44 protein-coding genes (1 of these 44 running past the window's edge) are annotated in these 57,671 nt (G+C 34.8%); 31 read left to right on the plus strand and 13 right to left on the minus strand.

Annotated elements, in window-relative coordinates; genetic code table 11:
* Window positions 1–143: transposase (locus GVK91_RS27820; RefSeq protein WP_159732609.1), on the plus strand; the 143-nt coding region annotated here is incomplete at its 5' end.
* Window positions 144–266: 123 nt separating this feature from the next.
* On the opposite strand, the gene GVK91_RS25370 is transcribed toward GVK91_RS27820, so the two are convergent.
* The 6 genes from GVK91_RS25370 to GVK91_RS25395 are packed head-to-tail and all read right to left on the minus strand — an operon-like array spanning window position 267 to window position 11,156.
* Window positions 267–1,748, minus strand: a complete 1,482-nt coding sequence (locus tag GVK91_RS25370) for a TolC family protein (RefSeq protein ID WP_159731971.1) — start codon at window positions 1,746–1,748, stop codon at window positions 267–269.
* Window positions 1,705–4,743 carry an efflux RND transporter permease subunit gene (locus GVK91_RS25375; RefSeq protein ID WP_159731974.1) on the minus strand — a complete coding sequence of 1,013 codons (3,039 nt, stop codon included), beginning with the start codon at window positions 4,741–4,743 and terminating at the stop codon, window positions 1,705–1,707. Before GVK91_RS25375 ends, GVK91_RS25370 begins: the two co-directional genes overlap by 44 nt.
* On the minus strand, window positions 4,736–7,903 hold the full coding sequence (locus GVK91_RS25380; RefSeq protein WP_159731977.1) for an efflux RND transporter permease subunit: 3,168 nt from the start codon (window positions 7,901–7,903) through the stop codon (window positions 4,736–4,738). The genes GVK91_RS25375 and GVK91_RS25380 overlap by 8 nt, the downstream gene beginning before the upstream one ends.
* Window positions 7,904–7,906: 3 nt before the next feature.
* Entirely contained in the window at window positions 7,907–8,992 is a 1,086-nt protein-coding gene (locus GVK91_RS25385; RefSeq protein WP_159731979.1) for an efflux RND transporter periplasmic adaptor subunit, read from the minus strand.
* Window positions 8,989–10,809 carry an O-antigen ligase family protein gene (locus tag GVK91_RS25390; protein WP_159731981.1) on the minus strand — a complete coding sequence of 607 codons (1,821 nt, stop codon included), beginning with the start codon at window positions 10,807–10,809 and terminating at the stop codon, window positions 8,989–8,991. The genes GVK91_RS25385 and GVK91_RS25390 overlap by 4 nt, the downstream gene beginning before the upstream one ends.
* Before the next feature lie 14 nt (window positions 10,810–10,823).
* Window positions 10,824–11,156, minus strand: a complete 333-nt coding sequence (locus GVK91_RS25395; RefSeq protein ID WP_159731983.1) for a LytTR family DNA-binding domain-containing protein — start codon at window positions 11,154–11,156, stop codon at window positions 10,824–10,826.
* Between the two features lie 553 nt (window positions 11,157–11,709).
* Between GVK91_RS25395 and GVK91_RS25400 the strand changes: the two genes are divergently transcribed.
* The 11 genes from GVK91_RS25400 (at window position 11,710) to GVK91_RS25450 (ending at window position 23,330) form a co-directional block, all read left to right on the plus strand.
* Window positions 11,710–11,994 carry a hypothetical protein gene (locus GVK91_RS25400; RefSeq protein WP_159731985.1) on the plus strand — a complete coding sequence of 95 codons (285 nt, stop codon included), beginning with the start codon at window positions 11,710–11,712 and terminating at the stop codon, window positions 11,992–11,994.
* A 290-nt stretch (window positions 11,995–12,284) separates the two neighbouring features.
* Window positions 12,285–13,391 carry a 6-bladed beta-propeller gene (locus GVK91_RS25405; RefSeq protein WP_159731987.1) on the plus strand — a complete coding sequence of 369 codons (1,107 nt, stop codon included), beginning with the start codon at window positions 12,285–12,287 and terminating at the stop codon, window positions 13,389–13,391.
* 67 nt (window positions 13,392–13,458) lie between these two features.
* A complete protein-coding gene (locus GVK91_RS25410) occupies window positions 13,459–14,718 on the plus strand; it encodes a TlpA disulfide reductase family protein (RefSeq protein WP_159731989.1) in 1,260 nt (419 codons plus the stop codon).
* A 20-nt stretch (window positions 14,719–14,738) separates the two neighbouring features.
* A complete protein-coding gene (locus GVK91_RS27825; protein WP_159731991.1) occupies window positions 14,739–15,110 on the plus strand; it encodes a DUF1573 domain-containing protein in 372 nt (123 codons plus the stop codon).
* A 345-nt stretch (window positions 15,111–15,455) separates the two neighbouring features.
* Entirely contained in the window at window positions 15,456–17,351 is a 1,896-nt protein-coding gene (locus GVK91_RS25420; protein ID WP_235032995.1) for a sugar-binding protein, read from the plus strand.
* Window positions 17,320–19,383, plus strand: a complete 2,064-nt coding sequence (locus tag GVK91_RS25425; RefSeq protein ID WP_159731996.1) for a discoidin domain-containing protein — start codon at window positions 17,320–17,322, stop codon at window positions 19,381–19,383. Before GVK91_RS25420 ends, GVK91_RS25425 begins: the two co-directional genes overlap by 32 nt.
* On the plus strand, window positions 19,355–20,593 hold the full coding sequence (locus tag GVK91_RS25430) for a DUF5000 domain-containing lipoprotein (RefSeq protein ID WP_159732000.1): 1,239 nt from the start codon (window positions 19,355–19,357) through the stop codon (window positions 20,591–20,593). Before GVK91_RS25425 ends, GVK91_RS25430 begins: the two co-directional genes overlap by 29 nt.
* A gap of 481 nt (window positions 20,594–21,074) precedes the next feature.
* The gene (locus GVK91_RS25435; protein WP_159732003.1) at window positions 21,075–21,326 is read left to right on the plus strand and encodes a hypothetical protein; all 252 of its coding nucleotides are present in this window, start codon (window positions 21,075–21,077) and stop codon (window positions 21,324–21,326) included.
* Window positions 21,327–21,444: 118 nt separating this feature from the next.
* Window positions 21,445–21,696 carry a hypothetical protein gene (locus GVK91_RS25440; protein WP_159732006.1) on the plus strand — a complete coding sequence of 84 codons (252 nt, stop codon included), beginning with the start codon at window positions 21,445–21,447 and terminating at the stop codon, window positions 21,694–21,696.
* Between the two features lie 85 nt (window positions 21,697–21,781).
* The gene (locus tag GVK91_RS25445; protein WP_159732009.1) at window positions 21,782–22,954 is read left to right on the plus strand and encodes a 6-bladed beta-propeller; all 1,173 of its coding nucleotides are present in this window, start codon (window positions 21,782–21,784) and stop codon (window positions 22,952–22,954) included.
* Window positions 22,947–23,330 (plus strand): DUF1573 domain-containing protein, encoded by a 384-nt coding sequence (locus GVK91_RS25450; RefSeq protein ID WP_159732012.1) that lies wholly within the window; start codon window positions 22,947–22,949, stop codon window positions 23,328–23,330. Before GVK91_RS25445 ends, GVK91_RS25450 begins: the two co-directional genes overlap by 8 nt.
* Window positions 23,331–23,734: 404 nt before the next feature.
* On the opposite strand, the gene GVK91_RS25455 is transcribed toward GVK91_RS25450, so the two are convergent.
* Window positions 23,735–24,628 (minus strand): carbohydrate-binding domain-containing protein, encoded by an 894-nt coding sequence (locus GVK91_RS25455; protein ID WP_159732015.1) that lies wholly within the window; start codon window positions 24,626–24,628, stop codon window positions 23,735–23,737.
* A gap of 909 nt (window positions 24,629–25,537) precedes the next feature.
* Between GVK91_RS25455 and GVK91_RS25460 the strand changes: the two genes are divergently transcribed.
* The 9 genes from GVK91_RS25460 (at window position 25,538) to GVK91_RS25500 (ending at window position 36,319) form a co-directional block, all read left to right on the plus strand.
* Window positions 25,538–27,190: a vitamin K epoxide reductase family protein gene (locus tag GVK91_RS25460; protein ID WP_159732018.1), complete on the plus strand. Its 1,653-nt coding sequence runs from the start codon at window positions 25,538–25,540 to the stop codon at window positions 27,188–27,190.
* 128 nt (window positions 27,191–27,318) lie between these two features.
* Window positions 27,319–27,669, plus strand: coding sequence for a hypothetical protein (locus tag GVK91_RS25465; protein WP_153848761.1), 351 nt, complete (start codon window positions 27,319–27,321; stop codon window positions 27,667–27,669).
* A 123-nt stretch (window positions 27,670–27,792) separates the two neighbouring features.
* Entirely contained in the window at window positions 27,793–29,262 is a 1,470-nt protein-coding gene (locus GVK91_RS25470; RefSeq protein ID WP_159732021.1) for a TlpA disulfide reductase family protein, read from the plus strand.
* 74 nt (window positions 29,263–29,336) lie between these two features.
* Entirely contained in the window at window positions 29,337–29,978 is a 642-nt protein-coding gene (locus tag GVK91_RS25475; protein WP_153848763.1) for a glycosyltransferase family 25 protein, read from the plus strand.
* An 8-nt stretch (window positions 29,979–29,986) separates the two neighbouring features.
* Window positions 29,987–30,544 (plus strand): hypothetical protein, encoded by a 558-nt coding sequence (locus GVK91_RS25480; protein ID WP_159732024.1) that lies wholly within the window; start codon window positions 29,987–29,989, stop codon window positions 30,542–30,544.
* 39 nt (window positions 30,545–30,583) lie between these two features.
* Window positions 30,584–31,297, plus strand: coding sequence for a glycosyltransferase (locus tag GVK91_RS25485; RefSeq protein WP_159732027.1), 714 nt, complete (start codon window positions 30,584–30,586; stop codon window positions 31,295–31,297).
* 193 nt (window positions 31,298–31,490) lie between these two features.
* Window positions 31,491–33,677 (plus strand): peptidase domain-containing ABC transporter, encoded by a 2,187-nt coding sequence (locus GVK91_RS25490; protein WP_159732030.1) that lies wholly within the window; start codon window positions 31,491–31,493, stop codon window positions 33,675–33,677.
* A 57-nt stretch (window positions 33,678–33,734) separates the two neighbouring features.
* Entirely contained in the window at window positions 33,735–35,012 is a 1,278-nt protein-coding gene (locus tag GVK91_RS25495; protein WP_153848768.1) for an HlyD family efflux transporter periplasmic adaptor subunit, read from the plus strand.
* Between the two features lie 77 nt (window positions 35,013–35,089).
* A complete protein-coding gene (locus GVK91_RS25500) occupies window positions 35,090–36,319 on the plus strand; it encodes a glycosyltransferase family A protein (RefSeq protein WP_159732033.1) in 1,230 nt (409 codons plus the stop codon).
* Between the two features lie 114 nt (window positions 36,320–36,433).
* Here the strand turns inward: GVK91_RS25500 and GVK91_RS27830 are convergent, their stop codons facing one another.
* Window positions 36,434–36,583, minus strand: coding sequence for an integrase core domain-containing protein (locus GVK91_RS27830; RefSeq protein ID WP_369073912.1), 150 nt, complete (start codon window positions 36,581–36,583; stop codon window positions 36,434–36,436).
* 268 nt (window positions 36,584–36,851) lie between these two features.
* Between GVK91_RS27830 and GVK91_RS25510 the strand changes: the two genes are divergently transcribed.
* The 10 genes from GVK91_RS25510 (at window position 36,852) to GVK91_RS25555 (ending at window position 49,681) form a co-directional block, all read left to right on the plus strand.
* Complete coding sequence (locus GVK91_RS25510; protein ID WP_159732039.1) at window positions 36,852–38,669, plus strand: DNA translocase FtsK; 1,818 nt, start codon at window positions 36,852–36,854, stop codon at window positions 38,667–38,669.
* Window positions 38,670–38,883: 214 nt separating this feature from the next.
* Window positions 38,884–41,166: a tellurite resistance TerB C-terminal domain-containing protein gene (locus GVK91_RS25515; RefSeq protein WP_159732042.1), complete on the plus strand. Its 2,283-nt coding sequence runs from the start codon at window positions 38,884–38,886 to the stop codon at window positions 41,164–41,166.
* Complete coding sequence (locus GVK91_RS25520; RefSeq protein WP_159732045.1) at window positions 41,163–42,473, plus strand: ATP-binding protein; 1,311 nt, start codon at window positions 41,163–41,165, stop codon at window positions 42,471–42,473. Before GVK91_RS25515 ends, GVK91_RS25520 begins: the two co-directional genes overlap by 4 nt.
* Before the next feature lies 1 nt (window position 42,474).
* Window positions 42,475–44,637, plus strand: coding sequence for a DEAD/DEAH box helicase (locus GVK91_RS25525; protein ID WP_159732048.1), 2,163 nt, complete (start codon window positions 42,475–42,477; stop codon window positions 44,635–44,637).
* A 17-nt stretch (window positions 44,638–44,654) separates the two neighbouring features.
* The gene (locus tag GVK91_RS25530) at window positions 44,655–45,284 is read left to right on the plus strand and encodes a hypothetical protein (protein ID WP_159732051.1); all 630 of its coding nucleotides are present in this window, start codon (window positions 44,655–44,657) and stop codon (window positions 45,282–45,284) included.
* A gap of 95 nt (window positions 45,285–45,379) precedes the next feature.
* Window positions 45,380–46,093, plus strand: a complete 714-nt coding sequence (locus tag GVK91_RS25535) for an ADP-ribosyltransferase (protein WP_159732054.1) — start codon at window positions 45,380–45,382, stop codon at window positions 46,091–46,093.
* Between the two features lie 399 nt (window positions 46,094–46,492).
* Entirely contained in the window at window positions 46,493–46,984 is a 492-nt protein-coding gene (locus GVK91_RS25540; protein ID WP_159732057.1) for a hypothetical protein, read from the plus strand.
* Window positions 46,985–47,119: 135 nt separating this feature from the next.
* The gene (locus tag GVK91_RS25545; RefSeq protein WP_159732060.1) at window positions 47,120–47,512 is read left to right on the plus strand and encodes a hypothetical protein; all 393 of its coding nucleotides are present in this window, start codon (window positions 47,120–47,122) and stop codon (window positions 47,510–47,512) included.
* A gap of 635 nt (window positions 47,513–48,147) precedes the next feature.
* Complete coding sequence (locus tag GVK91_RS25550; RefSeq protein ID WP_159732063.1) at window positions 48,148–48,867, plus strand: hypothetical protein; 720 nt, start codon at window positions 48,148–48,150, stop codon at window positions 48,865–48,867.
* Window positions 48,868–48,898: 31 nt separating this feature from the next.
* A complete protein-coding gene (locus GVK91_RS25555; RefSeq protein ID WP_153848774.1) occupies window positions 48,899–49,681 on the plus strand; it encodes a hypothetical protein in 783 nt (260 codons plus the stop codon).
* 678 nt (window positions 49,682–50,359) lie between these two features.
* Here GVK91_RS25555 and GVK91_RS25560 read toward each other — a convergent pair.
* The 5 genes in view from GVK91_RS25560 to GVK91_RS25580 are tightly spaced (at most 50 nt apart) and all read right to left on the minus strand, a layout consistent with a single transcriptional unit that may run on beyond the window.
* Window positions 50,360–52,372 (minus strand): hypothetical protein, encoded by a 2,013-nt coding sequence (locus GVK91_RS25560; protein WP_153848782.1) that lies wholly within the window; start codon window positions 52,370–52,372, stop codon window positions 50,360–50,362.
* A complete protein-coding gene (locus GVK91_RS25565) occupies window positions 52,362–53,939 on the minus strand; it encodes an NAD(P)/FAD-dependent oxidoreductase (RefSeq protein WP_153848781.1) in 1,578 nt (525 codons plus the stop codon). The genes GVK91_RS25560 and GVK91_RS25565 overlap by 11 nt, the downstream gene beginning before the upstream one ends.
* Before the next feature lie 50 nt (window positions 53,940–53,989).
* Window positions 53,990–55,291 carry a hypothetical protein gene (locus tag GVK91_RS25570; RefSeq protein ID WP_153848780.1) on the minus strand — a complete coding sequence of 434 codons (1,302 nt, stop codon included), beginning with the start codon at window positions 55,289–55,291 and terminating at the stop codon, window positions 53,990–53,992.
* Window position 55,292: 1 nt separating this feature from the next.
* Window positions 55,293–56,435, minus strand: coding sequence for a glycosyltransferase family 2 protein (locus GVK91_RS25575; protein WP_153848779.1), 1,143 nt, complete (start codon window positions 56,433–56,435; stop codon window positions 55,293–55,295).
* On the minus strand, window positions 56,383–57,671 hold the 3' portion of the coding sequence (locus GVK91_RS25580; RefSeq protein WP_153848778.1) for a hypothetical protein. Its footprint extends 106 nt past the window's final position; 1,289 of the gene's 1,395 nt are visible here — the last part of the coding sequence; its start codon lies beyond the right edge, outside the window — the gene reads right to left on this strand; the stop codon is at window positions 56,383–56,385. The genes GVK91_RS25575 and GVK91_RS25580 overlap by 53 nt, the downstream gene beginning before the upstream one ends.

Consider the following 57,671-nt stretch of genomic DNA (forward strand, 5'->3'; position numbering starts at 1 on the left):
CAGTTAATAATGCTGTCATAACATCCATAAGCAATGGTCAAGTTGAAGGCCAGGTAAACCGAATAAAAAACATCAAAAGGAAAATGTATGGGAAGGCAGGCTTTGAGTTATTAAGAAAAATGGTTCTTGCTAAATCAGCCTAATTCACCAAAATTGATGAAGAACCACTTTATTCCGAAATCAGGTGGTCAATATAAGCGAAACCTCCATCAATCAAAATTATATATAACCGTCAAAAAATCCAAAACCTTAATACATTTTGCCTTTTAGAGCTTTCTACCTTTTTCAAAATCATAGAATGTCAGCCTCCGCAAAGTGTAATAAAGATTCCAGTATTGACCAATTGCATCGATATAGGCGCTTGAAGCATAGTCTTTTTGCTGTTGCGAAACATTGAGATCATTTATAGTTATCGTTCCCCTTAAAAATCGATTCTTTTCCAACTCGTAATTTTTGATTGCGATGTCTTGAGATTCACGAACAACAAGCATCTTTTTTTTCTGTAACTGCCATTGTGCCACATATAAACTTATCTCCTGCTCTACCATCAGTTCTTTTTGCTCAATTTCACTTTTTACCATTTCAAGGTTTGCTTCTGCTCGTTTTTTTTGTGTCTTTGCATAGCCCCAGTCCAATATTGGAAGAGAAAAACCTATAGAAATCTGTTGCTGGTTTTCCACGCCACTTAATATATCTCTTAATGATGTTGCTGTATTTGTAATTCCAAAATTAGCATTGATATTAAATTTCAAACCATTCTGAGCTTTAGATTCTGCGACCTGTTGTTCTGCTTGTAAACGTTGCAACCTAAAGTCGATAACATTCTGACTATTTGATCTTGCAAGATCCATAGCTTCCTTGAATGGTATTTCAAAAAATGAAATATCTTCATGCATCAATACCTCACGATCATCATCATCCGTCAATCTAAGATATCTATTAAACTGCTTCTTGGATAATAGATAATCAATGCTATCTTGATCTAATTGTTTTTGAGCGTTTAGACTATTTAATTTCAATTGTAAAAGATCACTCTGATCTATGTTTCCCAAACGAAATCGTTCTTTAGTAATACGATATAGGGTATCTACATTAGCAAGATTCTGCTTGGACCTTTCATATTTTGATTTTGCTGATAGTACGCCAAAAAAATACAAAACTGTTTGACTTGCTATCCGCTCCATATCTGAAACAAATTGACGATTGGCACTTTCATATTGCAAAGGTTCTATTTGCTTCTGCCATTTGAAACTGTTGTAACCTAGAATGTCCTGATTATACGAAATAGAAAATGGTGTAGAAGAATATCTAGTCTGTTTCTGCGTTCCAAACACATCGATCCTATTTAAAAATGAACTCATAGAAAAAGTTCCTCCTGTAAAAGCTACCTGTTGTCTTACCCCAAGATTAACTGAGCTATATGCCTGATTTTGACTCACAAATGTATCTTCTCCATTAGGCAAGGTAATTTTGTTTATTGCCCTAGTATAATTCGGAATATTTCCATTTATATATATGCTAGGTAAAAAAGAAGCTTTAAAGTTCTCAAACCGCCACACACTTCCCTGAAGCCTATTTTTTGCAATCTTATATTCAAACGAATTTTCCTTAGCCATTTGGATTGCTTCTTGGAGTGTAATAGTTGTTGTCTGTGCTCCCCCTTTACCAAAAAGGAAAGCGTAGATAAAGAGCAATAAAATTACCTTACGCATTATTTTTTGACGTTTTATAAATAAACCAGTAGACAATAGGCACTAAGAATAAGCTAACAAATAGACCGACAACCATTCCACCTATAAGTGCTAATGCCAGTGGTTTCTGCAATTCAGAACCTAAATCATACATGAATAATGTTGGTGCTAATGCCCCGATACTTGTTAAAGAGATCATTATTATCGAGCGTATTCTACGGTGGCCCCCTTCAAAAATTGCTTCTAATAAGGGGACTCCCTTATTTCTCAATTGGTTAATTGCATCTACTTTCAGTATCGAATCATTAATGATCAACCCACTCATAACCACAATACCAATCATGGACATTAGATTTATACTACTTCCACCTACATATAGAAATATAAATGAACCAAATATGGCAATCGGAAGCTCTAATAAGATAAATAGTGGCTGTAATAACGATTCAAATTGCGCCGCCAAAATAAAATACAAAAGCAGGATTGAAACCAGTAAAACCATTGACATTTCTTTAATAAGAATCCTGTTTTCAAAAAAACTTCCTGAAAGGCCTAATTCAATTCCCATTTTTTTCCCCTGAGCAATAGTTTCTTCAAGTTTATCAAGATCCTTCTCTGCATTATCCGTAGTGATATCTATAGGATAATATTCACCTGTATTACGTGCAGTTATATATTTATAGGACGTCTCATAATTATAGGATACCAATGTAGAAAATGGGATTCTTTCCTTAGATGAATTGATGATAAATCGCTCGTTAAGCAAATTAAATAACGAATGAGGTTGCTGTTCCCGTAAAACTAATGGAATTACAGAATTAGCCCCCTGATAATCGGATATTTTCTTATTTTTTAAAATCCGTTCCAGGGCTTCTGAAATTTGCCTGTTACTTAAACCATATCGAATAGCCATATTCTGATTGATCCTCAAATTTATCTTATTGAAAAGTGGTATTTCACTGATATTGACCTCAGGCAAAGTGTCTCTTATTTTTCGAATAACTGCATTTACATCTTTGATTTCCGGCATTTTACGATTTAAACTATTACTCACCATTATAGTAAATGGCGCTTTATCTTCGGAAAAAACCTCATCAAACGCGTTTTTTGCAGGCTGGAAACGTGTCGAAGCTGAAGGATAGGTGGTTTTCATAAAAGACAGTATTTTTTTTTGAACCTCATCTACACTATATCCCTTATTTATCCTGCAGTAAATTAGGTTTTGTGTATAACTCAGATTATTTATAATTGGTAGCACATACTGCTGAGGCCCGGACCAAGAGTTAAAAGAGTAAGCTTCTTTACTTATAAATTTACTCATAACAATTATACGGTCCCGAATTTCCTCCATCTCCAGATATTCATTCCAGTCGATGGAAATCTCAAAATCATTGCGGGTAAGATTTGGCAAACGTCTCTTCTCTAACGATTTAAAGGCAAATAAACCTGCCAAAACTAGGGAAAACATAAAAAAGAGCAGTAGCATAGGCCATTTAAAGCACCATTTCAAAATCCGATCATAGAGTAATGTCACGTTTACGAATGATTTAATCTCAAAACTTCTTTTTTGAATTTTGTCGGAATGCACGAGGGCATACAACGAGGGCAGTAGAAAAATAGAAACTGCCAACGAAGAAAGCACGCCTATTACAATTGAAATAGCTTGATCAAAGAAAATAGAACCTGCCAAACCACTCATAAAAATTAACGGGACAAATACTGCACAGTTTGTAAGTACCGATGTTAAAAGGGGCCTGACAATTTCCTTTGTCCCTAGTACTGCCGATTCTCCTACTGTACATCCTTTCTTTTTGTAATCTGATATAGTATCTATAACAACTATCGAATTGTCAATTATCATACTCAATCCTAAAATCAATCCCCCCAAAGAGATAATGTTAAGCGAAATACCAAACATATAAAAACCAAGTTGACTAATAATAAGAGAAAGGGGAATCGTAAACCCAATGAGCATAGCTGTTCGCAGCTTACGGATAAATATTAACATTAAAGAGAAGGCCAGAACACCTCCCAAAATAAGATCCTGCTGAAGATTGCTCACTGCAAATTTTAATAATTCAGTTTGATCTTGAGTCAATTCAAATACGATATCAGGATAGTCCTTGCGCATGAGCTCTAACAATTCCTCAAAACGATATTGTAAATCATCCATTTTCGCCGAAGACTGTTTAATAATAGCAAAATTTACTGCCTGCTGCCCCCTACTTTGATAAAAACCATCACTATTTACCGACATCAGATTAATATCAGCGATCTCACCCAAAGTCAATAGCCTTCCATTAATATTAAAAGGAATTTTGCCCAGAGCTTCCAAAGTCAGAAGTTGTCCCGAAAAACGTAAATAATAACGATAATGACCGTCTTTAACAAGAATGCTTCCTAAACTTAGCGTATTATCCCTAAAAGCTGTTAAAAGTGCTTCCTCATTAATATCCATCGTCTCCAAATAACCTTTCTTCGGAATCAACTCCACTTGAGACTGTATGTAACCTGTCATATCAACCATAGCTACTTCTGGAATCTGTTCTATTCTCCTGCGAATTATTTCTCTAGCAAAAGAACTTACATCTGCAATACTTGTACTCGTTGACATAGACGATCTAGGATAGACATTCAGTCGAAATACAGGAATATCTGAAATAGTAGATTTTATAACTTGAGGACGTCCTATTTCCTTTGGAAATTTGCTCATGACTAAATCTATCTTTTCATTTACCTCAATAAAAGCGAGACTGATATCGAGCCCATGTTCAAATTTTAGGCGAATTGTGCCTACTCCTTCAGACGAAATACTTTCAACATCCTTTAATCCCCTTAGTTGCAACAAATTATTCCGTATAGGCTGTGTGAGCTGATCTTCAACCTCTCTTGAAGAAAGATCTGGCCCATCTACTCTTATTACAATATTGGGAATATCAACATTTGGTAGTAGAGAAACAGGAAGCTTCAAGAATGCCGCACATCCCAGCATCAACATTGCAGTAAAACTCACCAATACAGCAATTGGCCTATCGATCAAAAATTTAATCATATTTATCAGATTTTCTTTTATTTGGAATCAAAAGGATAGGTAGTAAGACATATGCTCCAAGTATTGAAAACAACAAACCACCAATGGTTCCTGCTGATAGTGTAAACCAAAAACCTTTCTCTCCTCCAGATATCATGAAGGGTAATAAACTGAGGATAGCGGACGCAGTAGTTATCATGATAGGCATAGCTTTTAAGTTAAAAGCTCCAATAAAATGCTGTATATTGACGACGCGTTCCTCAGAAATAAAATTAAGATCATTCATAATATAGAGTGCAGAATTGGTGACAAGCCCACTTAACATCAATAAAGCCACATATCCTCCCTGATCAAATTGAAGTCCAAGTAGCTGATAGGTTAGAAAAACACCGATGTAAGAAAATGGGATCATAGCAATCACAGCTATTGGCTGTTTTAAGGATTCTAAAAGAACTGCGCAGATCATATAAATAATTAAAATTACCAAAGGGATAAACCATAGATAATTAAATGCAGATCCTTCTTTTCCAACTAATGCAGCATTCTCCATCTTATATCCATAAGGGAGCTGAGGTCTCATAGCACTAACTATCCTTTCACACATTCTATTATTCAACTCATATGTTCCGATAAATTGATAATTAACATACACTACGTATTCTTGATTCTCTCTAAATACTTTATTACCAATTCTTACTTTAGAGATATCAGATATTGTAGAGAATTTCACATAAGGTTTTTCAAAAAATTGAAATGGTCTATTTTTAACCGCCCAGATTTTAGGTACATCTCCTTCGTTCTGATGAACATCTACCTGTATCATTGATTTCCTATATTTGTCTTCATATGTCCCAACCTGTGTAGACCGTTCAGCAAGGTCGCTTAATGAATTCTCTAAATTCCATCTACCGATTCCATTTAAAGCCAGATATGTTGACTTGTTAAATCGTACAATATGTTCCATTGTAGTGTTCTGTCCCCATATCCGCTGTGAACTTATCATAACCTCCCGCACACGTTTATATTGATTCAGACTGTCCATTACCAACATGCCCAGATTCTGAAGCTGTTGGTAGTTATAGCCTCTTAAGGTAATTGCAGAATCAAACTGTTCTACATCCAATGCATTACTGAACCCCTTCCCCACTCCTGTTATTGAAAAATCTGCTGAACCAGACAACATGGCTTGTCGCTCAAGCATTTTTTTTAGCTGAATAGGTATATATATCTTAACTCCTTTTCTAAAAAGTATATTAATTGTAGCTGAAGTTGGATCAGAAATATCAACTGTAAAAACACTGAGATAAGTAGAATAGCGTTGAAGGAGATTTTCAAACTCTTTACATACCAAGTCCATCTGTTCCAGCTCAGCACCAAAGGGCATACTGGCCGTAACTATAAGCCTCGTCTGTTCATCCTGCCCCCTTTGACTTGCCTGTAATTGATGATGATCGCTTATATAAAAATATAATATTCCTCCAAAAGCCTTATTTATTGGTTCTTTCAAATTTTGGATATAAAAGTCGCTACCTATGCTTCCGTTATAAATTTTTTGCCAAAAATATTCCTCATTTTCAATTTTAGTAGGGAGAAGATAGATGGGAATTCCAAAACTCAGAATGAAGAGAATAATCAATACAATTTTATACCGGACAAAAAATGCAAGTTGTCTTGCATATAGGGAATTCAGCCTAACAAGTATACGTTTGCGCTTGTATAGATATTTTTTCTTTTTAATCTGAACAGGAAAAAGATCCAGCATAGCAGGAATAAAAAAATAAGCTATAGGTAATGATATAATTAGGTTAACAATAACTGCCAAAGCAAAATCTATTAATTGCATCTTCTGATTTTCCTCCAACAAAAATATAACCGACAATGCCCCTAAAGCCGTTAATGTAGAAGCCAATATTGCCGAGAATATTCGATTTTTCCCGGTATGCCTTATATCTTCAACTATGACAATTACATTATCTATCACTAAACCAAGCGATATAGTTATTCCTGCGAGGGAATAGAGATGAATATCTAGGCTAAATAGGTAATAAAAAATACTGGAAAGAAGAACGTTAGCGAGCAGGGAGATCAATATAATTACGACATAACGTGTCCTGCGGGTGATTACCATCACAAAAAGCAAAAGAATAAATACGGATAGGCCAGTCCTTGTGTAAATTTTATTGAGCTCATCTTTAATAAATTCAGTTTGATCAACCTGGAGTTTCAGTAAATAACCCTTCTTATTTAATTCCAACGTTTTAAGTTTTTGCTTAATATTTGCGGCAAGAAGTATGTTATTTGTATTTTCTTCAGGATAGAATAATAATGCAACTTGTTCATCGCCGTTTATTCGAAATTTGCTATTGGGTAACGTTTCGCTTCTCGAGACAGAAGCTAAATCGGCAACCTTTAGTATCCTTCCTTCCGTATTCTTTATCGGAAAGTTCAATAGCTCAGTATTACCTTTGATACTCCTATCTAAAAACACAACAAATTTGTGTCCATCACTTTTTAATTTTCCAAGCTCCCTAATAAGAAAGCCCTGCTGTAACTGATCCTGGAATTCAGCCAAACTAATACCAATAGAATGCATTTTTTCAAGGTCTGGAACAATTACTTCATGAATGGGTCTGTCACCCGTAACTTCCAACTTATGGATACCCTTTAACTCAGTAAATACGGGCCTTATTTCTTCGTCAACAAATCGTGCAATATCATTCACATCTTTTTTACCACTAAGTGTAAAATAAAGCATTGGCTGGTTTCGTTTATCTTCCTCAGGTTGATTAAGATATATTTGTGGATATGAAGTATTATCCGGTAATTTTGGATATAATTGTCTAATGAGTGCCGATACTTCAAACCTAAAGATATCGGGGTCAGTCCATTTATCAAGCTGTACTTTAATTTGGCATCGGCCGTTATCTGAAAATGAAGATATATTAGTTACACCTTTTAATCTAGATAATGCTGATTCTAGCGGGGTAGTAAGTTCTTGTTCAGTAATTTCCGTTGATGCTCCCCATAATGTAGTAGAAAGTGTCAATGACGCAAAGGTCTTACTAGGCAACAGTTTAACAGACAACTTTGGAATAAAAAGAGCTCCAATACAAAAAAATAGTACAAAAATGATGATTATACTGAAGGCGGAGAATTTAGCAGGATCTTTTTGAGTTACCATATTCTACTTGTCTGACCTTTTCACTTTTCTGTCGTGGGCTAAATTAAAATTCCCTTTAAAAATCACATCTGTACCTGGTAGCAAGCCCGATTTGATGACATAGTGGGTGCTATTCTCACCTCCAATCTCGACATAATTCCATTGTGCAATACTATCGTCTTTAAGCGTGAAAACAACTTTTCTATTTTGCCTATCAAGAACCGATTCCTTTGGAACTATAAGTTTCCTAGCATGCGGTCGCACTATTTTAACATTGACTCCCATTCCATCTAACAACAGGCCATCATTCGGAAGGACAGCTTTTACGGTTATCATTCCAGCGTTATCAACTAATGGATTGATACTTTTAATTTTCCCGAGGTACTTTTTTTCAGGTAAACTAAAAGGGGAAATATGTACGGTACTGCTATTTTCAACAAAATATAGTTCTTGTTCCAATACCTTAAATTCTACCGTCAACGCATTGTTGTCAATTACTGTACATACATAATCAAAAGCTCCAGAACTATTAAATGATTTTGCTTTCATATTTGCAACTTTTCCATTTATTGGAGAACGCAATTTCATATTTTCGAGCTGTTGCCTTATTTTGAAAAATGTAATTTCTGCCAAGGAAAGACCGCTCCTTAGCTTTGCAATACTTTTTACTTCTGCATCAATATTCGCGGTGTCTTTAAGTTTGTATCCTAATCTTAGTAGCTGATCCTCATAATCCAAAAGAGCTTTCTTAGCATCAAGTTCATTTTGTTTTAATAGATTGCGAACCTCCGAATCCTCTAGCTCGGCAATTATTTGACCTGCTTTTACAGTTTGCCCCTCAGAAACAAGAATTGATTTTATAATTCCCGGGGTAATAAACCGTAAATCAGCGTGGTTATTGGCAACAATCTTACCATTGGACAATAACTCTTCCTGAAAATCTTCATATTGAACTTTCATCGTTTCAACTTCCGGTGCTTGGCCATCTAATGAAATGGTTACTTTTTCCTCTTCCATTGATTTATCGTCCTGCGATGAGCACGAAAATAAGATATTGGCTGTCCAAACTAAGGTAAGTAACCCCATTTTGGAACTTGAATAAAATTTCATAAAATTGGATTTGTTAGGGTATTTGATTTTCTCAATAAAAACCTTATCTCTTTAATCATCAATTCCGTGCTAGTATTTGGTACTTTAGGAACCATTGAAACTATAGCCTTGGCTGTAGTTTCAAATTCAGAAAGCTTTCCTAGTTTATAAAACAGCTTAGCTTTTAAATATTTTGGTTTAACAAAACTTGGAAGGGCTTCCGCAATAAGTCCATAGGTAGCAAAAGCCTCTTTATAGCAATTTAACTTTTCATAGCTCAGACCAAGACTATAATAATAATCCCTATTGAACTGACAGACAGTAGCATGCTTAAAGTAATATATTGATTTAGAATATTCCTTTTTGTGATGAAAATACGTACCTATCTCGCTAAAAAGTTGTCCTTCACCATCCATGTAATACAAATAAGGTATTAATACAGTAATTTCCCCATTATCTTTTGTTACAACATTCCACAAGTAATAGCCCTTAACATTTTTAAAGGTGAAAAACAAAAGAGTACACAGGGCTAGTCCAGCTGAACTGACAAAAAGTATAGGTACCGATTTTCCTTGAATTTGTCTATAATTGTCGGGACAGATTAAATTAATTAGAGCAATGATAGTCCAAAACCAGAAAGCCACAGGAACCATTTGTAAAGGATAAGATGTCATTCCACTGGAAATAATAGCAAACAAAACACCTATCAGACTGCTTCCCAAAATAAAACGTTCATCAAGATATCCTTTATGTTTAATGAATTTTATAAGTCGGAATAATGAAAACGAGATAATAGAAATAAAAATCAAAATTCCGAAAATCCCGATCTCACTAAATAGTTGCATCAAATCATTAAATGCATATTCTGTCTGTCCGGCCAAAAGTCCATAATTGGACTTTACATCAGCAAGCTGTAGTTGTCCTCCTTGGTATGCTGGATAATATCTTGCAAAATTTCCTATCCCAATCCCAGACCATAGATTACTGCAGATCATCGCTGAGGTAGATTTCCAAATAAGAACACGACCTTTAGCAGATTCGGGGCGAACCTGATACAATCCGTAACCTCCAAAACAAAGAATTCCAATTATAATAGCAAGTGTTATAATCGCTCTTTTTCTTATATGTTCTAACCAATGTTTGCCATAATACCAAACGAAAAGAAACAGGATCGATATAATACCCACAAATAACCCTATCCATGCAGACCTAGACTTTAGTTCTATTAGTATTAAGCTACAGCCTAAAACTACGGTTAAAAGCAGAATTACACTTTTTAAGTGCCGTCTTTTTATTTTGACAAAAATAATTGGTATAACGAATAACAATAAAGTAGTAAAATAAATAGCAAACGGCCCTGGGTTGAAAAACATTCCAGATATCCTACTGAGGTGATGGTATGGGTATATAATACCTACGTATTGAAGTAAACCTATAATAATCTGCAACATCAGGACAATAAACACCAATGTATAAAACCTTCTCATCAGCAAAAGCCAATGTAAGCCCCTTCCGATATAATTAATTGAAAAGAAAATTATATAGCATAATAGGATAAAAATCAAGCTATTAAGTTTAACATCCATAAAAAAATACTGACAGCATGGTATGAAAACTAAAAGGCAAAATACCATAAAATTTAGCGGATTTATTTTAATTGAATGACATCGATAAAACATGGATAAAATCACAATTGCAGACAATGCCAAAACAGCTGCGAGGTAAGCTGCTAATAGTTTTAAGGAAAATAAACCATTAGGAAACTCCCGACTTGCAATAAAACCCAAAGCAAATACAGACAAGACGATCATGGATACGAAAAAAAGACGCATTTTCATTAACGGGTACGGCATTAATTTAAATCTATGCTAATAAAAATTTTCTCGATTTCCCGTACTGAAACGGTAAATGGAATTAAATTTGAATTTTCTAATTCTAACTCTTTTTTGCCATGATTTATTGATCTTACGGCCAATAAATTGACTAAGTAAGATTGACTTACACGAAAAATCGATGTCCAACACTGCATTCGCTCTTGCAGTTTGAGTAAATTGATACTAGTGACTATTTCTTTGTCCCCCACCAAATAAATAATTGAGTATGCCCCTGCCGCCTTGCAATAAAGTACATCTTCAAGGCCTACGAAAAAGGTCTTTTCTTTTGTTCGGATAAGTATTCTGCTCATAATTTTCATGCATTCCACCGAGGGAACTATAAAGTCCATGGTTATATTATTGGTTACTATTGGTTATTTGGTTCATATCAAGAATAACTAAAAACTGTTAATTACCCTTTTGTTGAATTACTGTTGGAAACAATATCAATTTTAGATATATCCAATCACTCAAATATAGTATAGAATAGTATAGATTCAAAATTAATTTTAAAAAAAACGAAAATTCAACAATAACTGTGTTAATATGAGAGCATTCAAAATAGATTCCTTCTTCAATAAAGTAAACATGAAAGACTAAAGCGAATTTGGATCTATTTCATTCACCTTCCATATTGAAAAATAATTCATCACATCGTCTTTCTTAATGCAAATTAGGATCTAAAAAAATGCTTCTTACATTGAATAGTACCACTGTTATAAAATTCTAACAGCTGATTATTAAAAATGAAGCCCATTTGGTTATCGCACCATTTGATTTCATGTTGATTAAAAGTAAATTTGATTTAAATATGTTTCCTTAAAACTTATTTTATAAATGCAACTTAATTTAAACCATTAAAAAATGAAAAAAATCATTCTATTACTCTTAGGTAGTTTTTATCTAGCATTTCCGTCAGGAAATCTTCAAGCCCAAGAAGATTCCTCTGGAATAAAAGTGAGTTACAAAAGTGTCCAGGATATTACTGCTTCAGAAGTAGTTCCTCTTTCCGACAGTGAAACCATTTGTGCCGTTCTAAAAATAACAGCAAAACAAACAACATGCTCTGGTAAAGGTTCGATAGATTGTTCACCTGGTGTTTCAATATTAAATACTGAACATATCGGCTACACCCTTTGTGCAAATTAAGTTTATGAAAAAAATAATTTATCTAATTTGTTGTGTTACGATAGTCGTATTACAACAACCAAAGGTGTTTGCAGACGAAGATACAAGCTGCCCCAAAGCATCAACAAAGGAGTCTTATGAGGACACAGTCGAAGAAAATGTCCAATTACAAAACGGTAGTTGTCTAAGAACAAAATACAAAGAAAAGGGAATTGCTTGTTACGGTAAAGGCTTTATTGAATGTTGTCCCGGAGTCACAGAATCTACGGTTTTGAGTAGCGAAGTAGTTAAATGCCCCTAATTAATTCTGAATGTTAAAAAAAGAAAAATTATCCTTGCTGCTAATATTATTTTTTTTTTCTTGTGTCAAACCGAAAAAAGACTATAAAGCATTATTTGATTTGACAAAAGCAGAAAAGATATCCTATACAGGGCTCGAAAATTATCTGGTTGATAGTAGTACATTTTATCAACCAGATATAATATACTTAGAGACAACAGAAAGTTCATTGATCAACTTAGTTGATAAGCTACAAGTCGATAGTAATGATCTGTATATATTAGATAAAAAAGCAGCTAAAATTCTTCATTTTGATATCAAAGGGAAGTATATCAATCAACTCCATTCAATTGGGAAAGGACCTACAGAATATGGAGGTATCGTTGATTTTCTCATCGATAAAGTGGAAAAGGAAATTTTCGTTCTTTGTGATATCCCCTATTCCATCTATGTATATGATTTTGATCTAAAGTTCAAAAGAGCTATCAAAACAGATGATCTCTATCTTGAAATGGTATTAGCAAACGACGAAATAATTTGTAGAAAAGCCCCTTTGCATAATAATGAATTGAAAGATTCGTTTGTTGATGTCCTTGACCGAAAAACAGGAAAGATTAAAGAAAGTTTGTTACCAATTGTATCTGATGGAGATATTGAATATAAAGATATCATTTATAATAAAGGAACGTTGCTGTATACAGACTACACTGGAAGGCCTTTGATTTCAATACCTGATAGAAATTTTGTTTATGGACTGAACGGCGACTATAAAGAAAAAGTAAAATATACTCTTAAAGAATTACAGAAGGAAAATAGAAAAGGAATTTATAATTTTAAAGAAACGAAGAACTACATATTCTTTCAAAATAATAATTTATTATCGGTAATTGATAAAAAAAAGAAAACACTTACAGGTTTTGAATATGGTATATTTAACGTTAAAACAACAAATGCAACAATAAATAGATTAGTTCCCTCAAATCTTCAAGAAGGAATTGTACAAGTTTCCTATCCTGAAAATATTAAAAAATTACAAGAATCAATTAAAGATCCTAAACAGAATAAAATGTTCATGAAGTTCGCTGAACATATTGATGTAGAACAAAATCCAATATTATTCCTATATGTCTCTAAATAAAATAGCCCCATATCTAGTTATCCTCATCTTTTCGATAACTCTTCAAAAGGTTGCCCAGTGTCAAACCTTGAAAAATAGCGAAATAGAACTTTCATTAGTGGAAGGTTTAGGACCAAGAGGAGTTACAAATATGGTAATATCGAGTGTGGACAAGGAGGATCAGACAACTCAAAAACTGTTGAAGAACTATAACACACAAAATATTCAGGGACTAGAAGACAAACAGGAATTTGCTTACATACTCAATAGATTTCAATTCTATTATCAAGCGTTTAAGAATGGTGATATCTCTAAAGAGGATTTTTATGATCAAGCTAATAAATATCAATGGAACCTGGAAGATTCAATCTATCTATCCAAAACTCCTCTCAAAAATGTCATTCGGATCCTAGTCGGAAAAAGACCGGAAGATAATGAAAATTATCTCTGTATAGTTGATGCTAATCAAAATGGCACTTATGAAGATGATGTAATTCGGTACATTCCAAAAATAAAATCTGTATTAGGGGAAAATATACAACCTATTGCTGTTGAAGTGGATTTTTACATAAATGGTTCTGCCCGTCGAAGCACAATAAAAACCATGCTGTCTTTTGGATATCAGGGCAATCTTGGTATTTCATTTTATTCTTTTTATCTAAGTAGAATAAGGTACAAAGGGCAACGGTTCATCATATGCTCCGATTTTTTAGATAGACAATCCGTCTATATTTTGCCAGACATGCCATATTTCACGCAGATTCCAAGATCTCGTCGCATTTTCGGCATAGGTAAAGTAGTCCTTTTACAGGATACACTAAATGTAGTATATAGTAAATATAAAAATACCATAAATTTAACTGATGTACATGGTGATCCTGTGAAAATAGAAATTGAAAACACCATATCTGCTAATGATCATAATATTGTTAACATTAATATTCCATATTTAGATATACAAGGCAAAAATTTTTTAAACGATGAAATCGTATCCCTAGATAAATACAAAAATAAATGGCGTCTACTATATTTTTGGAGCGACAATTGTGGTCCATGCATTCAAAGCCTCCCTACGCTAAATAAAATCAGAAAAAATTATTTAAAACAACTCGAAATCATTGGTATTGTAGATATCTTCTGGAAGAAAGAAAACTTCGTTAAAATACTAAAAGATAATAAGGTAACATGGCCTAATATTGAATCTCCAAAAGACAGCAAAATACGTGAATTCTATGCTGTACAGGCCTATCCAACAATCTACCTAATAAGTCCTGATGGAGAAATTGTAAAGAACTACCTGACTACTGGGGAATTAGAAGACGTATTAAAAAACTACCTAACGAATTAACTTACGTACTTTATTTCATAATGAAAATAAAATTCATTTTTATAATTTACTTTGTAAACCTTTTTTCAGGCTGTAGTAAACCCCAAGATATTCTTAAAAGTTCAATTCGACAGATTGATTTTGGTAATATAAAAAAAAGTGGTTCATATAAGGTTATCTTCTATTTAAAGAACAATGGTGTTAACCAAATTCAAATAAAGAGTATTAACTCTAGCTGTGGATGCGTAATAGCTATTCCTGAAGAAGATTTCATAAAACCTCATGATTCAATCAAGGTACATTTAGCGTACGAACCAAGAAAGTCAGGATTGGATAAACAAATATTGACGATCACAGATATTAAAGAAAAATACAAGATAAATATCCCTGTATCCGCTAATGTAATACCGTAATTTCTTCCGATTAATAAAATTAAGATGCGACAGACATATTTACTTACAGTCTTATTCTAATATTAAATCTTAACTGAGAGTCAAAACACCTAAACGTACTTTACTAATTATAGAATATTAATAATGATATTTAGCCTGGTTTATGGGATATTCCTTTAGTTAATCTTCACATAACCAAATTGTCAGAAAAATTTCAATTATTAGCTTCCTACACTTACTTCAATGAAATCCATAACAGTAAACATATTGCTTATACTAATTTTTTTATCAGGCGCAAATTTACAATCCTGTCGAACGGACCAACATAAAAAATTAGATGATTTAAAATTATCAATAAACAAAACCATGAAATTGTATGATATCAGTAAGTACAGTGTCATTATCAGATCAGACGACTATGAAGTAACAGAAAATATACAGGGAATGTCTTTGGATGCGGAACTATTCCAAAAGGTCAACGCTTGCTTAGGCAATCCAATTAAATTAGATTCTCTGCTTGAAAAACAAAAAACACACATTCAAAATATAGAAAACTTAAATTTTATTTTTAACAATCAAACCTTCCAGATTGACAATATAATCAGGATAAAAAATGATATTCCCAAATTGTCCAACCTTGATAATGAGACAAAGATCCAATTGACCAATTCATTGCTAAATGATCTTGATAACAACAAAAGTAAAACAACAATAACAACAACAAAAAGTGACTTAAAAAAAGAATATTCATCGTACGATCTATTTGCTCAGCTTAAGCAGCTCGACAAACGATTTCATTCTTTAAAACCGGAAATTCAAGTTAACAATAGAATCCCAAAACTGTTTCCAACTTGGTATGTTGAAAATACCGCCATGTTTTTTGGTTATGAGGTTCTTCAATTAGGCAATATTGCACTATTATGGAATACCTTTAAAGATCAATATACAGAAATACTTGTCATCAAAAACATTGAACATAATCTACAGATTTGCATTATGTATCCCAGAGGATCATTACCAGGGACAGATAGATTTAATCGTAAAGACTTATTACAGTGCCCTTTAGGGACTATTGTAAGCGAATATATCGTCAACAATTCCGATGAAGTCACCATGAGTGCCGCAAAACAATTACTTCAACATAAAAAAGATGCTGCGGAAATCGAACGATTAGAAAGCAAGGGAAATAATATTCATAGTCAAAATTTATCAAAAAGTCTCTCATCCACAACAAAAGGAACATTTTACTCAAAATATTACAGACAACCCTCTCTTGCTACGACAGGACTAATAAGTAACTATTCAAATGTTAAATCACCTTTTGAATTAAAGGACGATACTCATATAAAAATTTTCGCTGCAGGACAATCATCGGCAAAACGTGATTATCTGGAATATACTTATACATACGATAACATTCAGCTCTTTATAAATAAAGAAACATACCCTTCAAAAATTAAACCTGACGATACGAAGACTTTTCAATTTAATTTTGGACTGAATTACCCTGAAAATCAATTGCTCGATAATGCAAATCATAATAACAAGAATATTGAGCATGCCTTTAGAAAATATAGTGATCATGAATATCTTTTAGAAGTAAAAATACCCTGGTCAGAAATTGGTGTCCCAGTTCTGGAAACCAAAAGACCGTTTTCACTAAATATTCTTTCTGGGGACAGTGATCTTAAGGAAAATGAAAGAAATAGTATTCTTTCATTAGCTACGGACAACACATCTCACTGGCTCAACGTAAGTCAGTTTAAACAAATAAAACTCTTTGCTAACGATATGACTTTAAGCCGAAAAGGTATAGTGGCAAACAGCTTTTCAAATCGGCCAATTATAGATGGAATAAACGATCCTATGTGGAATGCGTGCACCAACAACCAGCTGGTAAAACTTTATCAAGGAAAGGCATCCCCAATTGATCATAAAGTAAATTTCAAGGTGGGCTGGGATAACAATAATATTTATTTTCTATTTACAATCATGGATAATGCAATTAATTACCTTGGGTATATCACTAAAGATAAATGTTGGATAATCGACGAAGATAGCGGTGAATTAATATGGAAATTACCAGCATTTCCAACATCCAAAAATTTTCCTACGGTACAAGTCGAACAGGATTTGGTTCTAAAAGCAGGCAAGTATTCATTGAATTATACAGCTGATCGTACCCATTCTTATAACGGCTGGTATTCCGCGCCTCCGACTAATGATATTTATGGAGCAATTCTTTTCAAATATTCTGATTAATACTATGAAATGTAGATTTTTTACCACCTGTTACTTTATAGTTTTTATATCTTTTTACTCTTGTACTAATGAAAACGTCGGCTTTTCCCATACAGACAATGCCCAGCTTGAAAAAGTTATCTCATACTATAAAAAATCAGGAGATAGCCTAAAATTAAAGGCTGCAGAATTTCTAATAAACAACATGGAAGGGCATTATTCGGAAACAGGAGATGATGTGGTACTGAGAACAAAAATCTTTAGCTGTATAGACTCCATTCAGCTATTTAAAGGGGAACTGTCCAATAAAGAAAAAATTAAAATTGCCGATTCTGTATTCTCAACATTAAAACTTCAGGGAAAGACCGTTTCAAATATTCCTGATGAAGAAATTATTACTTCAGAATTTTTAATATCAAATATTCAACTGGCCTTTAAAGCATGGCAAACTACCCCTTGGGGCGAAAAAATTGGTTTTAATGATTTTTGTGAATATATTCTTCCCTACAGAGTGCGAAATGAGAGGTTAGAAGACTTTCGGGGCAAATTTTTTAATGACTATACTTTTGAGGGAATGAGAGCTTATGACCCTGATTCATTAAATCTGGTTTTTGATAGATTGAACTCAAATCTTGAAATTCCAACAAATTTTGACACATCACTATATCCTTATTTTCCATATACACAAAGTTTGAAAGACATTATTCAAGGAGGAGTTGGAGGATGTGAGACACTTTCGCTACTTGGGGTATCAGCGTTGCGTTCAGCTGGCCTTCCTGTTGCTTTAGATTTTCTACCTCATTGGGGAAGCAGTGCTGGACAGCATTATCTTACTTACATTAAAAGGAATAAAAATAATATCAAACGTATTACTAATGCAAATGTTCCTGTAAATACCTGGAGTATTGTTGATTTCTCATCAGAATACAGAAGTAATAGACATACATTTCTTGAAAACGAAATGCCTAGAGGACAATATGTCCAGTATGTCAAAACAATACCAAAGATTTTCCGACTTACTTATTCAAGTAATAAACAATTAAGTGAAATCAACAAGAGCTTTGACAAAGATCATATAGACCCAATTTTCAGAACAACCAAAATCAGAGACGTTACTTCAGAATATATAGAAGGAATAGACATGCAGATACAGTTAGACAAAAAATTTGATAAACGGTTGATCCATCTATGTGTTTTCGACATTGACGGATGGCATGCTGTAGACTATGCGATCGCTTCTGGAAACCATGCAAACTTCAAGAATATTGGAAAAAATATTATTTATCTGCCCACTGTATTCGAAGACGGTATACACATCCCAATAGAATCACCATTTCTCCTAACCAATGAAGGACAGCAGCAAAAATTGAAGTTAAATGGGACCAAATGGCACGAATTAAAAATGGAACGAAAGACTGCGCTATTTTCCTATACTGCCTATCACACTGAAGGTATGTTAGGAGCACGAATTGAGGGCGCTAATAATCAAGACTTTTCCGATGCTGAGTTGTTATACACAATCGACTTCTATCCTTTTTATATGAATGAAAGAACGATTAATAATTCAAAGAAGTTTAGATATGTTAGATATGTCGCACCAGCAAACAACCCTCTAGATAATGACAATATTGCTGAGCTTTCTTTCTTTGGAGGAGGCGCGGAAAATAAACTTTCCGGACAGTTGATTGGCACGCCTGGGAAACAAGGAAATGATATTTCCAAGGCTTTTGATAATAATATATTGACTTATTATGAGCCAAAATCCGGAAAAAACAGCTGGATTGGACTCGATTTGGGAAGTGGCAAAGAGACTACGATATCTAAAGTCGCATTTTGCCCAAGGAATGATGCTAATTGCGTTCTTCCAGGTGAAAAATACGAATTGCTTTATTGGGACGGTAAGTGGATATCCTTAGGACAACGAAAAGCGCAAACTTATTCAATTACTTTTAAAGATGTACCAAAAGGCACTATCTATTGGCTAAGGTGCATTACTAGCGGAAAGGAAGAACGAATATTTTTAATTGAAAACAATATTCAAAAATGGTATTAATCTTTATAAAACAACATTTGCTAAAAAACTTCATATGGTTAAACTTTTTTATATTTTAATACTTTCATTTTTAGCTGGAACCCTATTCTATTTTTTTTCGAACAAACCCGAATCTCCTATCGCATCTGCGGCTAGCAATGCATGCAGGATTGAGAATATAATGGTTGAAAATGGCAATGGAAACGTTCGAATTAAATTTCAATTATCAGATAGTACATTAATAGATTATGTTAAAGCTGAATATATGGCTAGCTCTGGAATATCTAGCTCCGTCAGGGCTTCCAGCTACATGAACGAGCTCGTTATCGAAGGAATAGATAGTACCTGTAACAATATAAAACTATATTCAGTTGACAAAGCTGGTGGTATTTCCAAACCTTTTTTGGTAAAAGTAAATCCTAAACCCGCCAATTATAAATTAGTGTTTGACGGATTAAAAGTAACACCTGTCTTTGGTGGTTTTCAAGTTCGGTCAATTAATAAACATTATGGAAAAATAACGGTTATTTCATTAATTGATACTTTAGGAACAAGTCAATTTGTTAAAAGACATTCCTATCAGACAGAAGATTCTATAGTTGAATTTCAGGTAAGAAATCTAAAACATGAAAAGATAAAAGCAGCTTTCTTTGTGCAGGACCAATTTGACAATAAATCCGACACGCTAATTATGGATATTTTCCCACTCATAGAGGAACAAATAGATCGAAGTTTATTCTCTACGCTTAACTTTTTAGAAGATGCAAAATGTTTATATGATACAAATATATCGATGATTTGGGATGGAAATAAAAACCCATATAAATGGCCATCATTCTACACAATGGAGAATACCAATACGCAGCAATTTATCAGCTTTTCGATAGGAAAAGAATTTAAATTGAGTAGAATCGTTATCTATCCCCGTCGAGAAAATGGCTTTTATGACAAAGGAAATCTTAAAGATTTTGAAGTATGGGGAACAAATAAACCTATACAAGATAAGACATGGGATAATTGGGAAAAACTTGCTACATTCCATGTCATCAAACCATCTGGTCTCTTAAATGACCAATTTACAAAGCGTGACGATGAGGCCGGTGAAAAAGGATGGTCTTTTAATCTTCCCCCTAATGAGAGAAAATATAAATACCTGAGAATTAAAAATCTATCAAACTGGCGAGGAAGTTACTTTATGCAGCTCGCACAAGTCGAAGTATGGGGCATTTAAATAAAGTGATGGTCGTAAATTATTGATTTAATCCGAAAGCCATATTATAATCTTGAATTCTTTACAATATTAATTTCAATAAAGAATATATAAAAATCGAATTACCAAATACAAAAAACGGCGAAATAAGCAAATTAAAACTCACGGATTTTTACGATATTGTAGTATCAATAAAAGCTAATATTTTAACCAAACTAACGGGAAATATAAACAATTGAGATTGACCAATTATAAATTGACGATAGCTAAATTATATTTTCCAAAGAAACAAATCAACAATGAAGACTCTCATAGATCATAATTTGAAAATTATCCTTGGGCTCATACTTATAGCTCCAGGACTACTAACAATTGTAATATTCTTTCTTAGTATCATTATCCCTATCATAAATATATCCATTGATTTGCCAATAGCCACTCTTTTCGGATTAAGTTTAATTGCTGGGGCCATTATTTTAAATACTACATAAATCAAAAAATCATGAAAAAAATCTGTTTAACATTATTGCTTTTTGGCTTTATAGGTTCAATGGCAACAAGTAATGCCAGCGAGTCAGGCGATAACTGGACAAAAAATTACAAAATGGGATCCAAAAGAGTGGAAGATGGAACAGAGTTAGTAAATGCCGGTCCTCCAGTTGGGTATATTTGGGTTAAAAAGTATAAATACATACCGTGCTGTGTGCCAGCAACCGACTCAGATGCATGTAATACAAGTTCTCAAGGATGTTAGTTATAAATAATTTAATATGAAAAATAAAATCATTTTTTTATGCACGTTGATATTATCAACTACAAGTTTGGCCCTGCTTGCTACCGAGAATAGTGATGCTTTTCACTCAGGTTTTAGCATGGCGCAAGTTAAGGTATCGCAATCTTCCACTGGTGGTTGGTCCGTCTCGATAACAGGTACGACTACTTCTTCGGGAAGTAATACAGCCGGTTCTGGCATTACGTTATCTGGTAATCAAACCTATACCTACATAAGTTGCTGTGTAAACTCTAACAGTGGGTCGGCATGTAATTTCGGAAATGAAAATTCCCCTTGTAAAACAAATATCACAAGAGGTCCACACGATGCCAGTAACCAGGTGAATCCATAGGTCAAATTATCCTCTTTTTACTATTGGGTTTCGCGATTTATCGCATGCCCAATAGTTTCCCTAATTAATACTATTAAAATTTATAATGAAAATAATAAAGTTGCTCACCGTTATAGCATCAGCAATTTTGATGAATTCCTGTAACCAAAACAAATCTTCAAAATCGGACATCGCCCATCAACTCATAATCCCCGATTCCGCGACTTTTGGCACCTGGAACTTAAGCAACGAAAAGAACATTCTTAAATTTTCTGATTTATTTACAGACGATTTTAATGTAGTTAAACTCGAAACATCTATTGAGTGCCTTGTCAGCAATATTACTGATTTGATCCTGTTTAATAATCGTCTTTTAATTTTCGACGCAAAACAGGGTAGCATTTTAATATTTGATAAAGAAGGAAAGTATATCAATAAAATCTTTCCTAAAGGCAAAGGCCCGTTGGAAATAAACCAAATTACTGATTACGCGATTAATCACAAAAAACAAAGCATAGATATCTTTGATTTCACAAAACAAAAAATAATATCTTTCGACGTTGAAGGTAATCCACTCTCGGAAATAGAATTTCCATACTATGCCAGAGAAATTGCTATTGATGAATCAGGAAACTACGTTGTTTATAGTCCAGATATTATTAATAAATATAAAACAATTGAAATACCCTGTGGTCTATTTTTAGTAAATGAGAAAGCTGAATTTATAAGAAAATATTTAGCATTTCCTTTACCAAATGCCTATGTACAGCCAATTAAATGTCTTTCTGGATCTGGAAACGAAATAACACTTGTATCAAATTATTTGCCAGGGGTTTTCGAAATCAAAAACGGTAAAGTGAGCGAATTATATGAGATTCAATCTCCCACTGATTGGCTGAATAGTTACACACTCTCAAATAGCTTTGGGAAAAGACATCTATTTCTTTTCTCTAACAAAGATGGCAATACGGTAACAGCTTTTTATGATGCAAAAACTGGAAAAACAAAAACAGTTTTAGGTTTAAATAATGATTTATTTCTTGCACCTATTTTTATTCCCGATAAATACATAAGTGAACAACAAATGGTTTCTACTATGACTGCCCAGGACATCATTCAATCGTTTAATAGTATTAAAAACTCAAATCATTCTGACCTTGTAAAACATTTTGGTTCAAAAGCCCTCGATAAATATAAAGAGTTATCCAACAGTATTCTAAACAACTCAAATGAGGATGACAATCCGATTATTTTCACCTTTAACCTTAAAAATGAATAAATTACTATTTGCAACTATTTTATTGTTGTTTAGCTGTACTTCTAAACCTAATAAAAATACTGCTCCTCTTGATTTAAAAGGTGGAAAATTAACTGTCGATGAACGCCAGCAAAAAATACAACTACCCATTAAAACAGATGGGATTATATTTAAATTAAAAAACATTGATACACTACCTCTCAAGATATTCAAGGTTCAAACTTCCTGTGCATGCACAGTTACTAACAATATCGAGGGAAAAGTCATTAATGCTAATGATATATTGGATCTAAAAGTTATATATAATGGTTCAACAAATGGGCCCATAGGTCAAGAGATACTTATATACAATAGCGGTAAAGAGAACCCTTTTATTCTTTCAATAATTAAAGATTGAATTTACCTAAATGTGGTTTTATTAAAAAATTAAACGTATTATAATGCAGCTCTAAAACTAACGGTGAAAAATGGACAGAATGTACATTGGTATCTTTGGTTGCCATTATATCAAAAGTTGACGGCTATTCCTAATTTTCATTTCGGAACATCATTTGTGTCATTCGCTTCAAATAACATTAATGAAAAATTTGTGCGAAAAGTTCACAAACTATAGGTATAAATAAAAAGACCAAGAGTATGATTGACAGTGTTGCCGGAATGTCAGACGAGCTCAGAAGACCTATTATACTGATGGTACCGGCAGCAACATAGCGGAATCGCTATCTATTAAAAGTCTAAATTACAAGATCCCGTCAATTTCTTTGGACGGGACCTGGGACAGCCTTTTAACCATCAGTTTTTTTATCTACCGCCACCGCCACCTGGACCAATACTTCCGCCCAAAATACTGACCATGGCAGATAATGTAAACGATGAAGTAACTGTTGGATTGCTAAATTTTCCACCCAAGTATAGTCCGTTAAACGCATTGGCGTCAGCAACTGAAGATACACTTACGAGCTTGTAGGATGCTCCTACTGAAAAGCTTCCAATGGAGACCAGTAATGTTGAAAAAGAAACAGGCGATTTAAATGTTAATACCTCATTATTATCCTTGTCAAGAACACTATAGATCTGAATGGCGGTGCCGCCAGTCAAAATAACCGAAGGCTGTGTAGAAACACTTTCAGTTGGAGAACTTGTAGCTCCACCCACTCCGACCATAAGTCCGCCCGTAATCTTAAAGGTGTTGTTATCACAATCGAACCCTTCTTCTGGACTCTTTGCAACGATAGCAAAAATATGTCCTCCAGTAATAGTCATCGTTCCATTGGAATCTATGCCATCGTTTGTGGTACTATAGGCTAGGATTGTTCCGCCATTGATATAAATTGCTTTCCCGGCGTTGATAGCATCATCGATAGCTTTGATGTAAATTTCACCGTTATTGATGCTAAGTGTCGCCTTGCTTTCAATTCCCTCCCCTCCTGATCCAATGGTTTCGATATTTATTTTTCCGCCATTTATAATTACATCGGGTATTATAGTCTCGTCACCATCTTCGTAAGAAGCAACAATCCCATCGTCAGCAACTTTTAAGGTGATTTCTCCTCCATTGACAATAATCCGACCTTTTTCAGCTTCAATACCATCGGAACTTGCCACGATATTTAATTTCCCACCATCAATATAAATACCGTCGTTACTGTGTAAGCCGTCCGAAATAGCATCGGAAACTTGAATAGTACCGTCCACAATCCGTAAAAGTATAATGGTAGCAGTGGCAATCTGAGGAAAACTAGGTATATGTAAGCGGTATGAGTGAGATACCGAAAAGTCGAGATTTGAAATTCTTTGAAGGACTCGGAGCAAACTTTCATTAACCTAAGAAAGAGAAATAACTTGTCTTTACTAACAAGCAGATTAAGCAAAACCGTAATACCTTGTTAAAATCTTTTGGTTTTGAACAGATTAAATTCATTGGGTATTTCATTCGAAATAATTGAATATAAATCCGAAAACAGGGTTGAATATCTCTGAGTATCATAATAAAGTGAATCATTTAAATAAATTTTGGCCCTAGTGTAACTCTTTGCATGGTCAAATTGCTGTTCTTTAAGTTCACCCAGTTTTTTGAAAAAGCGTCTACTATTTTTAATAAAAAAATTCTAGGCTATCTGTTGTAGATTCTGCTACAAAATGATCTTCGTCAATGGAATTTCCTCTCCCTGCTCTAGCGTTAGCATGCACAGATTCGTCAATTTAAATAAATGTTAAAATACAATACAAATAACAAACAAAACTTTAAAGAAAGTAATTTCGTGTAACATCACATATTATCGAGCTACCCCTATAGCAATACTTCATCAACTTAAAATGTCCGAAAATGCATCGAATCTATCATAAAGTACAACATATAAATATAGTTATCAGGTATTTAAAAAATAATATTAAGGAAATGATGTTAAAGCATTATTTGTAATAAAAAGCACTACAACTCAATATTATGTCATAATTTTGTCATTAAAATATTTAATAAAATTATTACAATTCATTTTACTAATATTTCAATATCTTTATAATTAATACTACATTACAAATAACCAAATTATATTTAACCTTAAAATAACAACCATATTATTGAATTTATAATTATACGCGATCATGTCTAATTGGCGAAATAAATCACAAAGCAGGATTAATAATAACAATCTTAGATGGACTTGTCAGTCTTTACTTAATTACTTTGGAGTTAAAAACACTGCTCTTGCAGTAACTAAGCTTATTAATAACCACTTAGAATATCCGTCCTTGTTGGCAATAGTTGATTGCTTATCCAGATATGGGATTGAGAGTGCAGCTATTAGAAAAGGAAATTATGAATATTCTGATTTCGAAATCCCCTTTATATGTAGCATACAGCAACCAAATTGGTCTTCTGCAATTTTTACTATAGTAGCCGATGTTGATAAGAAAAATAGTATTATAAGTTACCTTAATCCTGTTACCAATACCATCATCTCATGTTCTTTGAGAGACTTCGAAAAGATAGACAAGGGGATTATTTTGCTCACGGATGCTTCAAATAAAAAAGACGAAGTAAACTATACTAAAAACAAGCAAAAACTGCGTAAACAAAATCTGCTGCAGTATATTCCGGTTTATCTAGCGATCTTCTGTACGCTGATTGCAACTATTGATATCCAGAAAAATTACCATGCAGACTACAGTTGGTTGAGCTTAAGTTTTTTACTAACCTCCTTTTTTGGTTTAGGAATTTCTGTTTTGCTTGCCTGGCATGAAGTAGATGCACACAATCCTTTTTTAAAAGAAGTATGTGGCGGCCAAGGTAAAAAGGTAAACTGCGATGCAGTATTGACCTCGACTCAGTCAAGCTTTTTAGGAATTAGCTGGTCATTGTGGGGTCTTTCCTATATGACGACATTATTTCTGACACAAATATTTTTCACCAATCAACCTTTATTTTTGTTAAGTAGCGCCCTATCATCATTGGTAGTATTTCCTTATATTTTTTTCTCGTTGTTTTACCAATGGCGGGTTATAAGACAATGGTGTCCTTTGTGTCTAGGCATTCAGGGTATACTTGTGTTAAACAGCTTACTTGCAGCAATATTTCTGTCATCACATACGGAAATGCTAAATACTATTACTGCTTATCCAGTTCTGGTAATGTTAACAATAGGCATTATTTCTCTTACATGTAGCTTTAACATTCTTCAATTATTGAAAAAAGCAAGAGATGGTAAGAATTACGAGGTAAGGTGGAAAAGACTGCATTACAACCCTGATATATTTAAGTATTTAGCAAGCAAATCTGAGAAAATTACTTTTCCTGTGGATAATCTCGGTATTGTGGTTGGAAATCCGAATGCGACAAACGAAATCGTAAAAGTATGTAACCCGTACTGTGGCCCTTGTTCTGAAGCACATCCTGTACTAGAGCAAATTGTAAAAGCAAATTTGGATGTTAAGGTTCGAATTATCTTCACAGCTACCGGAGAAGAAGATGATATTCGAACAGCACCGGTTTCGCATTTATTGGCCATACAGCAAAAATATGGAGACATCAAAGTCCATAAAGCATTGGATGAATGGTATCTTGCAGAGGATAAGCACTACGAAACATTTGCTGCCAAATATCCGATGAATGGGGAATTAAAGACACAAAAAAACAAAATAACCGCTATGCGGGATTGGTGTAATGCGATGAAGATACGGGCGACCCCAACAATCTTTATAAACGGAAATGAGCTCCCGGAAAGTTACCATATTGTAGATTTAGAAAATTTCTTCTAGAATTAAGAAATGTCTCCATGTCTGTTTGAAACGATCTTGGTAAACTAAACATAGGGATTCAAAGATTATTTCCTAAGCTATTCGGGGCAATGTGAATAGCAAATTTCATATTTTAATTATAAATAGTTATGAAAAAAATCAAGTTAAAGAGTATTGGAAAGGAGGAAATCCTGACGAGAGACGAACTAAAACAAATTTTGGGTGGTGTTGATGGAAGTGGAAATTGTCGAGAAAACGAAGTATATGATGTACTAACAGGATGTAAATGTAAACCTGGGTATTACTTTTCAGCCCCATATGGCAAATGTATGCAAGGAACAGGATCAGGTCCAGTTGACTCGAACCCAAAGATTTCGGCTTGTTTAGGCAAGCAAGAATTTGCATCGTGTTCGTGGACCTATCAAGGCATGTCTTACTCAGGAACTTGTCGGTATCGCATGGCTAGTGAGCTGTATTGTGCTGACACAATATATGTATAAACACTTTATCTCGGCAGGATTTTTTCAAATTTTGCCGAGATGTAATTTAAGATAAAAATGATTAAAAAAAATAAATTAAAATTTATCTTCGTATGCAGCCTTTGTTTTTTTTTGTCATGTAATATGGCTACAGAGAAAAATACAGAGTCAACAACGATAGTTGCTGGTGAATCCAAAATAATCGGAAGAATAATTGCTCCTGATAATCAAAATAAGGATAGCATCATGGTTACTATTACCATTCAACATCCTATTTCAGGAGAGAATATTAGACAAAAAATCCTCGCCGACAAATCGGGTAAATTTTCACTGGATCTCGACATGGAAACCGAAACCTCTTTATTCGGTTTTTACACAAGTATTAACCCCTCTAAATCTCTAATAATCAAATCAAAAAAAAACAGTCCTACTCATCTCGATATTACTTATGATTCAGCTGGAAACATCAGCAATGCAGTTATCACGCCTTCTATGAATCAATATGATATGGAGCAAAGCATGGTAGCTCTCAACAAAATGATTGATTATAGACCAGATACACCAGGCTGGGAATATCCCCGGTTATATAATAAAAGTACAGATGAGTTTTTAGCTCGCGTCAAAAAAACCGCATCTGAAAGATTGACAAAATTCGTCGATAAGGATAAATTATTATCCAAAGAGTTTAAGGGGATTATAGCAAAAGATTATCGCTTATTTTTATATACCGGCCAAGTTTTCGATTACGAAGCAGAGATGGAGCGTAACTACCGCAACACTACTCGTGATACTGTCAATTCGCCTAAAATTCAAAAAATTGATAGATCATATTTTCGTTTTTTGAAAGATTTCAATCTCAACGATCCGCAATACCTCCACACATTCACATTCGCTGAATTTCAAAATGAAATTCTACAAAATAAAGTTTTGGAAATTCCCGCAATCGAAGAAAATGACATCCCTACCTGGATATCAAGCGTAAAAGTTATCTTAGCTGATTTGGTCGGATTCGATGACGGACCTTATTATGATATTTTAGCTGCCAATGCATTTGGTCGACAGCTCACCGAGCAAATGAAACCACTAAGCGAAAAACAAAAAGAAAATATATCCAATTATTGGAAAAGTGGAGAAATCGAAAAAATATTATTTCGGAAAAACCAACAGATTGAAGAACTGGCCAAAGTAAAATCACCTGTTGTAGTAAATGATATCCAGTCTACTCCAGAAGACAAGGTAATGGAAACTATTCTTGCTAAATATAACGGCAAGGTTGTATTTATTGATCTTTGGGCAACATGGTGCGCTCCTTGCCTTGAGGCAATCAAGCAATTCAGAGGCACAAAGGGCGATTTTCGTGATAAAGATGTTGTTTTTGTGTATATCACAAATGGATCTTCACCAAAAAAATTGTGGAAAGAAAAAATAATTGGAATAGGTAACGAGCATTATTATTTAACAGATGCTCAATGGAACTACATGATGAAACAGTTTGATTTTAAGTATATTCCGTCCTATCTATTATATAATAAAAAAGGCATACTTATTAATAAGTTTTCGGCCTTCCCCGGAAACACCACAGTAAAAGAGATGATCGACGGGCTTTTAAAATGAGTAATCTATGGAGATTACTTAAACATATTTGAAATGAGCAAATATAGACTAATTATCGAGTAAATTGTGATAGAATGAAACACAAGACCTATATCATTAATCTCAAGGAAAGAAAAGAAAGGAAAAAACACATTCTCGACGAGTTTGCAAAATATTCTGAATTTGAGATTACCATATTTGATGCGATCAAAAGAAAATCAGGCTCGGAAGGGCTTTTTGAGTCTATCAAACAAATAGTGTATAATGCATATGAGTCTAAAGATAAGTATGTCATTGTATGCGAAGATGATCACGTCTTTACGAATGAATATAACAACGAATATTTAAGTAGCCTCATTGAAACGGGAAAAGATAAAGCATTCGATATACTTCTTGGCGGCCCAAGTAGTATTCAGGATGCTTTATTTGTAAATGAAAAGCTAGTCTGGCTCAGCGGCTTTTCAGGCACTCAATTTATTGTAATATTCCAAAATTTCTATGAAAGCATTTTAAATTATAAACTCCCTCCAGGGGCTGATTATGATTTGGAATTGGGACAACTTAGCGAAAATATCTACTGTTGCTATCCTCCAATTTCAGAACAAACTAATTTTGGTTATTCTGATGTTACCTCAAAAAACAATAACATTGATTTGAAGGCCTACTTTGATATATGCAGAACCAAATTAAATCAGTTATACAAAGTCACTCAGTATTTTAAATCCTTAACCAATTAAAAAGTGCTATGAAAATATTTCTTATAGGGGGGGCTGATGAAATGAACGACCAGATTTGTGTCAAGATTCCACCTAGCCCCATAGAAATAGAATCCGTTATTCTAGATGCTCAACAAATCGTAAAACAGGCATTAAAAGCCTGTATCGAAGAATCAATAGCAACTCAATCTGAATACATGGTAATATGTTCGAACAAAGAAATTATCACTAGGACTTCAGATGCGTTGTTAAAGTCACGTCTGGAAAGAGCTTCCGATCTTAATTGTAAGATACTAATCCTTAGTGCACAACGGATTGCTAATCTTTTCCCTGTAAACGATCAGTTTTTCTGGATTGATTTTTTTGAAGGTAGTGATTTTTTTGCAATGCATGAATCTGTTTATGAAGATGTATTACATGAACTCTGTAACGCAAAAACTGCATTATCGGAAATACTTTCAATTGTCACGAGCAATAAACTATTGCTGTATCCCATGATAACAGTTAAAAACGAAAGAATCGAAAAAACTGAACTACGGAAGCGTATGGCCCGAATGGCAAAAAAAAGAAAATTGTTTAAATACTAGAGGCGCTTTAAAGGTCTAGCAATATAAAAAATAGTCTTCATGAACAATAAAACTGTCAGCAGTTTTTGGACAGGTAACCAACTGACCAATCTAGAAAAATTGTCGATATCTTCATATATTCATAACGGACATGAAATAGAGGTTTTTACATATAATCGAAATCTTGATTTTCCAACAGGGACAATAGCCCGAGATGCAAATGAAATAATACCCGAAAGTAAAATATTTGTCGATTCAAGAGGTGGGTATGCTTCTTTTTCAGATTGGTTTAGATTCAAAATGATATTTGAGTTAGGTGGTTGGTGGACAGATTTGGATTCTGTTTGTTTAAAACATTTGGATATTGCGTCTGAATATTGCTTTGCTTTACAAGACGAAAGGGCGATATCTATTCAATGTGCTAATTTTAAAGCTCCCAAAGGTGCAGAATTTCTTGAAGATTGTCTTGATATAATTGATAGTTTAATCAAAAAAAAAGAATTTATCTGGGGTAATTTTGGGATAGATTTACTTTGGAGAGTAGTAAGTAATTATGATTATAAACCCTATCTTCTGTCTTCTGAGTATTTTTATCCTGTAAAATATATGGATGTTAAAGATTTAATTAGCAAAAAATCAATAGCACTTTCTCCAGAAACATATACAGTACATTTTTGGAATGAAATGTGGAGAATTGAAAATCTTGATAAAAACGGAAAGTACCCAGAAACATCTCTTTTTGAAACACTTAAGACTCTATACCTCAGTATTTAAACATTAAAAAAATATTGATAATTATGTATTGTAAAACTTAAGAACTAACTAACCTAATTTGCTTTTTTAATAACACAATTTACTATTTGAATTTGACTTGTAAAAGTTGTTTTCTAAAAATCAAAAAATGCAACAACCGCCTTCTGAATTATCTATTTTTCAAAAATTACTTAATAGTAGAGAATAACGAAAAATGCTAAAAAGCTTCCCTCATTATAAACAAATGGATCTGATGGACTGTGGTGCCACTAGCCTTCGCATGATCTTCAAATACTACGGGCAGCAGGTGTCCATCCATAAGATCCGAAAGCTCTGCCAAACGACCAGGAATGGCGTTAACCTTTTGGGTATATCCGAAGCAGCGGAAAAGTTGGGTTTCCGTACTTATGGCGTACGTCTTAGCCTAGAAAAGCTTAAAGAAGTAGAATTGCCATGCATCCTGCATTGGAATCAAAATCATTTTGTGGTACTCTATAAAATGCGCAAAGGAAAGTACTACATATCCGATCCTGCATTAGGTCTAATATCTTATGACGAAAAGGAATTTAGCAAAAACTGGTTTTCCACAAAGGAACTGCATGCTGGCCTGTCGCTATTGCTGAGTCCTGGCCCCGACTTCTACCAAATGGATGCAGACGAGCCTTTGCTGACACTGGGATGGAGCAAAGTATTTACTTACTTCTATAAATACAGAAGGCTATTCATACAGATGATTCTGGGCATGGTACTGGGAACTCTGCTATCGTTAGTCGTACCATTCCTCACCCAGTCAGTCGTTGACATTGGGATCAATGGCAAGAATATCAGCTTTATAAACCTGATACTGATCGCCCAGGTGATGCTTTTTGTCGGCAGCACAGCCGTGTCTTTCATTCGTTCTTGGATCATGCTGCATATTAGCACGCGCGTCAATATCTCCATATTGACCGACCTGCTGATCAAGATCATGAAACTGCCCATGAATTTCTTTGAACTCAAGACCCATGGTGATATCATGCAGCGCATGGCCGACCAACAGCGCATAGAGGGCTTTCTAACCGGAAACACCCTCAATACACTGTTCTCACTGGTCAATATGCTGATCTTCGGCAGCTTGCTGATCGTTTATAACGGAACGATTTTTATGGTTTTTATTATTTCCACAACATTGTATACGCTCTGGATATTGGCTTTTATGAAATACCGCCGCGAACTGGACCACAAACGTTTCAAGATTGCTTCGGAAAACCAGACCTATATGGTGGAGATGATTCAGAGCATGCAAGACATCAAACTGAATAATGCACAAAAACAAAAACGTTGGGGTTGGGAAGCTTTACAAGCCAAACTTTTCAAATTTCGCGTAGAGAGTCTGGCGCTGTCGCAATACCAGTCCATCGGTTCTATGGCTATCAATCAGATCAAAGGTATTCTGATCACCTATATCGCTGCCAAGGCTGTTATTGACGGCGATATTACCTTGGGAGGAATGATGGCTACACAATATATCGTCGGTATGGTCAGCGATCCCGTAGAATCTCTTCTAGGATTTATGCAGTCGTATCAGGATGCCAAAATAAGTCTGGAACGTCTCAACGAGATTTACGAGAGCGAGGAAGAGGAGGACATTCGCAAAGACTATTTAACCAGGCTTCCCGAGAATAAAACCATCGAACTGCGGAACCTAACTTTCACGTACTATGGCGCTGGGAACGAACCGGTATTCGATCGCCTCAACCTAACCTTCCCTGCCGGTCAGACGACAGCTATCGTTGGTGCCAGCGGCAGTGGCAAGACCACAATACTCAAACTTCTGCTTCGTTATTACAATCCTGATGAAGGAGAAATACTAGTTGGCAACAAGCGGCTAGATCAAATAGACTTTGGTCTGTGGCGAGATAGCTGCGGATCAGTATTACAAGAGAACTTTGTTTATGCAGACACTATTGAACGTAATATCGCTGTTAATGATGACTTACCGGATGAAAACAAGGTGCAGAATGCGGTACATATTGCCAATATGGAGGATTTTGTAACTAATGAACCTTTTGGACTATCAACCAAAATTGGTACGGCAGGTAAGGGTATCAGCCAGGGGCAACGGCAGCGTCTAATGATAGCGCGTGCAGTGTATAAGGACCCGGACTTTATATTTCTGGACGAAGCGACCAATGCACTGGATGCCAACAATGAAAAGGAAATTGTCGAAAAACTAGATCGCTTCTTTGAGAAAAAGACGGTTATTGTGGTAGCGCACCGACTCAGCACTGTCCGTAATGCTGATAATATTATTGTTCTGGAAAAAGGAAAAGTAGTCGAACAAGGTAATCATATTGAACTTACAGCAAAGCGTGGAAAATACTTTGAACTGGTAAAAAATCAATTGGAATTGGGAAACTAAACATAACTACAGAAACTAAGTTAATCTGGAGGATACAACAAAGTTAATCAAAAGACTATGGCAAACAAAAATTACATAGAAGAAGATATACATTCAGAAGACTTACAGGAAATCATTGCCAAACCACCTTCTTGGCTCATGAAAAGAGGAATTTCCTTTATTCTGCTTACTATACTGATGATTTTCAGTCTCTCAGTATTCATACGCTACCCAGAGATGGTCCCTGTATCTATGAAATTCAATACAAGTAATGCGCCCAAAGCACTCGTCAGTAAGGTAAATGGAAATCTGGTCACTATACTGATCAATGAAGGGAAATGGGTGGAAAAGCAGGCCGATATAGCTTATCTTGAAAGTATAGGCAATCACAAGCAAGTCATCTCCATTCTAGGACGACTACACCAGATACGAAACGACGGGGCATCTGTTAATGAATTGGAAAATCTGGTCTCTCCTACCGAATTAAATCTGGGTGAATTGCAAAGCAGCTATCAGAATTTCTACCTCGCTTATCTCAACTACAAAGCTGTAAACAGGGACGGCATCTTCCTAAAAAGAAAAAGTTTTGTGCAGAATGAAGTGCAATATGTCAACGAGCAGAATAGCCGCATACAACAAACCTTTGAACTCCAGAAAAAGGAGCTGGCATTGTCCGAAGCCGAATATGAAAAATACAAGGTTCTGGCGGAAAAGAAAGTTATAAGCCCAATGGAACTACAGCAGAAAGAAGTAGTGTTGCTTGCCAAACGCCAGGCAATACCGCAGATGGAGAATGTCTTGATCGGCAACCAGAACAGCTTGCTCGCTAAAAATAAAGAACTTTCGGAAATCAAAAATCAGATGATTGAGGAAGAAAAGAAATTTTTCCAGTCCCTGAATACATTTATCTCAGACGCTGAAAACTGGAAAAAACAGTATGTCATAAGTACGTCTTCAGCTGGTTACTTGGTTTATGGAGATTTCCTGCAGGAAAACCAATTGGTCAAGGTGGGAGACATCTTGTTCTATATAAATTCCGGCAAGGAGGATTACTACGGAGAAGCATTGATCCCCCAAACAGCATCGTCCAAAGTCAGACGGCGGCAGGATGTGCTAATCAAGGTCCGGAGTTACCCCTATCAGGAATACGGATACCTGAAAGGTAAAGTGGATTATATCTCAGATATCCTAATAAGAGACAGCTTATTCTTTTCAAAAATAGCCCTGATTCGTACAGACCAGGATTCGGTCATCAAGCTGAAACCGGGTATTATGGCCGACGCTGAGATCATCACCGAAGATCAGTCTATACTCAAAAGAATATGGCTCAATTTGACAAAGTCGCTTAAGTTTTAAAGTTATATGTTTCTTAAATGATTGAAAAAGTGTTGAAATCTAAAAATAACAGTTAAAAATATAAAAAAACTCATAAAATGGATTTAGTAATCAACGTAGTATTACTCGAAAGAATAGGTGTCTTACTGACTGATAAGCTTAATTCCAACAGGCAGCTGGACCTAATAGATCTCCCTATTATGGAATCTCCTATTGACACTGTCAAAAGAGCGTTAGAATGGGCAGAGCAAAACAATGAAGATGCGATTCTTTTTGCCACACAAAGGTTCCAGCCTGATGAATATGATTTATCAGCACTTTTCGACTGCGTATTGAAACTTGCAAATGAAGAAATCTATACTATAGGACTTAAAAACAATACCTTAAAAAAAGGATCAACAGTTAATCATAATCTATCTTTAGTGGATAAATGGACAGAAATGGATGGTTGGATCATGCTTAGGCCTCATTTTAATTTGCTAAAGCAATTAGATATTGCTGCAATTGAAGAATATTTTGACCGTAAAGCAACGCTATATGATATTTTGAATATTTCTAGCCCGTCAAAATTTATTTGGCATGTAAAGAGAAAAAAAATATTACCTGAAAGGCGAATTAATGTGATTATACCGTTTAGAAATGTGGAAAAATATATTCCAGAATGTATTACCTCAATTCAAAACCAACTTTATCTTAACTATAGAATCTTCTTTATTGACGATTGTTCTGAAGATAATTCTTTGGCGCTGATCCCCAAAGCACCTAACTATAATATAACCAAAAACAATAAAAGAAAATATGCACTTCTTAATATAATGGAAATACTATTAAATGAGAAATTTGAGAGTAAGGATATCATTTGTATAGTTGATGGTGATGATAAATTAGCGCATCCTTACGTCTTCCGGGTTCTTAATCATTGTTACAGTACAACCGATACGTTAATTACATACGGCTCATATCGTACGATTAATGGATTGGTTACAGTCGGAGAAAAATACACAGCAAAGGAATTCAAGCAACTTAGAAAGTCAACGTGGAAAGCATCCCATCTCAAAACATTCCAATTTTCGTTATTTAAAGATTATCACAACTATGATATGCATTTAGAACATCTAAAAGACAGTAAAGGTAATTTCCTAAAAATGCCTTATGACATGGCCATCATGTTTCCTCTTTTGGAGCTCGCAGGATTTGACCGATCCAACTATATTCCCATGCCAATATATTTGTATCGAATTCATGAAAACAATGATCATGTAACAAATACAAAAGACCAAATGAATGGAGCGCTAGAGATACGGAATAAGAAACCCATTAAAATATAATTAATTCGGAAAGCGATAAGGGTAAATTAAATACGCACTCAAACGACATCATATAGTCTAACTGAAATTGTAAGTGTCCCATTTTTTCGACAGCTGGGATTGGACTTTTCTAATTTACGTTACTACTTGATTTATTTGTTGTTTAAGCCTAATATTTTTTGATAATTCCGTTGGCGCAAGATTCCCAAGACCTTCATGGGGTCTGTTGTTATTATATTCATCCATCCACGCTTGGGTATGTTCTCTTACATCTAATTTACAAATAAAGCAAAAAAGCCCGAGACTTCACATCCCTAAACGGCAGAAAGCCCATTATCATCGTATGGAGTAGAAATACTATCCATTCACACGAAAGCGCTCAAGATGTTACGGTGTAACGCTCAGGTAAATGGACTTTACACATTTCTTTCCATAAAAACTAAAGTTTTTAAAAATAGATAATTGAGAATGAATTACTAATTTTAAATAGAATGGAAACCTATAATTTGCCAATAGTAGCTCGATAATAAAAAATTTCCATTAACCAAAATTCATGGAAAACGACACAAATATTGAAAATATACAACAACTCATTGATTTAGTTAATAATGATCCTAATGATCACCCACTAAAAAAGATGGGATTTTTGTTTGCCGCTGCTATGAATGATTGGCCAACACAAAATCAAACCAACATCAATGAATTTATACAAGAATTGCGCTGTTATTTTGGGACACCAATTACGAAAGACGTTATATTAAATAAAGCTACAAGTCTTTCTGATGAAGATGCCTGGCGGAAAGAATCAGCCTCTTCCCTATTAGAATTGCTTGATCTCGCTGAAACACAATATCAAGAAAAAAATCTCGAACACCTAATTCAGGTAATCATCAAATATTACGAACAACCTCCAACAATAGTTGATCCTATAATGCTTGTTGGACAATTTGGAGTAAACGACGAAAAGTTGGATTTATCAGGCTACCAATATCCGAGTTTAGATCTCTTCCCGCCCCAATTACACCCCTTAATTGAAAAAAATAACAAACAGGCTGCTAAATATAAACTTCCGCTGTTATTAAGTGACGAAGAAAATCTTACTTTTCAGGAACTATATGAGCACCCAAATCTGCTATTAGCTGGTACGATTGCTTCTGGTAAAACGCAGTTTATCTACAATCAATTGGTAATGTGGCTGTATAAATTTCATCCCGCACAATTGAAACTCGTCATATGTAAAAGCAAACCAATTGACTACACTGCTTTTGCCAAACTTGAAAAACATTTTATAGCTGCAGTACCCGGTGATCAATCTCCTGTTATCGATCACAATAATGTTCTTCCGACGATTAATGCATTACTCATTGAATGCGAGCAAAGACAAGAGTTATTTCAAAAAGCAGGTGTAAAATCAATTACAGATTATAATAATAAATTTGTCCATAGAACACTCGACCCATTACTAGGTCATCGTTATCTGCCTGACATCGTATTAATAATGGACGACCTGCAAACATTTTTAAATGATGACACAATCAGGTCTCTGATCGTATTGACGCAGAAAAACTTGTATACAGGAATCTATCTATTGGCTGTAACAAGCCAAATAATGGCTAAAAATATTTCGCCCCAGTTGCGCGCTAACTTTAGTTTCAGAATTGGAATGAAACTAATGTCCCAAAATGAATCTAAAAAGATATTGGACCGTATCGGTGCGGAAAAACTCACGTCCTCGGGACAGTTAGTCTACGAACGTGCTGAAAAACTAATTAAAGGCCATCAACCTTATTTTGATTACACATACTTATCATCAATCTGCGAGTATATTGGTCGGCAACGAGGTTATCCTTCTCCTTACCTTCTTCCGGAATATCGTTTTGTTGAAAATCCTCCTGTACTATTTGATCCAAAAGATAGGGATCAATTCTTTGTAGAAGCTGCTCGATTAGTGGTGATTTATCAACAGGGATCTACATCATTAATACAACGTAAATTAAAGCTTGGATACAACCGTTCTGGTCGCATAATAGACCAGCTAGAAGCTGCAGGAATAATTGGTCCATTTGAAGGAAGTAAACCGAGAGAGGTTTTATTTCCAGACGAATATGCGCTCGAACTATACTTAGAAAAACTTGCGGCAAGTAATAACCTAGAGTATACTCCTTCAAGTTTATACAATAACTCAAAAAAGATTATAAATACACCTATTGAACCTAAGTTGTCTATGAACAAAAATGACGATTTAAAAAACGAACCTATTTACACTGAAAATAAGCCAATTGTTTCTAAAAAAAATAAGGGAAAAGTATTCGTATTCCTCCTTATTGTAATTGTTATACTTGCTTTTTTCTATTGGATGGGCAAACAGTAAACTCAATGCACTCTGATTTGACTATTACGGTAAACCGTAAATATTACCAATAATAAGACGCTATTTTTGTTACAACAAATTATCTGTTAGTAATGCGTAAACATTGCTTTTATAGAAAAACATTGATAAATTAGAAAATAGGATTATTGACCTTACCGACATAGTTTAAAAACCTCATTGTCAGTAAAATTGCAGACATTCAGTATAAAAGTTAATGGGAACCTTTTTTATAATTTTGATTTTTATTGTGATTGCTATAGCTGCCTCAAGTAAAAAAAATAAAAAGAAACAACAGCAGCAATATTATGCTCCGCCAAAGCCTCAAGAGCAGCCAACTGCAGCAGAAATGAAGAACGCTCATTTCTACTACGGTGAGGGTTGGCGTCAATATTTAATCACGCATCATGGTAAGTATGAATTGTGGCCACCAAACTTTTTTGAAATTGCTGCACTGGCGTTACGTAAGCTTTCTATCAAGGAAAACTACGATCTAAAAATCCATTTTAAGCACCGAGAAGGATCCCAACTGCTTTACAACCTTACTTTAAGGCTATTAAGAAATCGTCAATACACTAGCGAGAATGTATGCAAAGCCTATAGAATAGTGATTGATACGATTCAAAAACTGCCTGTATCGTCGCCAGCACCTCCCATTCCTAGATTTAGTGAAGAGAAGTCCGCTACTGCAATCTTACAAGATAACAAGAATGTTGTTATGAATAACGTAATATCAACAATCCAACCATTACCTAAACCACAAGCAATAAAAAGCGACGAGGAAACCGCTGATGATAAACCTTCCAAAGTAGAAACTCCCATTCAAATAGAAGGTAGTAAAACTGAAAAAGAGCAACAACGTGAGATTACGTCTATATTAGATTCTTTGAATCCGAACAATAGATCGGACGAAACACCCAATGATATTATTGATGTTACGGGGCATCAGGAAGAAATTATATCAACTCAAATCTATAATATAGATACTACCACAAGTCCTTATTCCGGACCTGCATTAAATATCGAAGAAGTATTAGCGAAATTGGATAGTTCTAATCTTTTTGCAGCTCAAGAGGAAAGGCCAAGCGTGCAACCAGTCCAATACAGCTATTCGGAAGGATTTGAGAATAATTATAACTATGACGACTATTTACTCGGCAAGCGTTATAAAGACAAAATGGGACTTTCAAAAGCTCAAGTAAGTCTAGTCAATAAGCTAAATGGAGTAAATAATGTTTTTCTAGAAGTTGAGGGATGCTGTATAGAGACAATTACCCTCTTTCTGAGTTGTGAAAAAAAATTAAGAGCTAATCTCACAAAAAAAGATTCTAACCTGAAAAAGGAAATCGAAAACCTTGTTGAAAGTGCGCGCAAAATCTCAAGAGTAACGAAGGAAGGTGCTTGGATGTTTGATAGTTATTATAATCAAAAATATGTAAATGACATAATCTCGCAGCAAGTGTATTACACAATATTCAAAAGAGCCGAGATTTTAGTAAGGGAAAATTGGGGACATAAACGAAAAGTATCTGGTGAATTTGCTCAAACTTTTACTGGTCTAAGCGATATTTTCGAGGATCGAATAGGCTCTGATGTGAATACGATTTTGGAAGGCCTAAAGTCCTCCATCAAAGATCCAGATCTAGCGACTGAGATCGAATTAAATAGGATGAATACAACGCGTTGGAAATCCAAATTTGATATTTTAAAGCATGATGTAAACCAAGAAAATATAGCCGAGTTTGGGCAGGAAATTCATACGCTTTTTGAGCAAAATCAACTAAACCCTTCTGCGGAAAACATTTACTATGAAGCGTGTAAAATAGCCTATACCATAGATAAAAATGAAGCTATAAAGCTTTACTTGCATTATCTGTACGCTGATCTCCAATCTGATAAAATTGACGACAAACAGCTCACAAAAACAATCCACAAGGCCCTTTTTAAAAATGATCACCACGAGCAGGCTTTTAACGATATTATACAACAATTAAAAGAAGATCGTAATCTCGCTACAGCAATTGAAAAGGTAGATTTTATATATGCTCCAATCCGAAGAAAAATAGAATTGAATATCGAAGCAATCAAAACAGTTCAGGAACAGGATAAAAATACCGTTGAACTCTTAAACAACTACCTTCAAGATGAGGAAGAAGTCATAGAGGATGTACCAGTTGTAAATTGCAGCGAAGTTGAAAGCTCGAAGACGAATGTAGAATCTACCGAGATTGAATCTGATCCCGACAACTTATTTGTTGACGAGATTGATCTGTCATTAGATCAACGTGAATTGATCGGTTTATTTACAGCAAATAGTTTTGAACTGACTCAAGAATACCTTGCGAATTTTTGTAAAACGAGAGGACTACGATCTGGCCCTATGATCAACGATATTAACGAGATTTGTTATGAAATTTTAGATGATACGCTGATCGAAGAGCGTGACGAAGAATATTTGGACATGAATGAGGATTATTATAAAATGATTATTAAAGCATGAAACTAGCAGTAAAACCTAAAGAAGCCACCGCTATTATTAATTCATTACTTAGCGGTGTAGTGCCAAGAATCGGGGTACAACATATTACAGTAGGACGTTCGGATGAAGTGGATGCATTCATCAAAGCACTAGACGATGTAAAAAATGGCCATAGCATGGTTAAATTCTGGATAGGTGACTTTGGATCGGGAAAATCCTTTATGCTCCACCTGCTCAATACGGTAGCATTGAAACAGAAGTTTGTGGTGTCAACAGCAGACTTCACACCGGATAATCGCCTATATTCAAATGATGGGAAAGCGCTCGTGCTTTATACAGCTATCATGGATAATATTGCCATACAGACAAAACCAGAAGGTGGCGCTTTAGCAACGCTACTGGAAAAATGGATTGAACAGGTTGTCGCCACTACGGCAGCGGAAAATAACCTCTCCCTTGTCCAAATACGGGAAGAACAGTATTTGAACCTTGTAAAAAACAAGATTATGCAGTCAATCAATGAACTGACTGATGTTGGTGGATTTGACTTTGCGAGTGTAATCATGAAGTATTACGAAGGATATATCAATGATGACGAGCTACTGAAAAGAAATGCGCTAAGGTGGTTAAAAGGTCAGTATAAAAAGACTGAAGCACGTCAAGACCTTGGCGTCCGTGAGGTGATCAACGATTTGAACTTCTACGACATACTCAAAAATTTCACAGCACTATTTGTCAGTATGGGGTACAGTGGTTTTATGCTCAATCTCGATGAAGCCATCAATCTTTATAAGATCTCTACATCGACAATGCGTGAAAAGAACTATGAAAAAATCCTCACGATTTATAACGATTGTTTCCAAGGTAAAGTAAGTAATTTGTTTATCAATATAGCGGGTACACGTGAGTTTTTGGAGAATGAACGTCGTGGTTTATTTAGTTATCAAGCATTGAAATCAAGGTTAGAAACAAATAAGTTTGAGACCCTTCAAATTCGTGATTTCGCACAGCCTGTGATTCGATTAATGCCCATCGATCATAACGAGATATTTGTATTGCTTAAAAAACTCAAAGAAGTTTTTGAATTTCATTATAAATTGGAAATTGATATTTCCGATAACGAGATCCAAAATTTTATGGAGGAAATATATAATAAGCCTGGTGCAAGTGAATTTTTAACACCGAGGGAAGTAATACGTGATTTCCTGAATATCTTGAGCATTCTACGTCAAAATCCGGAATTGGATAAAGCCACGCTGTTCAGCGATATCCAGATCAAAGATGAACGCCCAGTTGATATATTATTAGATAGTATAGAAGAACTATAGTATGGCATTTGAACTGCTCTCAGAACCAATTAGACGCTATGTGAAGGATAAGCGTTGGGAAAGTCTTAGACCAATACAAGCGGCCGCTATCGAAAAAATCATGAAAAGCGATAGCAATGTCATCTTGGCAAGCAGAACGGCCTCCGGTAAAACAGAGGCTGCCTTCCTCCCTATCCTTTCCAAAATAAGTCCGCGTAGCGAGAGCGTTCAAGTCCTTTACATTTCTCCGTTGATCGCATTGATCAACGATCAATTTGTGCGCGTAGAGGATCTGTGTAGTTATCTAGATATTAAGGTAACAAAATGGCACGGCGAAGCGAATAGAACGGCGAAAGAGCATCTGATTAAAGAGCCGAACGGTGTCGTATTGATTACACCAGAGTCTTTGGAAGCGATGTTGGTCAATAAACCTCAAAACGTTAGCATACTATTTAACGATCTGAAATACATTGTTATTGATGAGATTCATTCGTTTATAGGCACAGACAGAGGGATTCAGTTGAAATCGATATTGCACCGAATTCAAAAGTCCGCTAAGGTGACACCTGCTATCGTTGGTTTATCAGCGACTTTGGGCGATTTCGAAGAAGCCAAACGTATGACCGGTCGGCCAGATGCTACGGTTGTACTACGGGACCGGACCGCTAAAAGCATGGTTACATCTTTCCGTTATTTTGAGAGCGGGGCAAATCAACTTTCTTTGGAGTTGCTCAAAGATCTCTACAAAGAAACCTACAACAGTAAAGTTTTGGTATTTCCAAATAGCCGTGGACGTGCTGAAGAAGTTGCCGTCAAGCTAAAAAGGATTGCCGAAAAAGTAAATGGACATACCTCTTACTACTCACACCATTCATCTGTCGATCGGGAGTTAAGGGAATGGATTGAACATTTTGCCAAAACAAATACCTATCATCCATTTGTGATATCATGTACATCAACACTAGAGCTTGGTATCGATATTGGTAGCGTGGAAAAAGTAGTTCAGATCGATGCTACGCATTCTATTGCATCCCTTATACAGCGAGTAGGTAGAAGTGGGCGGAAGGATGGACAAGCAAGTTCTTTGTTGTTATATGCAACTGGAAAATGGAGCCTGTTACAATCATTAGCCTGCTGGGAACTTTATAAACAGGAATTCATCGAACCGCCCTTTGTAGCTTTAAAGCCCTTTGATTTATTTGCACATCAACTATTGGCAGTAGTCAAGCAGTATAGTGGCTTACCCATATCGATTTTAAAAACCGAGCTCGAGCAAAACTTTGCATTTAAGGATATTACGTCCGAAGAGTTTGATGATATTTTAAGCCATCTGATCGAAACCGATATGCTCGAACAGTTAGGTAAAGAGGTCATCATAGGACTCGAAGGCGAGCGAATTGTCAATTCGCGAGATTTCTATTCTGTATTTGCTACTGAAATACATTTTAAAGTACTACATGATGGCAAATCTATCGGAGATCTACCCTCCTCCTCTCCGATCATGATCGAAGACAACATTTTGTTGGCCGCAAAGATCTGGAAAGTGGTTGATATAGACTTTAGAAGCAGGAAAATATTTGTAAAACCTACGAACGATGGCAAGCCTCCGATCTTTGGTGGTGAGCCCGGCAATACACATCCATTAGTGAGGCAAAAAATGCTCGAATTGCTGATGACTTCATCCATACATCCTGAGCTTGATGAGCAATGCTGTGCGATATTGGATGATATGCGTCAGGTGTTTAAAGATATTCCCATTGAGAGTTTGGAAGATGACCGTCCGCTGTTTGTCGGAGAAAATTCCTATAAATTTTATACCTTCCAGGGGTCAAAGATATTTGATACCTTAAAATTTATTTTATCAGCTGCAGGCTTAGAATTCCGGCATCAAGACGAATCAGCATCTATTGAAATAGATAAAGAGCAAGGATTTGAATGGTCTGCACCAAAGCTGCTTGCCGTATTTCAAGATTTGGATCAACATTTAGCATTTCGGATTGATACCAATCCTGCTATATTAAGTTTTGCAAAATGGGCTATACTACTTCCAAAAGATAAACAGATAGAGCTTTTAAAAAGTCGAAGATATGATTTCGACGGAGCATTGAAATTTATAAATTCTGTTCGATGGATGTATGCTAATACTGATGATGTCGATATCGCAAACTTTGCTTTAGACGCATAAATTAAAGCTTGACTGTTATGATTATTTCGCACGTTATTCTTGTAGAGATTGATACTGATAGCTCGACTATAGCTTTAAAAATCAAAGACCTTAAAAGTGTAAAGTTTGATTATTATTCTAACGCAAAGTATAATAAAAGTTTTGCTGTCTGCACAAACAGCAAACATTTAGCGTTAAGCATAAAATCTGGCATTGAGGCCTTGATTTTAGATGATATAATTGAGAATTTCAATGGCGCAAAATATAGTATATCTGCTTTAGACAAAGTAATTAGAGGATGTAATTTTTATAAGTCCGAGATTGCGAGTATTGAAATTATAAAGAATATAAAGGTGTTAGAAAATGTTGAGATACCTCAAATTGATACATACAATGGTGCCCTTAAGTTCTATAAAAATTGTGACTTGATAATGAAACAAATAGATGAGTTGTTATATAATGGTGCCAAATTTTCTAAAAATAACCGAAAAGACGGCAAATCCATCATCCATAACCGAAATTTACCAATCTTGGATCAGCTGAATCTAGAATGGGTATATAATAAGGATAACGATATAGTCTTTGATAACATTGGTCTAGCAAAATGGAAACGTGAGGGCCAATTCAAGCATTATCGACGAGTTATAGAGATGAAATATTTTAGATAGGCTTTATTTAAAATTGATTGTGAAGACTTCAAACCTATCATAATTTCCAACTTCAAAATATATGTAATTATTCCGAAGCTATAATTTATAATTCCATGAAAATAAAAACAAAGCTAAAAGCTTATTTCGCCAAATATATTCATGAGCTCACAGAAAAACGAATTAGTTATCTGTTAGAAAAGAAAATAAAGGCAGATTATCATCCGAACAAATACAAACATTTCAACAACTTTTCGGACATAAAATCTTGGAGTAGAGCTTTTGACACATATTTTGAAGAGATATCAAAAGAACACTATAACAATCTAATATCTGCTGAAAAAATTGACACCTCTCAAGACGCTTTGCAGTTTTATACGGGATATGTCGCTGAGAGTATAAATAATCATCTAAGACGCTGCGAAATAGTCGATCCAGAATTTGTATTCAATAAAGAAATAGAAATTCTATCCAGAGAAATCAACAAAAACTCCATCGAAGAAAATATAGTTGTTTTAAGATTTATCCGTAGCAGATTTCTAAATAAGAATCTAAAAAAAGGAATGGTTCTAAAAGACAAAGCATTTTTAAGTACTACACTCAACTTAAATCATAGGAAAAATACAGAAGGCAATGATTTAGATCTTACAAAGATCGGCCTAATTTTTATAAAAATTCCAAAGGGAACAAAAGCACTCTATTTAGAAACTGTAAGCAAGAAAGAAGAATTTGAACTACTTTTACCACAGAATACCGAATTGCTAATTGAATCAATATACAAAATATCGAGTAATCAAGTGCTATTTACCAAGTTGGTCAAATATGGATAAGGAAATTTACTAAAAGTTGATGAAGAAATATAGACTGTTGAACAAGATACTGATCAGTATGGTTCCGAAAATGTATACCATCTTATTTTATACAAAAAAATGGAACTGATAACTGAAGATACATTAACTGACATTGCTCCACATCAACTGGTGTGAACTTTAGGTACTGGTAGGTTTGAAAAGCACTGCTATTCCGTAACCCAAAAAAAATATTTATCTTAGCAATTAAGAAGTACTGCTAAATAATAAAGAATTCCCTAACCTTGCCTCTTTAAACGCATCCTCACCAATATTATCAATGAAATAAAAATACGGAGGGTTGATAAAACAGTAAATTTGTTTAACAAGCATGTTTGTAAAAGGAAGTTTAGCGTAATATTTAAAAATAGCTAACCTATTATGGAAATGAATACCGAAACGATCTTCATATTGATGCCCTTGCTTCCGTGCGTAATCGTATATTTAATAATGATGTACGGCGGAATACGTGGACTGACAGGTGAAGACTTTGGATTGGAAAAATATCTGAAGAGATCTGGTAATGCGACTAAAAAAAACACCGTCCGAGACAGGGGCTTATTTTTGTGTTTGGTTGTTAGTTCAATACTTTTCACAGTAACGGATATAGTGATATTGAATAATATTGGTTCACTACAAGATAGCCAACTGACAAAGGTTTTGTTAGGGATTTCCTTAATTCCACAATCTATTTTTACGCTAGCATTCGGTATACGCTACGATAAATACCTTACTCAAATTATTTTACTTGGTATTGATTTAAAGACCTTTAGGCCTTTAACTATAGTTGTAATTTTATGTTTCCATATAACAATTGTTCATCTAGCTTTTTTTCTTGGCGCTACGGGGTTTCCAGATGGGCTAGAATATTAAGGACTTTGCCTGTCATGAAATAAACAATATTGAATAACTTTGTCCATTTCTTTAAAATGTTGTGCTAAAATTGACTTTGACGCTAATATAATCTCTCCGGTACAGCATTTGTGGCATTCGCTCCAAATGACAGTTATGAAAAATTTGAACGAAAAGTTTACACACTTCAGGTATAAGGAAGATCCTGGAGATTTATTCCGTGGTACAGTGACTGTACCACTATCCGATCCATATAAAGACCAAGAGAATTTTAGGATTTGGTTTCATCCTTGTTTTCAAACAAGTCAGGATGTAGCAGACTTAAATGATCTTTACAAGTATCTGGATGATGAATGGTTTGATGACGATGTAGTGGAAACTGACGACTATAGGTATTATAGTACAATGCCCAAAGATCAAATCCGAGAAGAAATAAAATCACTCGAAGAGGTAATCTATCAGGATTGCTTCGAAAACTTTTATCATCTTATTTTGGAAGGAAAAATTGAATTGCTAACCAGCCGCCTCAAAAAGATTTATGTAGGATAACTCACAATTAAGATCGGACCGCCCCTAGGTGCGAAAAGCAAAAGCTCCTTAGTAAACTAAGGGGTTAGAATTCAAAAAAAATTAAATCTTACACTCCCCGTCGTTGTTGAAGTATCCGTTGGATTCAATTATGGATGATAAATTGATAATATTTTTAATCCATTACTTTTTTTTCTTCTACCCATTTTTATAATATATAATAGGCAACCCACCCCGCTTAATATGTTACATCATCGTCAATGAATTTTGGATCCGGCTTCCCATCGCGCTCGACCAACCGCCTACTTTTAGGGCACATCCAACCAGTACATATATATGGCAACATCCTACCTGATGCATTTTGGAGTACCTGAAACAAATTGGAACATTATAACAAACCGAGGTAGATTTTTAATTCCACTTACAGTACTTTAATATTTCGGATAATTTTCATTAACACATAATTATCTTTCCAAAAAAAAGTCCCTAATAAGCTTTCGATAATCTGTTTCACGCTTATTTATTTCGCCAGAACAAATTTCAAAAATCACATATGTTAAAATATGACCCATACTGGTTAAAATCCAAGCGCTTCTAGTTCATTGTAGTTATTACTTTTGATTCAATATCGCTCGTTATTTAACTTTATTTAAATTATGTACTTCTCTAGATCTTTTATAAAAACCACTTTCAGAGAGGTTTTACTTCTTACTTCCCTACTGTTCTTTTATAATGGCAGGGCTTTTTGTCAAAATGTGGTTAAAGACCAAGGTTGTGGTAAAATGGTTCTAAAGTGGTATCTCGCGCATGTTGACCATCAAGACCAGAAGGAGCTTTACTATAAGTATACCTATTATATGAATGGTAATTTAGTGCTGCGACAGGAAAGAACGAACGACAATAGCTTAATTGAAACCAACAATTCTGTGGACGGGGCTCTGACTGTAAGTAAGATTATGCCCACTTATCTTATTAATCTCTCGCAAGGGCTTGTTAGATATAAATGCGAAACAGATTCAAGTAAATACCAAGAAGTTGCTTTAGCTGATTATGGTCCTGAATTATTCTACAAATGTTCAGTAAAGCCTCCAAAAATAACACAGCTTGATACATTAAGTAGCCAAACACTTACTTTAGCAGGACATACATGTACAAAAGGTAAAGCACATATTTTAGGTTCAGATTTTGAATTTGCCTATACCAAATCAAAACTAAACGTCGAGTCTCCTTTAAATCTCTTTGTTCCCAATTTTCCTTATCAAATCCTTTGGCTAAAAATTCCTCTTGACAATAACCCCCAGGGCATACAGACCTTCGTAATTGACAGTATTTCCGATAAAATACCCGAAAATATTAAAAATTCAATAACCTGGTAATCGATCATTCTTTAACTTAAAATAAATTATTATGAAAACAAAAAATCTGGTATTGACAGCGATGTCATTATCCCTCCTCCTTGCGTGTAAAAAGCAAGACGCAATCACAACGGAAGTTGATTACAAAAAGAAGCTACAGCAAGAATTTAATTTAACTTCTATCTCTTCTTCCACAAAAATGGCTAACAAGGAAAATAAGCCAGTTCATACCTTTGCTACTTACGAGGAACAGTATAAGTATTTAAAAGAATTGGTAAAGAACACTGTTATTTATGACACAGCCACTATTTATCCATCAAGCCAAGTTAACTCTAAATCGAATTCAACCGATGGGCTTAAGCTGCTTGGAAAAAATAATAATACTTTCGGAACAAACAATAGGGCATCGACCAGTGGAATTGAGCAAAATTTTTATTCCCACTTTCTCTCAAAATCATCCAATTCTTCGATAAGTAATACTTTCACGTTGACATACTCGGTGTCGACAACGGTGAACTGGCCATGGAAACAGGAAACCTCGACCTCAGCTCCACAATATCTTGGATACTGCTACTTTTCAAACACTACTGCATACGGTCAATATTTGACTTATGCCGGTTTTATGCAACTGACTAATTATAACGTAGACCTTACCGCAAATGGTGCGGCTGGTTCAGCTAATGGCACAGCGCAGCTTTACGCCACGACTGGAGGGTTCACGAATTCTGTCTCTGTAAGCCTTAAGGGTAGTTTCAACTTACAATCACCTGGTTCGCCACAAAGCCCCGTAATGATCTTTTACACATTTAAAGCTACGGAACCTACATTGCCTTAACTCTATTAAACCTAAGTTTTTGTAGAATATTAATGTTAATCTACTTTTTGGAATAAAGAAGTAGATTAATATAAAACTTATGATATTTATTTTTGATTTCTTCAGATTCCCCACCCCTCTTTCCGGGATTTAATTGGCGAGCGTGCCTCTTCATTCAACCGGACCACTTATTGATGCCGAACTAATGTTTATCGCTATACCGGTTTCGATAACCTCCCCTGACTCTGATTCTATTTTTTCATCTTTTGAACATTAAGTTATGGAGGCTCCCACCATCAAGACCATTCCATAAAATATGACTTTCCTTAACATAAGTCTACTTTTTTTATCATTTCAAAGCTAACAACAACTTGTGTTAATGAATATCAAGTAGTGTAAATTAGATTAAAATTATGTTAATTAAATATTAAATTAACCTACTAACAGCCCAGTGGTGGGGTATCGCACAGCAGCAGAGTTATCAAAGTATATAACGCAACCACAGCAAATAAATCAATTAGTACCGTAAATTAGAAAAGTCCAATCGTAACTTTCGGAAAAAATTTTGTACTTACAAAAACTCATCGGTTAATAATGTATAGACTTTACCTCACTAAGAAAAATCAACAGGGCCCCGAAAGACAGCCCTGTTTAACGCAATAAAAGTTTTTATTTTCTTTTTTGTTATTTAATGAATAGCTAAAACAAAAGTGAAATCTGAAACAGGCCACTTAATAATGCAAAAGACAAAAATAAAAAAAGAATTAACTTACTATCCTTAAATCGTATTAGGCTCAAGGATGATATAAGTACAAAAGGGAGAATTGCTGGATAAATATATCTAAAATCGTTAGAACAAGAATATGGGTAACATACTCGAAATGCTATCATAGCAAACGTGAGCAAGCTTATACTGAAAATAAATGGTGGTACCGCCGCAATACGACAATAACGGATCATACCATAAAAGAATGACAACACAAGCAAAAGAAATAACAAACTGATAGACTGAGCAATGACAGCTATTTTTATCCCATCAAAATGAAACTCTCCAAATAAACTCGTTTTCATCAAATAGTACCAAAATGACTGGCGCCCCCTGCTGTCGTCCATAGAATCCGTGAATGGTATTTCTATAAAAGGCAGAGGGTTAAATGGCATAAAGTTCGAAAAATGGGCATCGACTAGCAGAGCTGGATTTAAACTGGTAGCATTTTCAACAATCATACTTTTTTGGCTTCCATTAAGGCTACTTCTGATTTTAGCACCAAACGATAAATAAACCGAAAATAAGCCAACAAAAAATAATGTAAAAATTGCAGTTAACGTTGTCTCTTTGATTTTATGTACACGAATCTCTTTTATTACCAATACAAGTAGAAGCATTGCTAGCAAGGCAAATAATATATATCCGTTGCTCTTAGCCCAAACACAACATGCCGCAAAAAAAGTTGCATAAAATAGGTCGCCCAACTTTTTGCTATCATACCAACACAACGAAAAATAAAATCCAATTGAAAATAGAAGATCAAACATAATATCGTTTCCGATTCGAATAGCCACTATCATATTCGAAGGCCACAACAGAAAAAGCAAAATGGCCATATAATAAGCGTAAACAATTTTAGACTTAGAAGCAATATCTTTAGAAATAATAATTCTGAAGAATTTATCTATTGACGCTATCGAAAAGTAAGAATATAAAATAAACAATGATAAGCTCAATAATTGCAATATCTTAACAGCTTCATCGGAGGTTACTCCCGAAAAATTAGAAATCCATAAAAAGCTTGCGGAAACCAAATAGTAAAGTGACGGATGGTAAAACATCCAACCACTTGATGCTAGAGGAATCTCCTTATATTGTAAAATATAACCTACATATTCAACATGACCATGGACATCATAGCTGTATCTTTCAAATGGTATTACAATAGCACCAACAATAAAAAGACATATGCTGCCGACAAATATAAAGATGGATGATTTAAATAAAAACTTTTGATATATACGTTTACAAGTAAAAAAAATTACAGACAGAATCAAAAATCCAGCGATATTCCACTTTATCCATGAAAAACTCCAAAATCGTCCGATTATGATTAAAAAAAGAAATAGTGCAATTATTGAGATTGTGGTACGCCAAAAAATAATTCCTTCTCTATTTTTGAGTTTTATGAATGCATCTTTTGCTATATTTCTGTTTCTTAAAAAAAACAAACCGGCTAATATTCCCAGAAGCAGAATGATATACTTATTATAATTTGTTTTATCAATAACTTTTCCGCCAAATGCGCCTTGATAGTTTTCTACTTTAAGTTCTATTTGATTGACACCTGGAATAAAATATGGCAAAACATTTATACGTACCCCTCTCCTAATATCACTTAGCTCTTCCTTAGTAAACATTGTCAGTGGTACTACATGGCTATTTATGCGAACTTCCAATAAACGGTCATCTGGTACGATCTGTAAAAGACCAGAAAACAGAAAAGATGAATTTGCTTTTATCCGATATACATAAATTCCAGAGCGCTCATTCCCTCTTTTATAATAAGGATTTACAGGATAATTTGCAGTCTCATTCTGGTAATATACATCCGCCTCCTCTATTGACATTCGATAATGTTCAATAAAGACAATTGATAATATTGTAATTAGTAGCGAAATCAAACAAAAAAATTGATTGGAATTTAGTGCTCTAATTTTCATTTCTTTTCTCGTGGTATTTTTGTTCTGTATTAACACTCCACACATCAGTTTTTGTTCCTTCGCCATTGATTATGTTATCAACGGTAGTCATCGCCGTGAGCATCGAGTGATCTTGATTATTGTACTTATGCATTCCATTTCTGCCAATTGGGTGGATATTCTCCATTGAATTTAAATAATTCTTTAAAATATCTATACTATCGTACGTCCCAAAATAAGCAGGATATGCTTTTGGAACTCTCACTATTGTACTATCGAGTACATATTCCTTCGTGATCATACCTAATGAAACTAACTCGGCAATTGCAAATTCGATAAAATCTGTATTGGACATTCTCCACAAGGAATCACCTTCGTTACAAAAATATTCTAGCCCGACCCATACATGTTCCTGATTTGCGACAAGATAAGGGCTCCAATTATTAAATATTTGCAAACGGCCTAAGGAAACACCCTTTTCCTGAATATATATCCAGTTGTCTGGTGGGAGATTTCCACCATCCTTAAATTGTCCTTTATCCTTTATTTTTATATCTTTTAGTAATAAACCTACGGTAATGAAATCTCTGTACACTAAACCAGCTGCAACTTTTTTTACTTCCAAGGGTACCTCATTTTTCATTCGACCAATTAATTCTTTTAAAGGCATACTGGAAATCAATACATTTCCATGATATTCATTTACATCTCCTGTTAAGTGGTCTTTTACAGTGACCGATACAGATTCTTTATCGTTCCAATCAATTCCTATTACTTCTGAATTCTTTATTATTTGCCCCCCTGAAGACTGAAATCTGCTGGCTACGTTGTCCCATAACTGTCCCGGTCCAAATTTAGGATAAAGAAAACGGTCGATAAGACTGGTCTCCACTTCTTTCTGCGCAATATCGGTTTGTTTTTTCATTTTACTTTTGATCGCATGAGAAATAGCTTCCTTAAAAGATAGTCCTTTGATCCGCTGTGCTCCCCACTCCGATTTAATGTTGGAACAGGGAACTCCCCATACCTTCTCAGTATAGTCTTTAAAAAAGATAAGATATAAATACTTCCCAAACCTATTAATAAAAAATTGTTCTAGATTTCGCTCATCTTTAATAGGAAAAAGACGCACCCATAAATAGGATCCTGAGATTCTAAAAAACCGGATAAGGCCTAGGTACTTTATTGTCAATAGGGACATGCGAATGGGATAGTCAAATAAACGCCCCAAATATAAAATTCTAGAGGATCTATTCCTTACCAACATGGCTTCATTTTCATCTGTTTGGCACTGCTTATTCCTTGAAGTATTTGTTTGGAGTTCTGAAACCGTATCTTCTTCCAATTTACCCAACGGCATAATATTACCCCACCACTCCATTACCCTGTCTGATTTTGAAAAAAATCGATGCCCCCCCAAATCCATCCGATTTCCCTTGTAGTTTATTGTCCGGGATATTCCTCCAAAACAATCGTCCATCTCGAAAATAATTGGTTCAATATCCGTTCGCGTCTGAAGTTCATAACCTGCCGTTAACCCCGCTGGGCCAGCGCCAATTATTAGCGCCCGTTTTTTTGGTAATTCCATAATTTTTTAATTGATTATATAAATAGTAGTTTCTTATTCGCATGAAAAAATTAACCAAGCCAGCCATTCTGAAGATAATTCTGCATGTAAATCAAATAAAACATAACGTTGATGCTGACAAACAATGCATGTAAAATGCGCTCCATACCGTCTAAAGGACCTTGAATTATTATATATTTTAAAAGATATACCGAAAAAAAGATGAAGTAAATAAGCTGAATGGGATAAGTAGAAATCTGGGTCAAAAATAAAGTGGTTAAAAAAATCATTGTTACTCCAGCCATAAAAAATCTTTGGCCAACAACCCCGGACCAACGAGAGCTTCGAAGTCCAAAAAGAATGACAAAAAAATAGGGAGTACAAAGCAAATGTCTATTTATAGACCAGATCTTGGTGTGTCCTTGATAATCATTCGTAAAAAAGACATCTAATATTGAAATAAATATGAAGTAACATAAGGAGAAAATAAGTGCCCGGTCGTAATTTTTATTCAATTTTCTATCGACCTTTCTATACCAAACCTTGTTAATCAGGAAAAGAAATAGTGCTATTGCTGTAAAGCCCATGCTCAGACCTATGGTATCCATACCCATAGCAGATTGGGGAGTAAAGGTTGTAAAAGGAAGAGTTGGCCATTGAAAATGACGCCCCCAGTACTGTTGTATTTCAATAAAATAAAACCACTTCCCTATTGCAGTATATTGATAAACAGCAACAATACCGATACTGAGTAGACATAGTGAACACTGATATAACAATTTCATGAGGCAATCTTTAAAATCACCCCATTTTCTTTCAGTATAAAAGAGAAAAATGCAGATTTCAACAATAAAAACTGCTGGTATAAATATCGTCACAACTGATCTTGTCAGACCACTTCCTAACAAACCTATTCCTTGATGTAAAAAAGATCCCCTACAAAGTCCATAAATATAGATACTCCCAAATAAGAAGAATAATGCCTCCGAATAGGGAACTATAAAAAAGATAAATGATGGAATAGTGCAGATAAATAATAGATTAAATAAAGTAAACTTATATACTTGATTTAGCAGTGAAAGCGCAGCACAAAAAAGCAACAGATTGATGACTGAAATCCCAAGTGAAGATAGGCCCGTAAATTTCCAAAAAAAGGGAAAGAATGGAAAAAAGGCGGTGTTGCCAATTGCCTTTGGCTGATAATAATAGCCGATTTCTGTTATTTTGTAATACCAGTCCGCATCATTTCGAAGTAAATTGTAATTATCCGGTAAAACAGCCATCACACCTAGGCGATATAAAAGATAATATATACAGAATATGGTCAAAAAAAACAGCAGTGTGAAGAGAAATACTTTTCTGGAGTTCAACATATCATTTCTTAGTTATTAATGCTACCAGATTGAGAAAGAAACTATTGAATAAAAGGATAACTCCCACAATCAATAAAGTGATCGAAGGCATAACCAACTTCATCATTTTCAACGGATCAAGATTTCCAAAACTTTTATCGGCCCAATAGAAAACACTCAAAAAGAATAGAATCAAACCTGCCAGAGCTGTTGCACCTCCAGCCACTAATCCTATTTCAATCGTTAATCTGGATTTTCGCATGACTGGAGCCTTACTAAGTAACACATTGTCCCTTAGCTGCTTTGAGAAAATATAAAATGAAAATAACTGTACCCCAATGATGAATAAACTCGAAGAGTAAATCATTGTATGAATACTCAAATTTATATTAGCTATTTGAATATCTGTATTTAACAATATCGCAAATAATGTCAAGCCAAATGTGCTTAACAAAATTCCCGGATATAAAAACACCCATTTAGGAGAAAATAATAATAGAAATTTAAGATGTCTCCAACCATCTCGCCATGTATTCAAATGTGGTTTCCGATCTCTGCCATCTTTGTATAATCTTATAGGGATCTCCGTAAGCGAAAGGTTGTGCAGACTCGATTTTACAATCATTTCGGAAGCAAAATCCATTCCTCCACAACATAACTTTAAATTCATCACCTCATCACGTTTAAAACCTCGAAATCCGCAATGGAAATCCTTTATCTTGATTTGGTAAAATAACCTTCCTAAAAAAGACAGTACAGGATTTCCTAGGTATCGGTGCAAAAAAGGCATAGCATTTTCCTCAATTCCACCGCTGAATCGATTACCGATGACCATGTCATACCCTTCTTTCAACTTCTCATAAAATCCGTCGATTTCCAAAAAATTGTAACTATCATCAGAATCAGCCATAATGATAAATCTTCCCTTTGCCTGTTCAATACCTTCTATCAATGCATTACCATAACCTAACTTATTAACAGAAATTAAACGCACATTTTCTTCGTACGAGGAAACGATCTCTATCGTTCGATCAGTGGATCCATTATCTGCAATCAGGACCTCCGCCTCAATATTTAATCGCTCTATCGAGCTGAGGGCTTTGTCAATACACTTAAAAATTGTTCTTTCCTCGTTTAATGAGGGCATTAAAATTGTTAATTCCATAATGGCAAAATTTGGTTATAATCGTTTGAATTTGGTTTTGATAAATTAGAAAGAATGGTAAAATGATTGTCCAGGATATCCTTCCCTGGTATCTCGGATGTACACCGGAAAATACACTACAGATAAAAGCATTCACAATCAAAATCAGAAAAATAAAGAATGTAATCATCTTAATCTTCATCGAAACAGATTTAGATCTAAGAATGGAAATATTGAATAATACAGCTGCGAAAAAAAAGAAAATATTAAAATAATTGAGCCATGAAATATCCAGGCGATGTTGCGCTTCCCTACTCGTCATTAGCGGATAATGTTCTTGCGGTATATGCATAAATACAGCCTTTTTTACCCGCTCGCCAACCCCTGCAATATCCACAACGTCAAAATTAACCAGCTGTTTGAGCGTGTATATAGCCGACTGATAGCCAACCTTGAATGTATACTCTGGTGTCAACAATATGTCTTTGGTAATGAGCTGATACTCTTCCGGATGTTTCCACCCATCTGTTTTATTAATTGGTGAATTACTATCCCATAGAAAATTGTTCGGAAGTGAATCTTTATAGGTACACAGACGGTATTTCTTGTCTGGGCAACGTTGATCAAGAAATTCGTCCACCACACCCATTTCGATCAGGTTACTAAAGAGAAATACGCTACCTCCCTTTGATGACTCGAAATCTCCTCCCAAAAACTTGTGAATCCCCGCATTCAAAAGAATAGCAAAAACTACTGTTGCAAATACTGCCCCAATTTTTTTCCATAGCAGTATGTATGAGGTTGATCTGATTTTTACATAAATAGGGATCAATAATAAAGCAGAAAGAAAAAGGCTTCCAATCGCAATGTAAGAGTTTGAGTTATGTACTGCAGTACAAAAAATAACCATTGCATATAAAAACAGCTTATGATACCATTTTAATTCAAAAAATAATAATAAAATCATGCAAGATAGCAGAACGCCTGCAAATACATCGGGCATCAACCAGCTGACTTCGAACGAAAGTCCCATAGAAAGAGACAAAAAACATATTGAAAATATGAACGCGCTATTTTTTGTTCTTCCTTCAAAGAACAAATATAAAACGTAAGAAAGCAATAATGCTTGTGCGGTGGGAACCAACCAAAAACTGTATCCTCTTGACACAAATTTTATAAAGAGGCTGTACATAACGGGTCTATCGGGTGATACATACACATCAAACGCGTTCTCGAGGTAGACACCAGAATCGTGAT

The organism is Sphingobacterium sp. 18053 (assembly GCF_902706145.1).
GTDB lineage: Bacteria > Bacteroidota > Bacteroidia > Sphingobacteriales > Sphingobacteriaceae > Sphingobacterium > Sphingobacterium paramultivorum.

What these genes read in the sequence shown, in the direction of transcription:
- GVK91_RS25375 (WP_159731974.1), bottom strand. Translation starts at nt 4,743, where the DNA reads ATGATTAAATTTTTGATCGATAGGCCAATTGCTGTATTGGTGAGTTTT.
- GVK91_RS25380 (WP_159731977.1), bottom strand. Translation starts at nt 7,903, where the DNA reads ATGGTAACTCAAAAAGATCCTGCTAAATTCTCCGCCTTCAGTATAATC.
- GVK91_RS25385 (WP_159731979.1), bottom strand. Translation starts at nt 8,992, where the DNA reads ATGAAATTTTATTCAAGTTCCAAAATGGGGTTACTTACCTTAGTTTGG.
- GVK91_RS25390 (WP_159731981.1), bottom strand. Translation starts at nt 10,809, where the DNA reads ATGAAAATGCGTCTTTTTTTCGTATCCATGATCGTCTTGTCTGTATTT.
- GVK91_RS25395 (WP_159731983.1), bottom strand. Translation starts at nt 11,156, where the DNA reads ATGAGCAGAATACTTATCCGAACAAAAGAAAAGACCTTTTTCGTAGGC.
- GVK91_RS25400 (WP_159731985.1), top strand. Translation starts at nt 11,710, where the DNA reads ATGAAAAAAATCATTCTATTACTCTTAGGTAGTTTTTATCTAGCATTT.
- GVK91_RS25405 (WP_159731987.1), top strand. Translation starts at nt 12,285, where the DNA reads ATGTTAAAAAAAGAAAAATTATCCTTGCTGCTAATATTATTTTTTTTT.
- GVK91_RS27825 (WP_159731991.1), top strand. Translation starts at nt 14,739, where the DNA reads ATGAAAATAAAATTCATTTTTATAATTTACTTTGTAAACCTTTTTTCA.
- GVK91_RS25420 (WP_235032995.1), top strand. Translation starts at nt 15,456, where the DNA reads ATGAAATTGTATGATATCAGTAAGTACAGTGTCATTATCAGATCAGAC.
- GVK91_RS25425 (WP_159731996.1), top strand. Translation starts at nt 17,320, where the DNA reads ATGGAGCAATTCTTTTCAAATATTCTGATTAATACTATGAAATGTAGA.
- GVK91_RS25435 (WP_159732003.1), top strand. Translation starts at nt 21,075, where the DNA reads ATGAAAAAAATCTGTTTAACATTATTGCTTTTTGGCTTTATAGGTTCA.
- GVK91_RS25440 (WP_159732006.1), top strand. Translation starts at nt 21,445, where the DNA reads ATGGCGCAAGTTAAGGTATCGCAATCTTCCACTGGTGGTTGGTCCGTC.
- GVK91_RS25445 (WP_159732009.1), top strand. Translation starts at nt 21,782, where the DNA reads ATGAAAATAATAAAGTTGCTCACCGTTATAGCATCAGCAATTTTGATG.
- GVK91_RS25450 (WP_159732012.1), top strand. Translation starts at nt 22,947, where the DNA reads ATGAATAAATTACTATTTGCAACTATTTTATTGTTGTTTAGCTGTACT.
- GVK91_RS25460 (WP_159732018.1), top strand. Translation starts at nt 25,538, where the DNA reads ATGTCTAATTGGCGAAATAAATCACAAAGCAGGATTAATAATAACAAT.
- GVK91_RS25465 (WP_153848761.1), top strand. Translation starts at nt 27,319, where the DNA reads ATGAAAAAAATCAAGTTAAAGAGTATTGGAAAGGAGGAAATCCTGACG.
- GVK91_RS25470 (WP_159732021.1), top strand. Translation starts at nt 27,793, where the DNA reads ATGGCTACAGAGAAAAATACAGAGTCAACAACGATAGTTGCTGGTGAA.
- GVK91_RS25475 (WP_153848763.1), top strand. Translation starts at nt 29,337, where the DNA reads ATGAAACACAAGACCTATATCATTAATCTCAAGGAAAGAAAAGAAAGG.
- GVK91_RS25480 (WP_159732024.1), top strand. Translation starts at nt 29,987, where the DNA reads ATGAAAATATTTCTTATAGGGGGGGCTGATGAAATGAACGACCAGATT.
- GVK91_RS25485 (WP_159732027.1), top strand. Translation starts at nt 30,584, where the DNA reads ATGAACAATAAAACTGTCAGCAGTTTTTGGACAGGTAACCAACTGACC.
- GVK91_RS25490 (WP_159732030.1), top strand. Translation starts at nt 31,491, where the DNA reads ATGCTAAAAAGCTTCCCTCATTATAAACAAATGGATCTGATGGACTGT.
- GVK91_RS25495 (WP_153848768.1), top strand. Translation starts at nt 33,735, where the DNA reads ATGGCAAACAAAAATTACATAGAAGAAGATATACATTCAGAAGACTTA.
- GVK91_RS25500 (WP_159732033.1), top strand. Translation starts at nt 35,090, where the DNA reads ATGGATTTAGTAATCAACGTAGTATTACTCGAAAGAATAGGTGTCTTA.
- GVK91_RS25510 (WP_159732039.1), top strand. Translation starts at nt 36,852, where the DNA reads ATGGAAAACGACACAAATATTGAAAATATACAACAACTCATTGATTTA.
- GVK91_RS25515 (WP_159732042.1), top strand. Translation starts at nt 38,884, where the DNA reads ATGGGAACCTTTTTTATAATTTTGATTTTTATTGTGATTGCTATAGCT.
- GVK91_RS25520 (WP_159732045.1), top strand. Translation starts at nt 41,163, where the DNA reads ATGAAACTAGCAGTAAAACCTAAAGAAGCCACCGCTATTATTAATTCA.
- GVK91_RS25525 (WP_159732048.1), top strand. Translation starts at nt 42,475, where the DNA reads ATGGCATTTGAACTGCTCTCAGAACCAATTAGACGCTATGTGAAGGAT.
- GVK91_RS25530 (WP_159732051.1), top strand. Translation starts at nt 44,655, where the DNA reads ATGATTATTTCGCACGTTATTCTTGTAGAGATTGATACTGATAGCTCG.
- GVK91_RS25535 (WP_159732054.1), top strand. Translation starts at nt 45,380, where the DNA reads ATGAAAATAAAAACAAAGCTAAAAGCTTATTTCGCCAAATATATTCAT.
- GVK91_RS25540 (WP_159732057.1), top strand. Translation starts at nt 46,493, where the DNA reads ATGGAAATGAATACCGAAACGATCTTCATATTGATGCCCTTGCTTCCG.
- GVK91_RS25545 (WP_159732060.1), top strand. Translation starts at nt 47,120, where the DNA reads ATGAAAAATTTGAACGAAAAGTTTACACACTTCAGGTATAAGGAAGAT.
- GVK91_RS25550 (WP_159732063.1), top strand. Translation starts at nt 48,148, where the DNA reads ATGTACTTCTCTAGATCTTTTATAAAAACCACTTTCAGAGAGGTTTTA.
- GVK91_RS25555 (WP_153848774.1), top strand. Translation starts at nt 48,899, where the DNA reads ATGAAAACAAAAAATCTGGTATTGACAGCGATGTCATTATCCCTCCTC.
- GVK91_RS25560 (WP_153848782.1), bottom strand. Translation starts at nt 52,372, where the DNA reads ATGAAAATTAGAGCACTAAATTCCAATCAATTTTTTTGTTTGATTTCG.
- GVK91_RS25565 (WP_153848781.1), bottom strand. Translation starts at nt 53,939, where the DNA reads ATGGAATTACCAAAAAAACGGGCGCTAATAATTGGCGCTGGCCCAGCG.
- GVK91_RS25570 (WP_153848780.1), bottom strand. Translation starts at nt 55,291, where the DNA reads ATGTTGAACTCCAGAAAAGTATTTCTCTTCACACTGCTGTTTTTTTTG.
- GVK91_RS25575 (WP_153848779.1), bottom strand. Translation starts at nt 56,435, where the DNA reads ATGGAATTAACAATTTTAATGCCCTCATTAAACGAGGAAAGAACAATT.